Annotated in this window: 52 protein-coding genes (2 of these 52 only partly in view); 38 read left to right on the top strand and 14 right to left on the bottom strand. The window is 65.8% G+C overall.

What is annotated here, in order from left to right:
• From nuoF to H2052_RS02770, 13 genes are all read left to right on the top strand, one after another.
• A protein-coding gene (gene nuoF / locus H2052_RS02830; protein ID WP_293777810.1) for an NADH-quinone oxidoreductase subunit NuoF crosses the window boundary here: on the top strand, window positions 1-82 show its end. It extends 1,226 nt beyond the left edge of the window; only the last 82 of its 1,308 coding nucleotides appear in the window; its start codon lies beyond the left edge, outside the window; it ends in the stop codon at window positions 80-82.
• Window positions 83-300: 218 nt separating this feature from the next.
• Window positions 301-2,322, top strand: a complete 2,022-nt coding sequence (gene nuoG / locus H2052_RS02825; RefSeq protein ID WP_293777807.1) for an NADH-quinone oxidoreductase subunit NuoG — start codon at window positions 301-303, stop codon at window positions 2,320-2,322.
• Window positions 2,322-3,368, top strand: a complete 1,047-nt coding sequence (gene nuoH / locus H2052_RS02820) for an NADH-quinone oxidoreductase subunit NuoH (RefSeq protein ID WP_293777804.1) — start codon at window positions 2,322-2,324, stop codon at window positions 3,366-3,368. Before nuoG ends, nuoH begins: the two co-directional genes overlap by 1 nt.
• A complete protein-coding gene (gene nuoI, locus H2052_RS02815; RefSeq protein WP_293777801.1) occupies window positions 3,365-3,853 on the top strand; it encodes an NADH-quinone oxidoreductase subunit NuoI in 489 nt (162 codons plus the stop codon). Before nuoH ends, nuoI begins: the two co-directional genes overlap by 4 nt.
• 34 nt (window positions 3,854-3,887) lie before the next feature.
• Window positions 3,888-4,508 (top strand): NADH-quinone oxidoreductase subunit J, encoded by a 621-nt coding sequence (locus H2052_RS02810; protein ID WP_293777799.1) that lies wholly within the window; start codon window positions 3,888-3,890, stop codon window positions 4,506-4,508.
• Window positions 4,505-4,810, top strand: coding sequence for an NADH-quinone oxidoreductase subunit NuoK (nuoK, locus tag H2052_RS02805; RefSeq protein ID WP_293777797.1), 306 nt, complete (start codon window positions 4,505-4,507; stop codon window positions 4,808-4,810). Before H2052_RS02810 ends, nuoK begins: the two co-directional genes overlap by 4 nt.
• 6 nt (window positions 4,811-4,816) lie before the next feature.
• Window positions 4,817-6,865 carry an NADH-quinone oxidoreductase subunit L gene (nuoL, locus tag H2052_RS02800; protein ID WP_293777795.1) on the top strand — a complete coding sequence of 683 codons (2,049 nt, stop codon included), beginning with the start codon at window positions 4,817-4,819 and terminating at the stop codon, window positions 6,863-6,865.
• Window positions 6,865-8,409 (top strand): NADH-quinone oxidoreductase subunit M, encoded by a 1,545-nt coding sequence (locus H2052_RS02795; RefSeq protein WP_293777792.1) that lies wholly within the window; start codon window positions 6,865-6,867, stop codon window positions 8,407-8,409. The genes nuoL and H2052_RS02795 overlap by 1 nt, the downstream gene beginning before the upstream one ends.
• Window positions 8,409-9,854, top strand: a complete 1,446-nt coding sequence (gene nuoN, locus H2052_RS02790; protein WP_293777789.1) for an NADH-quinone oxidoreductase subunit NuoN — start codon at window positions 8,409-8,411, stop codon at window positions 9,852-9,854. The genes H2052_RS02795 and nuoN overlap by 1 nt, the downstream gene beginning before the upstream one ends.
• Window positions 9,851-10,561, top strand: a complete 711-nt coding sequence (locus tag H2052_RS02785; protein ID WP_293777786.1) for a biotin--[acetyl-CoA-carboxylase] ligase — start codon at window positions 9,851-9,853, stop codon at window positions 10,559-10,561. The genes nuoN and H2052_RS02785 overlap by 4 nt, the downstream gene beginning before the upstream one ends.
• Window positions 10,561-11,331, top strand: a complete 771-nt coding sequence (locus H2052_RS02780) for a type III pantothenate kinase (RefSeq protein ID WP_293777783.1) — start codon at window positions 10,561-10,563, stop codon at window positions 11,329-11,331. Before H2052_RS02785 ends, H2052_RS02780 begins: the two co-directional genes overlap by 1 nt.
• Entirely contained in the window at window positions 11,328-12,977 is a 1,650-nt protein-coding gene (locus tag H2052_RS02775; protein ID WP_293777781.1) for a ribonuclease J, read from the top strand. Before H2052_RS02780 ends, H2052_RS02775 begins: the two co-directional genes overlap by 4 nt.
• Complete coding sequence (locus tag H2052_RS02770) at window positions 12,977-13,225, top strand: DUF1467 family protein (RefSeq protein WP_293777779.1); 249 nt, start codon at window positions 12,977-12,979, stop codon at window positions 13,223-13,225. The genes H2052_RS02775 and H2052_RS02770 overlap by 1 nt, the downstream gene beginning before the upstream one ends.
• Before the next feature lie 96 nt (window positions 13,226-13,321).
• Here H2052_RS02770 and H2052_RS02765 read toward each other — a convergent pair whose 3' ends face one another.
• On the bottom strand, window positions 13,322-15,673 hold the full coding sequence (locus tag H2052_RS02765; protein ID WP_293777777.1) for a hypothetical protein: 2,352 nt from the start codon (window positions 15,671-15,673) through the stop codon (window positions 13,322-13,324).
• A gap of 133 nt (window positions 15,674-15,806) precedes the next feature.
• Here H2052_RS02765 and H2052_RS02760 point away from each other — a divergent pair, with 133 nt between their 5' ends.
• Window positions 15,807-16,115, top strand: a complete 309-nt coding sequence (locus H2052_RS02760; protein WP_293777774.1) for an Hpt domain-containing protein — start codon at window positions 15,807-15,809, stop codon at window positions 16,113-16,115.
• On the opposite strand, the gene H2052_RS02755 is transcribed toward H2052_RS02760, so the two are convergent.
• Window positions 16,104-16,928 (bottom strand): CDP-alcohol phosphatidyltransferase family protein, encoded by an 825-nt coding sequence (locus H2052_RS02755; protein ID WP_293777771.1) that lies wholly within the window; start codon window positions 16,926-16,928, stop codon window positions 16,104-16,106. The genes H2052_RS02760 and H2052_RS02755 overlap by 12 nt on opposite strands.
• Before the next feature lie 89 nt (window positions 16,929-17,017).
• Between H2052_RS02755 and H2052_RS02750 the strand changes: the two genes are divergently transcribed.
• The 7 genes from H2052_RS02750 to H2052_RS02720 all read left to right on the top strand — a co-directional run bounded on the left by H2052_RS02750 (window position 17,018) and on the right by H2052_RS02720 (window position 25,186).
• A complete protein-coding gene (locus tag H2052_RS02750; RefSeq protein ID WP_293777768.1) occupies window positions 17,018-18,376 on the top strand; it encodes a CDP-alcohol phosphatidyltransferase family protein in 1,359 nt (452 codons plus the stop codon).
• 42 nt (window positions 18,377-18,418) lie between these two features.
• A complete protein-coding gene (locus tag H2052_RS02745) occupies window positions 18,419-19,525 on the top strand; it encodes an inositol-3-phosphate synthase (protein ID WP_293777765.1) in 1,107 nt (368 codons plus the stop codon).
• Window positions 19,526-19,537: 12 nt separating this feature from the next.
• Window positions 19,538-20,248, top strand: a complete 711-nt coding sequence (locus H2052_RS02740) for an NTP transferase domain-containing protein (RefSeq protein WP_293777762.1) — start codon at window positions 19,538-19,540, stop codon at window positions 20,246-20,248.
• Window positions 20,245-21,708 (top strand): capsule assembly Wzi family protein, encoded by a 1,464-nt coding sequence (locus H2052_RS02735; RefSeq protein WP_293777760.1) that lies wholly within the window; start codon window positions 20,245-20,247, stop codon window positions 21,706-21,708. Before H2052_RS02740 ends, H2052_RS02735 begins: the two co-directional genes overlap by 4 nt.
• Window positions 21,709-21,791: 83 nt before the next feature.
• Window positions 21,792-22,934 (top strand): DUF2336 domain-containing protein, encoded by a 1,143-nt coding sequence (locus H2052_RS02730; protein ID WP_293777758.1) that lies wholly within the window; start codon window positions 21,792-21,794, stop codon window positions 22,932-22,934.
• 5 nt (window positions 22,935-22,939) lie between these two features.
• Window positions 22,940-24,400, top strand: a complete 1,461-nt coding sequence (locus H2052_RS02725; RefSeq protein ID WP_293777756.1) for a HAMP domain-containing sensor histidine kinase — start codon at window positions 22,940-22,942, stop codon at window positions 24,398-24,400.
• A 12-nt stretch (window positions 24,401-24,412) separates the two neighbouring features.
• A complete protein-coding gene (locus tag H2052_RS02720) occupies window positions 24,413-25,186 on the top strand; it encodes a hypothetical protein (RefSeq protein ID WP_293777754.1) in 774 nt (257 codons plus the stop codon).
• Between the two features lie 60 nt (window positions 25,187-25,246).
• Here H2052_RS02720 and H2052_RS02715 read toward each other — a convergent pair whose 3' ends face one another.
• Window positions 25,247-26,533, bottom strand: a complete 1,287-nt coding sequence (locus H2052_RS02715; protein WP_293777751.1) for a citrate synthase — start codon at window positions 26,531-26,533, stop codon at window positions 25,247-25,249.
• A 32-nt stretch (window positions 26,534-26,565) separates the two neighbouring features.
• Window positions 26,566-27,993 carry a glutamate--tRNA ligase gene (gene gltX / locus H2052_RS02710; protein ID WP_293777748.1) on the bottom strand — a complete coding sequence of 476 codons (1,428 nt, stop codon included), beginning with the start codon at window positions 27,991-27,993 and terminating at the stop codon, window positions 26,566-26,568.
• Between gltX and H2052_RS02705 the strand changes: the two genes are divergently transcribed.
• Genes H2052_RS02705 through dmeF form a run of 3 tightly spaced genes read left to right on the top strand, consistent with a single transcriptional unit; the run spans window position 27,992 to window position 31,455 of the window.
• The gene (locus H2052_RS02705; protein ID WP_293777745.1) at window positions 27,992-30,202 is read left to right on the top strand and encodes a ComEC/Rec2 family competence protein; all 2,211 of its coding nucleotides are present in this window, start codon (window positions 27,992-27,994) and stop codon (window positions 30,200-30,202) included. The genes gltX and H2052_RS02705 overlap by 2 nt on opposite strands.
• Before the next feature lie 16 nt (window positions 30,203-30,218).
• Window positions 30,219-30,500 carry a metal/formaldehyde-sensitive transcriptional repressor gene (locus H2052_RS02700; RefSeq protein WP_293777743.1) on the top strand — a complete coding sequence of 94 codons (282 nt, stop codon included), beginning with the start codon at window positions 30,219-30,221 and terminating at the stop codon, window positions 30,498-30,500.
• A 13-nt stretch (window positions 30,501-30,513) separates the two neighbouring features.
• On the top strand, window positions 30,514-31,455 hold the full coding sequence (gene dmeF / locus H2052_RS02695) for a CDF family Co(II)/Ni(II) efflux transporter DmeF (RefSeq protein ID WP_293777741.1): 942 nt from the start codon (window positions 30,514-30,516) through the stop codon (window positions 31,453-31,455).
• A gap of 123 nt (window positions 31,456-31,578) precedes the next feature.
• Here dmeF and lexA read toward each other — a convergent pair whose 3' ends face one another.
• From lexA to H2052_RS02655, 8 genes are all read right to left on the bottom strand, one after another.
• Window positions 31,579-32,241, bottom strand: a complete 663-nt coding sequence (lexA, locus tag H2052_RS02690) for a transcriptional repressor LexA (protein WP_293777740.1) — start codon at window positions 32,239-32,241, stop codon at window positions 31,579-31,581.
• Window positions 32,242-32,314: 73 nt separating this feature from the next.
• Window positions 32,315-33,505 (bottom strand): gephyrin-like molybdotransferase Glp, encoded by a 1,191-nt coding sequence (gene glp, locus H2052_RS02685; RefSeq protein ID WP_293777738.1) that lies wholly within the window; start codon window positions 33,503-33,505, stop codon window positions 32,315-32,317.
• Window positions 33,499-33,975, bottom strand: a complete 477-nt coding sequence (gene moaC / locus H2052_RS02680) for a cyclic pyranopterin monophosphate synthase MoaC (protein WP_293777736.1) — start codon at window positions 33,973-33,975, stop codon at window positions 33,499-33,501. Before moaC ends, glp begins: the two co-directional genes overlap by 7 nt.
• Window positions 33,976-33,978: 3 nt before the next feature.
• The gene (gene trpC, locus H2052_RS02675; RefSeq protein WP_293777734.1) at window positions 33,979-34,770 is read right to left on the bottom strand and encodes an indole-3-glycerol phosphate synthase TrpC; all 792 of its coding nucleotides are present in this window, start codon (window positions 34,768-34,770) and stop codon (window positions 33,979-33,981) included.
• Complete coding sequence (trpD, locus tag H2052_RS02670) at window positions 34,767-35,756, bottom strand: anthranilate phosphoribosyltransferase (RefSeq protein WP_293777732.1); 990 nt, start codon at window positions 35,754-35,756, stop codon at window positions 34,767-34,769. Before trpD ends, trpC begins: the two co-directional genes overlap by 4 nt.
• A complete protein-coding gene (locus tag H2052_RS02665; RefSeq protein ID WP_293777729.1) occupies window positions 35,753-36,346 on the bottom strand; it encodes an aminodeoxychorismate/anthranilate synthase component II in 594 nt (197 codons plus the stop codon). Before H2052_RS02665 ends, trpD begins: the two co-directional genes overlap by 4 nt.
• Before the next feature lie 39 nt (window positions 36,347-36,385).
• Window positions 36,386-37,894 (bottom strand): chorismate-binding protein, encoded by a 1,509-nt coding sequence (locus H2052_RS02660; RefSeq protein WP_293777727.1) that lies wholly within the window; start codon window positions 37,892-37,894, stop codon window positions 36,386-36,388.
• A 10-nt stretch (window positions 37,895-37,904) separates the two neighbouring features.
• The gene (locus H2052_RS02655) at window positions 37,905-39,833 is read right to left on the bottom strand and encodes a SurA N-terminal domain-containing protein (RefSeq protein ID WP_293777725.1); all 1,929 of its coding nucleotides are present in this window, start codon (window positions 39,831-39,833) and stop codon (window positions 37,905-37,907) included.
• A 144-nt stretch (window positions 39,834-39,977) separates the two neighbouring features.
• Between H2052_RS02655 and tpiA the strand changes: the two genes are divergently transcribed.
• Window positions 39,978-40,721, top strand: a complete 744-nt coding sequence (gene tpiA, locus H2052_RS02650) for a triose-phosphate isomerase (RefSeq protein ID WP_293777722.1) — start codon at window positions 39,978-39,980, stop codon at window positions 40,719-40,721.
• A gap of 3 nt (window positions 40,722-40,724) precedes the next feature.
• On the top strand, window positions 40,725-41,777 hold the full coding sequence (locus H2052_RS02645; protein WP_293777719.1) for a phospholipase A: 1,053 nt from the start codon (window positions 40,725-40,727) through the stop codon (window positions 41,775-41,777).
• On the opposite strand, the gene H2052_RS02640 is transcribed toward H2052_RS02645, so the two are convergent.
• Window positions 41,774-42,640, bottom strand: a complete 867-nt coding sequence (locus H2052_RS02640) for a class I SAM-dependent methyltransferase (RefSeq protein ID WP_293777716.1) — start codon at window positions 42,638-42,640, stop codon at window positions 41,774-41,776. The genes H2052_RS02645 and H2052_RS02640 overlap by 4 nt on opposite strands.
• 90 nt (window positions 42,641-42,730) lie before the next feature.
• Here H2052_RS02640 and secG point away from each other — a divergent pair, with 90 nt between their 5' ends.
• Both secG and H2052_RS02630 read left to right on the top strand, forming a co-directional pair.
• Window positions 42,731-43,132, top strand: coding sequence for a preprotein translocase subunit SecG (gene secG, locus H2052_RS02635; protein ID WP_293777713.1), 402 nt, complete (start codon window positions 42,731-42,733; stop codon window positions 43,130-43,132).
• An 81-nt stretch (window positions 43,133-43,213) separates the two neighbouring features.
• Complete coding sequence (locus H2052_RS02630; RefSeq protein WP_293777710.1) at window positions 43,214-44,845, top strand: CTP synthase; 1,632 nt, start codon at window positions 43,214-43,216, stop codon at window positions 44,843-44,845.
• 41 nt (window positions 44,846-44,886) lie between these two features.
• Here the strand turns inward: H2052_RS02630 and H2052_RS02625 are convergent, their stop codons facing one another.
• Entirely contained in the window at window positions 44,887-45,642 is a 756-nt protein-coding gene (locus H2052_RS02625; protein WP_293777708.1) for an SDR family oxidoreductase, read from the bottom strand.
• A gap of 78 nt (window positions 45,643-45,720) precedes the next feature.
• Between H2052_RS02625 and H2052_RS02620 the strand changes: the two genes are divergently transcribed.
• The 10 genes from H2052_RS02620 to ilvD form a co-directional block, all read left to right on the top strand.
• Window positions 45,721-46,665 carry an AraC family transcriptional regulator gene (locus H2052_RS02620; protein WP_293777705.1) on the top strand — a complete coding sequence of 315 codons (945 nt, stop codon included), beginning with the start codon at window positions 45,721-45,723 and terminating at the stop codon, window positions 46,663-46,665.
• A gap of 482 nt (window positions 46,666-47,147) precedes the next feature.
• Complete coding sequence (gene proS, locus H2052_RS02615; protein ID WP_293777702.1) at window positions 47,148-48,437, top strand: proline--tRNA ligase; 1,290 nt, start codon at window positions 47,148-47,150, stop codon at window positions 48,435-48,437.
• Complete coding sequence (locus H2052_RS02610) at window positions 48,434-49,681, top strand: lipoprotein-releasing ABC transporter permease subunit (protein ID WP_293777700.1); 1,248 nt, start codon at window positions 48,434-48,436, stop codon at window positions 49,679-49,681. Before proS ends, H2052_RS02610 begins: the two co-directional genes overlap by 4 nt.
• A complete protein-coding gene (locus H2052_RS02605; RefSeq protein ID WP_293777697.1) occupies window positions 49,674-50,354 on the top strand; it encodes an ABC transporter ATP-binding protein in 681 nt (226 codons plus the stop codon). Before H2052_RS02610 ends, H2052_RS02605 begins: the two co-directional genes overlap by 8 nt.
• The gene (locus tag H2052_RS02600; RefSeq protein ID WP_293777694.1) at window positions 50,351-50,956 is read left to right on the top strand and encodes a GNAT family protein; all 606 of its coding nucleotides are present in this window, start codon (window positions 50,351-50,353) and stop codon (window positions 50,954-50,956) included. The genes H2052_RS02605 and H2052_RS02600 overlap by 4 nt, the downstream gene beginning before the upstream one ends.
• Window positions 50,957-50,959: 3 nt before the next feature.
• Window positions 50,960-54,403 (top strand): DNA polymerase III subunit alpha, encoded by a 3,444-nt coding sequence (gene dnaE / locus H2052_RS02595; protein ID WP_293777691.1) that lies wholly within the window; start codon window positions 50,960-50,962, stop codon window positions 54,401-54,403.
• A 199-nt stretch (window positions 54,404-54,602) separates the two neighbouring features.
• Window positions 54,603-54,896: a hypothetical protein gene (locus H2052_RS02590; protein ID WP_293777688.1), complete on the top strand. Its 294-nt coding sequence runs from the start codon at window positions 54,603-54,605 to the stop codon at window positions 54,894-54,896.
• Window positions 54,897-55,043: 147 nt separating this feature from the next.
• Window positions 55,044-55,826, top strand: a complete 783-nt coding sequence (locus H2052_RS02585; RefSeq protein WP_293777685.1) for an enoyl-CoA hydratase-related protein — start codon at window positions 55,044-55,046, stop codon at window positions 55,824-55,826.
• Window positions 55,823-56,554 (top strand): N-formylglutamate amidohydrolase, encoded by a 732-nt coding sequence (locus H2052_RS02580; protein WP_293777682.1) that lies wholly within the window; start codon window positions 55,823-55,825, stop codon window positions 56,552-56,554. Before H2052_RS02585 ends, H2052_RS02580 begins: the two co-directional genes overlap by 4 nt.
• A protein-coding gene (gene ilvD / locus H2052_RS02575) for a dihydroxy-acid dehydratase (protein ID WP_293777679.1) crosses the window boundary here: on the top strand, window positions 56,551-56,798 show its beginning. Its footprint extends 1,471 nt past the window's final position; only the first 248 of its 1,719 coding nucleotides appear in the window; it begins with the start codon at window positions 56,551-56,553; its stop codon lies off the right edge, out of view. The genes H2052_RS02580 and ilvD overlap by 4 nt, the downstream gene beginning before the upstream one ends.

Raw genomic sequence — 56,798 nt, 5'->3', positions numbered from 1 at the left:
CCTCATCCGCCACTTCCGCCCGGAACTTGAGCGCCGCATCAACGAACGCCGGGGCGCAGCCCTCGCCGTGGCGGCGGAGTAGGGCGATGGGGGATCTATGCCAGCAGGCCCGGTCTTGGAGGTGGTCTTCCATGCTTGCGCTGAGCTTGTGGGTCGCTTTGTTTTCGAAGGTGCCGATGAAGTGGCGCGCAAGCGCCTCAGCAAGCGCCTCCACTTGGGGTGTTGGCTCGCGTTTTTGGCACTCCCTGTGGCGGCGGTGCTCTGCTTTATCGCTTATGACTTCCTTTGGGGTGATGGCTGATGCCTAAACTAACCGTCGACGGCATCGAGGTCGAAGTCCCCGCCGGAGCCACCGTGCTTCAGGCGTGCGAGGCTGCGGGCAAGGAAATCCCGCGCTTCTGCTATCACGAGCGGCTTTCGATCGCGGGCAACTGCCGCATGTGCCTCGTCGAGGTGAAGCCGGGGCCGCCGAAGCCACAGGCCTCGTGCGCGCTTCCCGCCGCCGAAGGGCAGGAAATCCGCACCGACAGCGCCCTGGTGAAGAAGGCGCGCGAAGGGGTGATGGAGTTCCTGCTCATCAACCACCCGCTCGATTGCCCGATCTGCGATCAGGGCGGCGAGTGCGACCTGCAGGACCAGTCGGTAGCCTACGGCCGCGGGCGTACGCGCTACACGGAGAACAAGCGCGCCGTCACCGAGAAGTACATGGGGCCGATCATCAAGACGGCCATGACGCGCTGCATCCACTGCACGCGTTGCGTGCGTTTCGCCGAGGAAGTGGCGGGCACCGACGAGCTCGGCGCGCTCTACCGCGGCGAGAACATGCAGATCACCTCCTACCTCGAACAGGCGGTGAAGTCGGAGCTTTCGGGCAACGTCATCGATCTCTGCCCCGTCGGCGCACTCACCTCGAAACCCTATGCGTTCGAGGCGCGGCCGTGGGAGCTGACGAAGACGAGCGGCATCTGCGTGATGGACGCGGTGGGCACCAACATCCGCATCGATGCGCGCGGCCCCGCCGTGCTGCGCGTGCTGCCGCGCGTCAACGACGACGTGAACGAGGAGTGGGCGTCCGACAAGACGCGCTACGCGCCGCTCGGCCTTTGCAAGCGCCGCCTCGATCAGCCCTATGTGCGCCGCGGCGGCAAGCTGGAGCCGGCGACGTGGGCGGAAGCCTTCAACGCCGTGAAAACCGGCCTCTCCGACCTCGGCGGCAACCAGATCGGCGCGGTCGCGGGCGAACTGCTCGACGTCGAATCGATGGTCGCACTCAAGGACCTGATGAAGTCGCTCGGTTCGGACCGCTTCGAATGCCGGACGGACGGCATGGCGCTGCCCGTCGGCGGCGCGGGGGCTTACCGCTTCAACACCGGTATCGCCGGGATCGAGGATGCTGACGTCGTGCTCCTCGTCGGCGCGAATCCGCGCTGGGATGCGCCGCTCGTCAACACGCGCCTGCGCAAGGCGGTCGTCAAGAAGGGCGCCAAGGTCTTCAACGTCGGCCCGGAGGTCGATCTCACCTATCCGGTCACGCAGCTCGGCGACGGCGCGTCCGTCCTCGGCAAGCTGCCGAAGGTGGCGGCTGACGCGCTGAAGAGCGCGACGAAGCCCGCGATCATCGTCGGCGCGGCAGCGCTCACGCGCGGCGACGCGCCTGCGATCCTCGCCGCGCTCGGCAAGATCGCCAAGGCCGCGAAGATGAACGCAGAGGGTTTCAACGTTCTCCACACCGCCGCCTCGCGGGTCGGCGGTCTCGACATCGGCTTCACGCACGAAGGCGGCATCGCCGAAGTGCTCGGCGGCGGTCTGAAAGCGCTCATCGTCCACGGCGCGGACGAGATCGGCACCGATCTTGAGGGTGTCTTCAAGGTCTATATCGGCCACCACGGCGATCTCGGCGCACGCGGCGCCGATGTCATCCTGCCCTCGGCGAGCTTCGCCGAGAAAGACGGCACCTACGTCAACATGGAAGGTCGCGTTCAGCACGCCTACCGCGCCGTGTTCGCGCCGGGCGACGCCCGTGAAGACTGGGCGATCCTCCGGGCGCTTTCCGAAGTGCTTGGCAATAAGCTGCCCTACGACAGCTTCGCGGCGCTCCGCGCGCGCATCGCCGCCGAATGGCCGCACCTCGCCGAGGAAGGCATTGCGCCGGCCTCCGGCGAGATCGACTTCGGCACCGGCGGTGAGTTCGACGCCGCACCGATCGGCCGTTTCATCCACGATTTCTACCTGACGAACGCCATCGCGCGCGCGTCCGAGGTGATGCAGGCCTGCTCGGCGACGCTGCTGCATGGCCAGCCGGTTCTGGAGGCGGCGGAATAATGACGGCGTTCTTTCAGGATCTGATCGGGCCGAACCTCGGCTATCTGGTCGCCACGCTCATCCTCATCCTGCTCATCGCGCTGCCGGTGATGGTTGCGGTCGCTTTCGCGGTCTATGCGGACCGCAAGATCTGGGCGGCGATGCAGCTGCGGCGCGGCCCGAACGTGGTCGGCCCGTGGGGTCTGTTGCAGAGCTTTGCCGACGGCGCGAAGGTGTTCCTCAAGGAAACCATCATCCCGTCGGGCGCCAACAAGGGCGTGTTCCTGCTTGCGCCTATGATCACCTTTACGCTCGCGCTGATCGGCTGGGCGGTGATCCCGTTCGATGCGGGCGCGGTGCTTGCCGACATCAACGTCGGCATCCTCTATCTGTTCGCGGTCTCGTCGCTGGGCGTCTACGGCATCATCATGTCGGGCTGGGCGTCGAACTCGAAATACCCGTTCCTCGGCGGCCTCCGTTCGGCGGCGCAGATGGTGTCCTACGAAGTCTCGCTCGGCCTCGTCATCATCAACGTCGTGCTCTACGCCTCGTCATTCAATCTCAGCGACATCGTGATGAGCCAGCAGAGCAACATCCTGTTTCTGAACGGCAATATCTTCAATCCGCTGCTCTTCCCGATGGGCGTCGTGTTCTTCATCTCGGCGCTCGCCGAAACGAACCGCCCGCCGTTCGACCTTCCTGAAGCGGAAGCCGAACTCGTCGCGGGTTATCAGGTCGAATATTCGTCGATGAGCTTCGCGCTGTTCTGGCTCGGCGAGTACGCGAACATCCTGCTGATGTGCGCGATGACCTCGGTCCTCTTCCTCGGCGGCTGGCTGCCCCCGGTGGACTGGGCGCCGCTCTACGTGATCCCGGGCTTCATCTGGTTCCTTGCGAAGATGGCGTTCGTGTTCTTCCTCTTCGCCTGGGTAAAGGCGACCGTGCCACGGTATCGCTACGACCAGCTGATGCGCTTGGGATGGAAGGTATTCCTGCCGCTGTCGCTCTTCTGGGTGTTCCTGGTGTCCGGGTGGCTGATGTTCTTCACAGACAGGTTTGCGTCATGACCGCCATATTCCGCGCCGCCAAATCGATGCTGCTGCTGGAGTTCGTCCAGGGCATGGCGCTTACGCTCAAGTACATGTTCAAGCCGAAGGCGACGCTGAACTACCCCTTTGAAAAGGGGCCGATCAGTCCGCGTTTCCGGGGCGAGCACGCGCTGCGCCGCTATCCGAACGGCGAGGAGCGTTGCATCGCGTGCAAGCTGTGCGAGGCGGTGTGCCCGGCGCTCGCGATCACGATCGAGGCCGAGCCCCGCGAGGACGGCTCGCGCCGCACCACGCGCTACGACATCGACATGACCAAGTGCATCTACTGCGGCTTCTGTCAGGAAGCCTGCCCGGTGGACGCCATCGTCGAAGGGCCGAACTTCGAGTTCGCAACCGAAACGCGCGAAGAGCTGATCTACGACAAGGCGAAGCTGCTCGCGAACGGCGAGCAGTGGGAAGCGGCGATCGCCGCCAACCTTGCGGCGGACGCGCAGTGGCGATAACCCGCCGCAGGCAAAAGAGGGGCAAGTCGAAACCGTGATCGAGGCTATCATCTTCTACATGCTCGCAGGCATTATCGTCCTGTCGGCAACGGCGGTGATTTTCGCCCGCAACCCGGTGCACAGCGTGCTCTGGCTGATCCTGGCGTTCTTCAACGCCGCCGGCCTGTTCCTGCTGCTCGGCGCCGAGTTCATCGCGATGATCCTCGTGATCGTCTACGTCGGCGCCGTCGCGGTGCTGTTCCTGTTCGTCGTCATGATGCTCGACATCGACTTTTCCGAGCTGCGCGTGGGCTTCTCGCGCTACATGCCGTTCGGGCTGATGCTCGCGGGCGTGCTGCTTGCCGAACTCGTGATCGCCGGCACGGCCTGGACGCTCGGCGCGGGCGCGCAGGGGGTTGCCGCGGCGCCGCTTTCGGCAGCGGGTGACGTCACCAACACAGAGGCGCTCGGCGCGCTCATCTACACGAAATACGTCTACATCTTCCAGGCGGCAGGCATGGTTCTGCTCACCGCGATGATCGGCGCGATCGTGCTCACGCACCGCCAGCGCACGGGCGTCAGGAAGCAGAGCATTGCGCGCCAGAACGCCGTGCGGCCCGAAGAGGCGGTCGATGTTGTCAGCGTGCCCGTGGGCGAGGGGGTGAAACTCAAATGATCGGCATCACCCACTATCTCACCGTCGCGGCGATCCTCTTCGTCCTCGGCGTGCTCGGCATCTTTCTCAATCGGAAGAACGTCATCATCATCCTGATGTCGATCGAGCTGATCCTGCTTGCCGTGAACATCAACCTCGTGGCGTTCTCGGCATTCCTCGGCGATCTCGTGGGCCAGGTGTTCGCGATGTTCGTGCTCACCGTCGCGGCGGGCGAGGCGGCCATCGGCCTTGCCATTCTGGTGATCTACTTCCGCAACCGCGGCACCATCGCGGTCGACGACATCAACATGATGAAGGGCTGAGCGGGCGTGCTTCATACCATCGTATTCCTGCCGCTGCTCACGGCGATCATTGCCGGTCTCGGCAACCGCATGCTCGGCAACACGCTCGCCAAGGCGATCACCACGGGCGGGCTGTTCCTGGCCTGCGCGCTGTCGTGGGCGATCTTCATTCCCGTGCTCTCCGGCGTGCCCGTCGAGGGCCAGCCGGTCATGGAATGGTTCCGCTCGGGCGGCCTCGTCGTCGACTGGTCGCTCCGGCTCGACACGCTCACCGCCGTGATGCTCGTCGTGGTGACGACGGTTTCCGCGCTCGTGCACCTCTATTCGTGGGGGTACATGGCGGAGGATCCCGATCAGCCGCGCTTCTTCGCGTATCTGTCGCTGTTCACCTTCGCCATGCTGATGCTGGTGACGGCGGACAATCTCGTGCAGATGTTCTTCGGCTGGGAAGGCGTCGGCCTCGCGTCGTACCTGCTCATCGGCTTCTGGTATCAGAAGCCGTCCGCGAACGCCGCGGCGATCAAGGCGTTCGTCGTCAACCGCGTCGGCGATTTCGGCTTCTCGCTCGGCATCTTTGGGGTGTTCATGGTGTTCGGCACAACGGACATCGCGACCATTCTCGAAGCCGCGCCGAACTTCGCGGGCAGCAGCTTCGAATTCCTCGGCGCGCAGGTCGATACGCTGACCGCGCTTTGCCTGCTGCTGTTCATCGGCGCGATGGGCAAGTCGGCGCAGCTCGGCCTCCACACCTGGCTGCCGGATGCGATGGAAGGCCCGACGCCGGTTTCCGCGCTCATCCACGCCGCCACGATGGTGACGGCGGGCGTGTTCATGGTCTGCCGCCTGTCGCCGCTTTTCGAAACGAGCGAAATCGCGCTCAGCGTCGTCACCTATGTGGGCGCGGCGACGGCGCTGTTCGCGGCCACCGTCGGCACCACGCAGCACGATATCAAGCGCGTCATCGCCTATTCGACCTGCTCGCAGCTCGGCTACATGTTCTTCGCCGCAGGCGTGGGCGCGTACGGCGCGGCGATGTTCCACCTGTTCACGCACGCCTTCTTCAAGGCGCTGCTGTTCCTCGGTGCAGGCAGCGTGATCCACGCGATGCACCACGAGCAGGACATGCGCTACTACGGCGGCCTTCGTAAGCACATCCCGCTCACCTTCTGGGCGATGACGATCGGCACGCTCGCCATCACCGGCGTCGGCATCATCGGCGTCTTCGGTTTCGCAGGCTTCTATTCGAAGGATGCGATCATCGAGAGCGCCTTCGCGGCGGGCACGCAGCCGGGCTACGTCGCCTACGGCGTCGGTGTCTTCGCGGCGCTGCTCACCAGCTTCTATTCGTGGCGCCTCGTGTTCCTCACCTTCTTCGGCAAGCCGCGCTGGTCGCAGAGCGAGCATATCCAACACGCGGCGCACGGCGATCACGGGCATGACCATGCGCATGACGATCATCATGCTCCGGCCCATGCCCATGCCCACGATGACGGCACGCTCGGCTATCATCCGCACGAAAGCCCGGCGAGCATGCTCATCCCGCTCGGCGTCCTGTCGCTCGGCGCAGTGTTTGCGGGCTTCCTCTTCCACCACGCGTTCATTGACGCGGAGGGCGGCGTCGCGTTCTGGAAGGGCGCTTTGGCGTTCGACGCGCACCTCGCGCACGCTTCGCATGAAGTGCCGCTGTGGGTGAAGCTGTCGCCCGCCGCCGTCATGCTGCTCGGCCTGTTCATCGCGTGGAACAACTACATCCGCGATCCGGGCGCGCCCGCGCGCTTCGTCGCGATGTTCCGCGGGCTCCACGCGTTCCTCTTCAACAAGTGGTACTTCGACGAGCTGTACGATGTGATCTTCGTGCGCCCGGCGAAGTGGCTTGGCCGCTTCCTGTGGAAGAAGGGTGACGAGGGCACCATCGACCGCTTCGGCCCGAACGGCCTTGCTGGTCTGGTGATGGGCGGCGCAGGCGTCGCGCGGCGGCTGCAGACCGGCTACCTCTACACTTACGCGTTCGTGATGCTGATCGGCCTCGCCGCCGCGGCAGCGTGGTTCCTCCCGAAGATGCTGGGCGGCGAATAATGGGCTTTCCGATCCTTTCCCTGATGATCCTGCTGCCGCTCGCGGCGGCGACGCTGCTGCTGTTCGTCCCCGGCGACGAAAACGCGCGGGCGAATACGGCGCGCTGGGCGGCGCTCGGCGTCACGCTCGCCGAACTCGTGCTCGGCATCATCCTGTGGGCGCGCTTCGATGTGGGCTCGGCGAGCTTCCAGTATGCCGAAAGCCTGCCGCTGTTCGAGCCGTACTTCTCGTGGTCGCTCGGCATCGACGGCATCAGCCTCGTGCTCATCGCGCTCAGCGTGTTCCTGATGCCGATCTGCATCCTCGCGTCGTGGACCTCGATCGAAAAGCGCGTGCCGGAATACATGGCGGCGTTCCTGCTCATGGAAGCGCTGATGATCGGCGTCTTCGCGGCGACCGACCTGTTCCTGTTCTACGTCTTCTTCGAAGGCGGCCTGATCCCGATGTATCTCATCATCGGCATCTGGGGCGGCAAGGACCGCATCTACGCGAGCTACAAGTTCTTCCTCTACACGCTGCTCGGCTCGGTGCTGATGCTGCTCGCCATGCTCTATATGGCGAGCGTCGCGGGCACGACCTCGATCCCGCAGCTGCTCACCTACGACTTCGATCCGCATGTGCAGACATGGCTGTGGCTGGCCTTCTTCGCGAGCTTCGCCGTGAAGATGCCGATGTGGCCGGTGCACACCTGGCTGCCCGACGCGCACGTGCAGGCGCCGACAGCGGGCTCGGTGATCCTGGCGGGCGTGCTCCTGAAGATGGGCGGCTACGGCTTCATCCGCTTCTCGCTGCCGATGTTCCCGGCGGCCTCGGCGGAGCTGATGTGGATCGTCTTCGCGCTGTCGATGATCGCGGTCGTCGTCACGTCGCTTATCGCGCTTGCGCAGTCCGACATGAAGAAGCTGATCGCTTACTCGTCGGTCGCGCACATGGCGTTCGTCACCGTCGGCCTTTTCGGCTTCAACCAGCAGGCGATCGAAGGGTCGATCGTCGTGATGCTCAGCCACGGCCTCGTCTCGGGCGCGCTCTTCCTGTGCGTCGGCGTCGTCTACGACCGGCTGCACACGCGCGACATCGATGCCTACGGCGGGGTCGCCACGATCATGCCGCGCTATGCGATCCTGTTCATGCTGTTCACGATGGCGTCGGTCGGCCTTCCGGGCACCAGCGGTTTCATCGGCGAGTTCCTCGTGATGATGGGCGCGTTCCGCACGTCCACCTTCGCGACCGCCGTGATCTGCACGGGTATCATCCTTGGCGCGGCTTACATGCTCTATCTCTACCGCAAGGTAATGTTCGGCGAGGCAACGAAGGACGAAGTGCGCGCAATGCCGGACCTCTCGTTCCGCGAAATCCTCTGCCTCGCGCCGATCGCGGTGTTCGTGCTTTGGATGGGTGTCGCGCCGAACGTGTTCATCGATCCCGTGCGCGCGCCCGTGGCGGCGATCGTCGCCCGGCTTGAGCCGACCGCGCCGCACCAGCAGACCGTTGCGGTCGTGAAGCAGGCCGCGGCCAAACCCCAAACCTCGGCGGAGACCCACTGATGCAGCCGCTCGCGCAATCGCTCGGCATCGCCGCACCGGAAATCGTCCTCGCGCTCGGTGCCATGTTGCTGCTGATGGTCGGGACGTTCCGCGGCGACCGCAGCCTCGGCCTGATCTCGTGGCTCGCCGTCGTCATCTATGCCGTCGCCGGTGTATTCATGATGGACGATTCCCCGCGCGCGTTCGCCTTCGACGGTCTCTACGTCGCGGACCTGTTTTCGGATTACCTGAAAGTCGTGGTTTACGGCGCGGCCGCCGTCTGCACCGTGATCGCGATTCCGTATCTGCGCCGCGCGCATTCGGACAAGTTCGAGTACCCCGTGCTGCTCATGCTCGGCGCGCTCGGCATGGGCATGATGGTTTCGGCGAACGACCTGCTGTCGCTCTACGTCGGCCTCGAGCTGCAAAGCCTCGCCGCCTACGTGCTCGCCGCGTTCCACCGCAGCGAAGCGAAGTCCTCCGAAGCCGGCCTCAAGTATTTCGTGCTCGGCGCGCTGGCGAGCGGCATCCTGCTGTACGGCATCAGCCTCATCTACGGCTTCGTCGGCAGCACGAACTTCGTGGCGCTCGGCACGCAGCTTGAAGGCGAGGCCTCGATCGGCATCGTCTTTGGGCTCGTCTTCATCTTCTCGGGGCTCGCGTTCAAGATCAGCGCCGTGCCGTTCCACATGTGGACGCCCGACGTTTACGAGGGCGCGCCGACGCCGGTCGCCGCCTTCTTCGCCTCCGCTCCGAAGGTGGCCGCGATGGGTCTCCTCGTGCGTGTCGCGATCGAAGGTTTCGGCGGGCTTGCCGACGAATGGCGCCAGATCATCGCCTTCGCCGCGGTCGCCTCGATGATCCTCGGCGCCGTCGGCGCCATCGGACAGACCAGCATCAAGCGCCTGCTCGCTTACTCGTCGATCAACAACGTCGGCTTCGCGCTCATCGGCCTCGCGGCAGGCACGGAAGCCGGTATCGCGGGCGTGCTCTTCTACATGGGCATCTATGCCGCGATGACGATCGGCTCGTTCCTCGTCGTCCTCGCGCTCCGCGACCCGGACGGCACGCCTGTTGACGACATGGCGCGCCTCGCGGGCCTTTCGAAAACGCGTCCCGGCCTTGCCGCCGCGCTTGCCGTGTTCATGTTCAGCCTTGCCGGCATCCCGCCAATGCTCGGCTTCTGGCCGAAGTTCAGCGTCTTCAATGCCGCCATTGCGTCCGAGATGTATGTGCTCGCAGTGATCGGCGTCGTTACGTCGGTGGTCGGCGCCTATTACTACCTGCGCGTCGTCAAGCTCGCGTACTTCGACGAGCCGGTGGGCACGCTCGCGCCGGGCGACAGCCGCGTGAACGGTGTCGTGCTGACGGCGGCGGCGGTGTTCTGCTCGCCGCTCGGGATGCTCGCCATCGCGCCGCTCGTGGCGTGGGCGACGGCGGCGGCGCGCATTATCGTCACCGGATGAGTTTCCGCATCATCGATCTTGCCGAAACCGGCAGCACGAACGACTGGATCGCCGATAACCCGGAAGACGGGCTCTGGGTCCGCGCCGACCGGCAGACGGCAGGGCGCGGCCGCCGCGCGCGGGCGTGGACGTCCGACATCGGCAATGTCTTCACCAGCACCTTCGCCGCGCCGCAGCCGGGGGAAGGGGCCGCGCAGCAGCTCTCGTTCGTCGCGGCGAACGCGCTGCTCGATACCGTCGCCCGCTGGGTGCCACGCGGACGCCTATCGCTCAAATGGCCGAACGACCTGCTGCTGGACGGCGTGAAGGTCGCGGGCATCCTGCTCGAAGGCCACGCGCAGGGCGTCATCATCGGCATCGGCGTCAACCTCGCGCACTTCCCCGAGGGCACCGACCGCCCAGCGACGAGCCTCGCCGCAGCAGGCATCGTGCCACCCTCCGCGCGGGAGGCATGCCAAACGCTCGCCGAAGCCTTCGCCGCGCACCGCCGCCGCTGGCGCGAGGATGGATTCGCCGCCACGCGCGCCGACTGGCTCAGTGCTGCCGCCGGCATCGGCAAGCCCATCGTCGCCCGACTCGGGAACGCCGACATCACCGGGACGTTTGAAGGTCTGGCGGAGGACGGCGCGCTGCTTCTGCGCTTGCCGGACGGGACGTTACGCCCCATCCACGCGGGCGAAGTGTTCACATTGGGAGATCAGGCCTGATGCTGCTCGCGATTGATGTCGGCAATACCAATACGATGTTCGCGGTGGTGGACGACGGCGAGATCGTCCACCGGTGGCGCATATCCACGCAGGCGTCGCGCACGTCCGACGAATACATGGTCTGGCTCACCCAGCTCATGGAGATTGACGGCGTCGACCGCCACAAGGTCCACCGCGTGGTGATCTCCACCGTTGTCCCGACCACGCTCTTCAATCTCGAACGCATGGCGCGGCGCGGCTTCGGCATTGATCCGCTGGTCGTGACCAAGGATCTCGATCTCGGCGTCGGCATCGAGGTCGCGCACCCCGAGCAGGTGGGCATGGACCGCCTCGTGAACTGCGTCGCCGTGGGCGATCGTCACGAAGGTGATTTCATCATCATCGATTTCGGCACCGCGACGACATTCGACATCTTCGTCGGCAATGCCTATACGGGCGGCATCATCGCGCCCGGCATCAACCTGTCGGCGGAGGCGCTTTACGTCGCCGCCGCGCAATTGCCGCGTGTTGCCGTTGCGCCGCCGAAGGGCGGCAAGGCGAAAGGCTACGACACGGTGTCCGCCATGCAGTCGGGCATCTTCTTCGGTTATCTCGCGATGATCGAGGGGTTGGTCGCCCGCCTGAAGGCGGAGGCCGCGGGGCCGATGAAAGTTCTGGCAACGGGCGGCCTTGCCGTCCTGTTCGAGCCCTACACCAGCGTGATCGATGTCGTGGACGTCGATCTCACGGTGCGCGGCCTTACGATTATCGATGAAAGGAACAGGCGTTGAAGCCTGGAAAAGAACTGATCTTCCTGCCGCTCGGCGGCTCGGGCGAGATCGGCATGAACGTCAATCTCTACGGCTGCAACGGCAAGTGGATCATGGTCGATCTGGGCATGACCTTCGCCGATCCGAATCTGCCGGGCATCGAACTGGTGCTCCCGGACCTGTCGTTCATCGAGGACCGGCAGAAGGATCTGCTCGGCATCGTGCTCACCCACGGCCACGAGGATCACATCGGCGCGATCCCCTATCTCGTCGGTGATTTCGACGTGCCGCTGTTCGCGACGCCGTTCACCGCGGGCCTCATCCGCAAGAAGCTGATCGAAGAGGGCATCGAGCGCGATGTCGAGCTGAACGTCGTGCCGCTCGAAGGCGAGGTCAACCTTGGCCCGTTCAAGTGCCGCTATGTGCCGCTCGCGCATTCCATCCCCGAGGGCAACGCGCTCCTCATCGAAACGCCCTACGGCAAGATATTCCACACCGGTGACTGGAAGCTCGATGAAGCGCCCGTGCTCGGCGTGCCGTCCACGGCGGAAGAACTCACCGCGCTCGGCGACGAGGGCATCCTCGCGCTCGTCGGCGATTCCACCAACGTCTTCAATCCCGAAGCGTCGGGCAGCGAAACCGGCGTCCGCGAAGGCCTCGACAAGGTGATCGCGGGGCACAAGGGCAGGGTGCTGGTCACCACCTTCGCGTCGAATGCCGCGCGGCTCCACACGCTCGGCGAGGTTGCGAAGGACACCGGCCGCCAGATCTGCGTCGTCGGCCGCTCGCTCGACCGCATCCTCGAAGTCTCGAAGAGCGTTGGCTACCTCACCGATTTTCCGCGCACGATTTCGCAGGAAGAGGCGATGAAGGTGCCGCGCGACAAGCTGCTCATCGTCTCGACGGGCGCCCAGGGCGAGGCGCGCGCCGCACTCTCGCGCATCGCGGACGGCGACCATCCCTATATCAAGCTCGAACGCGGCGACCTCGTCGTCTATTCGTCGAAGCAGATTCCCGGCAACGAGATTTCAATCGGCCGCGTACAGAACGCGCTCGCCGCGAAGGGCATCGAGATCATCACGGACCGGCAGGCGCATGTCCACGTTTCCGGGCATCCGGGTATCCCGGAGCTGGAGGCGATGTACGGCTGGATTCGGCCGCAAATCTCCATCCCCGTCCACGGTGAGCGCCGCCATATGGAAGAGCACGCGCGCCTTGCCCGCCGCGTCGGTGTGCCGGAAGCGGTCGTGCCCGTGAACGGCAGCGCCATCCGCCTTGCGCCCGGCAAACCGCAGATCATCAGTCACGAGCCCGTCGGGCGTCTCGTCCTCGACGGCGACGTGATCCTGCCCGCCGACGGCGCGACGATGCTCGCGCGCCGCCGCATGATGCACAACGGTCTCATCGCGGTGTTCGTGGTACTCGACGGCAAGGGCCGCCTGCTCGCGCCGCCGCAGGTGCAGTCGCACGGCGTGCCGGTGGAAGACGACCGCGACGAATTTCTCGACGACTGCGTCTCCGCTGCCAGCGAAGCCGTCGCGAAGACGCGTGGCAAGACCGAAGAGGCGCTTGCCGAGGCGATCCGCGTCGCCGTACGCCGTACGGCGCGGGACTGGACGGGCAAGAAGCCGATCACCGAGGTAACGATCACAAGGGTGAAGGGCTGATGGGCTGGGGGTCGATACTCGCGATCTATCTTCTGATCTGGACGGTCACGCTGTTCGCGGTTCTCCCGTTCGGTGTCCGCACGGCCGACGAAGCCGGCGAGAACAAGGTAAGGGGTCAGGCCGACAGCGCGCCCGCGCACCCGATGCTCGCCAAGAAGCTGCTCTGGACGACGCTCATTTCGGCCGTCCTGATGGCCGGCGTCTGGTGGCTGGGTGAAGCGGGCTACCTCGACTTCATGCCGAACTAAGCTGGGCGCCGCGTGCGCGAACAGCGTTTTACTTTACGTCCATCATTCCGAGCGAAGTCGGGGGACGCACAACTGCGCCGCCCGATACGATGAAGCTCAGCGCAGCCGCTCCGTCGCCTGCGCCAGCGCCACGTAGAGTTTGCCAAGGTCGGACGACAGCAGCGTCATCGAAAGCGCGTTGCCGTCGCGGTCCGCGTTGAAGCGACGGAGCATCGCCTCGAAATCGTGGATATAGCGGCGCACGCCATCGCGGAACTCGGCGTCTTCGCTGTAGCGGCGCGTGACTTCCTTGGCGTCGCGGTTCGTGAGGAGCTGCACGGCGCGGCGTGAGAAAACACCGCGTTCGCCCGCCAGATACTGCTTCCACGCCGTCTCGGTGACCTCCGCCGAAAGCCCCTTGGCGATATCGATCGAGGCGCTGTTGAGCGCTTCGACGAGCAGTTCGGACTGGCGGCCGATGTCCTTCCGAAGCGCCGCGTCGAGGTGCGAGTCCGCCTCGTTCACGCGCGTTTCGATCGCGGCCGCCGTCTCGGCGACGGAGACGAGCTGGCGCGACAGTCGCTCGGCGGCGGCCTGCGCGGCGTCGGCGCTGCGCTGGCCCGCCGCTTCCAGCGCTTTGATCTGCGTTTCCACCGGCTCGATCGCGCTCTGGCGCACAGCCTCGCGCGATGCCTTGGTCAGCGCCTCGCGCGCCTCCTCGACGACCGCTTCGAGCGCCGTTTTCACCGTTCCGGCCGTCTGCGCCGCGACCTCACGCACGCGCCCGAGCGCGTCGATCAACTGCGTCGTCGCGCTGAGCGCGGTGCTTTCCGCCGAGCGTTCGACGCCCGACAGGATGCCCTGCGCGGTCTCGATCTCGCCGCGCACCTTGGCCACCACGGCTTCGAGGCTTTCGCGCTGGTCTTCCAGCCCATCGAGCAGTTCGTCGATCGCCTTGCGTCCCGCGGCGATCGGCATGTTGATGGCGGCGGCGCGTTCCGCCACCCGGTCGACATCCTGCGAGAGGTTCGCCACCGAACCGCGCAGAGCGTCGATCGCACCGAGACCCTTTTCGGCGCTGGCGGGAACGCCATCAGACAAAGAGGCGAGCGCCTGTTCTGTCGCTTCGCGCACGGCGGCGAGCGAATCGCCGATCTCTTTCGCCGCGCCGCGCGTGGCGCCGAGCGGCGTGGAGAGCGAATCGATCTCACCGCGCACCTGCCCGATCCGCGCCGAGAGGCTGGCAAGCACGCTCTCGCTCGAATTCGCGGCATTGCCGAGCTTGGCGTCGAGCACGCTGAAACCGCGCTCGACCGTGTCGAGGAAACCGCGGCTGCCTGCGTCCTGCTCGGCGATGCGGCGGCTCAGTTCGGAAACGTGCTCGGCGATGCCCGTGATCCGGTTTGCGATGGTTTCGATCGCACGGCCGCCGATGTCTTCAAGATCGAGCGAGGTCCGCGAGATCGCTGCAGCGAGCGCCGCGGTCTGTGCTTCGACCCCGGCGCGCGTCGCTTCCAGCGCCTCGCCGGTTTTGGCGAGCGCGGCATCGCCGCTCGCTTCAAGTGTGGCGGCATAGCTGCCGAGCCGGCCTTCCGCCTCGCCGGCGGAGGTGGCGATGGCGGAAATCACGCTGGTGAGGCTTGCGGTCGCGGCCTTGGCCTGCGCGCCCGCTTCCTCGCTCCGTGCCCACACCGCGGCGAGCAGGTCTTCGGTTTCCTGAAGCTGCGTGCGTGCATCGGTGGCGCTCGTCGCGAGCAGCCCCGCGATGCGGTTCACCTGCGCTTCGGCTTCGGGCAGCGCGCTGGCAAGCGAATCGAAGCTGGCGCGCGCCTTGTCGCTGCTCTCCGCGAGCGCTGCAGAACTGGCGTCGATCGCGGCACGGTCTTCGGCGAGCGTCCCCGCAAGCGTGCGCGTGCGGTGAACGGCGGCGTCGGTGGCGCTGACGAAGCCTTCAACCTCGTCGGCGAACACCTTGCGCAGACCTTCGACGCGCAGGGTCACGGCCGCCAGCACCGAATCGATGCTTTCAAGCTGCGTGCGCGTTTCGCGCGCCGTCAGCGCGAAGCGTTCTTCGGCGGCTTCGATTCGCGCGAGCATTTCGCGCTGTTGCCCCGGCCAGACGCGCGCGGCGACGAGCGCGATCAGCCAGATCGCCGAAAGCGGCGCCGCGACACCGCCAGCGACGCCCGCCCATTCGGTCAGCGTCAGCGCGCCAACACCCGCCGAACCGGCGATCAGCCAGACGACGGCGGCGGCAAGCGCCAGCCAGGCGAGCGAGGCCAGCGAGGCGAACAGCAGCACGCGGCTCGAAAATGTCGGCACGGCCTCATCTATGGCCTCGTCATCCATCTGGCGCAGGCGCTTCATCGGCGCTGACGTATCCGGCGCGGCGTCGGGCACGGCGTTCTGCTGCCATGCGTAGTCCGGCGGAAGCTTTTCCGGAAACGACCGCCGACCGACTGGACTCATGGTGCACGACCCCCGCGAAACCTGTGTGTGAAAACCCCTTGCGCACCTGTCTATCATCGCCCGTGCGGACAGGACAGCCCGGCAATCGGCATTTGTCGACAGTTTGTTAACACTCGTCGTCGAACATGGGCGCATGAACCCCGAATCCGCCCCCGCTTTCCTGCCGCACCGCCTGCTCGAAATCACGGGCGGGGATACGGCGTTGTTCGACGATCTGATGTCGGAATTCCGCGAAAATTTGCCCGCCTACGCCGCCGACCTGCGCGCCGCGAAGGATCGGGCGGGCTGGAAAGCCGCCGCGCACCGCCTGAAAGGCGCGGCGCAGTCTATCGGCGCGGAGGCCATCGGCGCGATCGCGCTGCTTGCCGAGCTGTCGGCCCCTGGCGACAGCGCACTCCTTGCGCGTCTCGACTCCGAAATCCTGCGTTTCTCAAGATTCTAGAAACGTGGCTTCACGTTGCCGGCGCACGCGTTCGATCAGAACCGCTGCGAGGCTGAGGCCGAGGATTTCCCAAAGCCAGTACCAGAGCGGGCTTCCGGCCAGGCACGCGACGAAAATCGCGGACGTGCGTCCGCTCGCGCCCAGGATCGTGGCGCCCGCGAGCACAGGTCGAAGCCTTTCGATATAGCGCGCGCGCAGCGCCGGATCGGCGCCGAGCGCGGCATCGAGCGCATGCGCCCCCGGCATCAGCTTCGCCTGAAGCGCGTTGTAGCCGACTTCGAGGAAGCCGCCCACGGCCTCGCGCGGCGCAATGCCCGGCTGGCCCGCGCTGCGCCGGATGAACACTTCGCGTTGAAGCTCGTACCACGCCGCCTGCACGACATGCGCGGCGCCCGCAGCGACCGCGAGCGACAGGCTGACCGCGATTCCCACATGTTCGGCGGCGCTGAACGCCAGGCTCAGATAGACGAGGATGAACACGCTGTAGTCGCAGAAGCCATCCAGGAACCGCCCGAAATCGCTGCTGCGTCCCGTCGCGCGCGCCGTCATGCCGTCGAGGCCGTCGAAGACGTGCCAGGCAAGCATCGCCGCGAATCCGGCGAGCGCCATCACCGGCTTCTCATACTGGAAGTAAGCCCACGCGGCGACGATGCCGAAGCCGATTCCGGCGATCGAAATGGCGTTGGGCGGAATATGAAGCTTCACCGCAATCGGCAGCAGTGCCCGCGACACCGGGTGAATGACCGCGATGTTCAGCGGTTCCTCTATGCCGCGCGGGCGCCCGCCGTCTGCCGTGTCGATTGTGGAATGCATCGTGTGCGATGTGCGCTGCTCCGGGGAGTGTTGGCAAGTCCACTTGCTTGCCCTTATGGTCCGCCATCCATTCAGACCCGGAGACGTCGATGGCGCTTGTGGCGCTGCTCTATGCCCATCATTTCAGCGCCGGAGCGGACGAACCGCTGGCCGCGCTCGGCATCACGGGAATCGCCTCGGTGGATCGTCAGATCCGCCAGTGCCGCCGCGCGGGTGCGGAGCGCGTCGTCGTCATGGTGGAGCGCGTGACGCCGCGCCTCGCTGCCGCGCTCGACCGCGCACGGCGTGCGACGCCGGGGGTCGAGGTCGTTCACGGCGGCGACGGCGTTCGTGCCGCGATCCGCGAGGAAGACAGTGTGCTCTCACTCGATGAAGGCCTCGTCGCCGATGAGCGTGCGATCGCTGCCGTCGCGTGGGCGACCGGAGATGTCGTGCTCGGCGTCTGGATGGAGGCGGACGAACGACCGATCGCCGCGGAGCGAATCGCGTCGGACCGCTTCTTCGCGGGGCTCGCGCGCTTTCCGGGGCGCCTCGTTCGCAGCGTCGCGGGCCGCCTCGGCGACTGGGACATGCAGGCGACGCTGGTGCGCTCGGCGCTGGGGGAGGGGCCGCATACGCCAGTAGAGGTCGGGCGTATCCCCGCTTATTGTCCGTCGCGGCGGCGCGAGGTGCCGCTGCAATGGCGCCGCGCCGTCGATGCCGCGTCCGCCGATGCAGCGACCAACGACGCACTCGCCGCCGCGCAGAAGGGCATCCTCGATTGGCCCGCGCGCTTCATTCACCCGCCGATCGAAAACCTGCTCACGCGCCTGCTGCTCCCGACCCCGCTTACGCCCAACATGATTTCGGTGGGCGTGTTCCTGCTTGGCCTCGCGGCGATGGCGGCGTTCGCGCTCGGCCATTTGTGGATCGGCCTCATCCTCGCGCTCATCATCGGGCCGCTCGACGGCGTGGACGGCAAGCTTGCGCGCACGCGCGTCGAGTTCTCGAAATGGGGCGACCTCGAACATGTCGCGGACAAGGTCGTCGAGTACGGCTGGTTCGCGGCACTCGCTTATTATTTCAATTCGATCGGGCATGGCGGCGCATGGCCGCTCGCCGCGATCTGCGTGGGCTTCGCGCTCGCGGAAGCCGTGCAGGGCGAGTTCTTCCGGCGCTTCACGGGCAAGCAGATCGACGACGCCGGCGCGTTCGAACGGCGGTTCCGTCTCGTCGCCGGGCGCCGCAATACGTTCTTCTGGAGCCTTTTGCCGTTCGCGGCGTTTGGCGCCTGGTATGCGGGCTTTGCGATGATCGCAGCGTACAGCGCGATCACCTTTTTCGTCATGCAGGCGCGCTTCTTTGTCCGGCTTCAGGAGTATGGCAGCGAAAACAGCGATCAAATCGCCGCGAACTTTGCAAAGACGGCCTACACATTCTTGCCCGATTCTGCTGGCAACGCTAAGTGATCGTGTTCAACCGCGCAGTAGACGCGTCTCAGGATCTTTCCCATGCATGAAGTTAGAGTAGCGGTCGTTGGTATCGGCAACTGCGCAAGTTCGCTGGTTCAGGGGGTCGCCCATTATCAGAACGGCGGCGCGAACGAACAGATCGGCCTGCTGCACTGGGATCTCGGCGGTTATCGTCCGAAGGACATTCGTTTCGTTGCCGGTTGGGATATCGACCGCCGCAAGGTCGGGATGGATATTGCCGAAGCGATCTTCGCGAAGCCGAACTGCACCGCCGTGTTCTGCGATCATGTTCCCGAAACCGGCGCGCGCGTCCGCATGGGCCGTCTCCTCGACGGCGTCGGCGAGCACATGGCGGACTATCCCGATGATCGCACCTTCCTCGTGGCGGACGAGGCGGAGGCGGACAAGGACGAGGTCGTGCGCGTGCTGCGCGAAACCCGCGCCGACGTTCTGATGAACTATCTCCCCGTCGGCAGCCAGAAGGCCACCGAGTTCTATGCCGAATGCGCGCTCGAAGCCGGCGTCGCCTTCGTCAACAACATCCCGGTGTTCATCGCCAGCGATCCCGTCTGGGCGAAGCGCTTCGCGGATGCGGGTCTTCCCATCATCGGCGACGACATCAAGGCGCAGCTCGGCGCCACGATCGTCCACCGCGTGCTCACCGATCTGTTCGCCAAGCGCGGCGTGAAGCTCGACCGGACCTACCAGCTCAACACTGGCGGCAACACGGACTTCCTGAACATGCTGAACCGCACGCGGCTCGCCTCCAAGAAGGAGTCGAAGACCGAAGCGGTACAGTCGGTCGCCGCGCGCCGCATGGATGACGAGAACATCCACGTCGGCCCGTCGGACTATGTGGCGTGGCAGAACGACAACAAGGTCTGTTTCTTGCGCATGGAAGGTCAGCTCTTCGGCGGCGTTCCGATGAACCTCGAGCTGCGCCTGTCGGTGGAAGACAGCCCCAATTCGGCGGGCGTCGCCATCGACATGATCCGCTGTGCGAAGCTCGCGCTCGATCGCGGCCTCGCCGGGCCGATCGATGCGGCTGCCAGCTATTTCTGCAAGCACCCCCCGCGCCAGACGACCGACGACATCGCCTTCGCCGCGCTGGAGGCGTTCATCGCCGGCGGCGGCAAGCTGCACTAGGAACAGCGGCCCATGCAGGCCATCGTGCTTGCCGCCGGTTTCGGCAGCCGGCTGCGCAGTCACGCCCCGTCGAAGCCGCTTGCGGTCGTCGCGGGGCGTCCGCTGCTGCTGCACACGGCTTTGCGCCTTGCCGAAGCGGGCGTCGATGACGTCACGGTCGTGCTCGGGCACCGCGCGGAAGAGGTCGCAGCGGCCCTTGCCGAGTGGAATCTGCCGCTTGCCGTTCGAACGGTCACCGTCGCCGATCCCGCGCTGCCGAACGGCGTGTCCGCGCTGGCGGCTGCGCCCTTCATCACCGCGCGCGCGTTGCTGGTGATGGCCGACCATCTCGTCGACCCCGCGCTCTACCGCGCCGTGGCGGAGGCGCCCGCCGACGACGGCGCACTGCTGCTCGGCGTCGATCGCCGGATCGGCCACGCGTGGATCGACGAGGATGACGTCACGCGCGTCCGCACCGAAGGCGATGCCATCGTCGCCATCGGCAAGCATCTCGAACCGTTCAACGGCTACGACACCGGCGTGTTCTCCGTCGGCAGACCGCTGTTTGACGCGCTCGCCGGCCTTCCTGCACCCAGCCTGTCGCAGGGCGTTGCCGCGCTCGCCGCGTCCGGGCTTGCGCGTGCGGTCGAAACCGGGGATTGCGCTTGGCTCGATGTCGATGATGCACGGGCGCTGGATATTGCGGAGCGCTGGCTCGGCGCGGAAGGGGAGTGTGCTGCATGAAGTCTCTGGGTATAGCGGCCGCCGCCGTCCTGCTGTCGGCCATGCCCGCCGCCGCCGGGCCGTGGCTCGAAGCGGGCGACCGTCAGGTCCGCAGCGATGTCGAGCTTCTGAAGGCGGCTGGGCTGATCCGCGGCCCCGTCAACGCATGGCCGCTGCCGTGGGCGCAGGTCGCCGAAGGACTTGAGCGCGCCAAGGGCCAGACGTTGCCGTCGCACTTGGGCGCCGCCGTGCGCCGCCTTACGATCCTTTCCGAGCGTGACGGGCAGAAGAGCCGCTACGAGGTCCGCGCCCGCGCCACGAACCGGCCTTCGGTCGTCCGTGATTTCGGCGATACGGCGCGCGAGGACGGCGACGTCACGGTCCGCGCCGAGCACGAACTCGGCAAGCTCTACATCTCTTACGGCGTCGGCTGGCGCGAAGGCCAGCAGGGCCGCGACTTCCATTTCGAACCCGCGACGCTCGCACTCCCCATCGGCAACTGGGCGCTTTACGGCGGCTATGTCGACACATGGTGGGGCCCGGGCCACGACAGCGCGCTGCTCTTCTCCACCAACGCCCGCCCGATCCCGCGCGTCGGCATCAAGCGGCTGGTGCCCGAGCCGATCGACTTCCCGGTGCTCCGCTGGTTCGGCCCGTGGCGGCTCGATATTTTCGCGGGCATCGCGACCGAAACGCGCGCGGACTACAACAACCCGGCGATCGCCGGAATGCGTCTGTCGTTCGAACCCGTCCCCGGCCTCGAAATCGGCCTCAATCGCGGGCTTCAACTCTGCGGCAGCGGCCGTCCGTGCGGGCTCGGCACCATCTTCGACGCCGTCGTCGGCATCGGCGACGCCGACAACACGGGCACCTTGAACGAGCCCGGCAATCAGATCGCCGGCTTCGACATCAGCTACACGCGCATGATCGGCAATGTCGCCGTGCAGGCGTATACCGAGTGGGAAGCGGAGGACGAGGACAACCTCCTCATCGAGCAGTTCTCCCGCATGGCCGGGTTCACGCTGTCCGGCCCCATCGGCGATCAGGGCGCAAGCTGGACGCTGCTTGGCGAATGGTCCGACACGCTTGCGGTAAAGCTCGGCGGCGGTAAGACCTATCCGGGCAGCATGTATAACAATTTCATATACTTCGATGGCTTCACCTACCGCGACCGCGCGCTCGGCCACAGCCTCGATGGCGACAGCGAACTCTGGACCGCGGGTCTTTCCGTCACCGACGCGAAGAATCGGCGTTTTTACGGCACCTATCGCCGCGTCGACATCAACAAGACGAGCAACCTTCGGAACAACAACCTCTCGCTCAATCGCGAGACGTACAACGCCTTCGAAGTCGGTACCGAACTCCCCACCGCGTTCGGCGATATCAGCCTCGAGGCCCGCTACGATACCGACGCGCCGAACACGCCCGGCACCAGCGATGCGAAAACCGCGATTGAGATCGGTTGGCGTACGCGTTTCTAGCCAAGGTTAATCCAATTTTAGGTGCATCCCTCTAGGTTCGGCATCCTAGAAAAGATACGGGTTCGCACCAAAGAGGGGTTGCCTTGCCGCTGGATCGGCCAATCGACGTTCAGGCGCTGTTGGGTCTCGCTGCTGGCCGTTCCGGCGCGGCGCGGGCGCAGTTGGCGCACGCGATAACGGACCTGTTCCTGCCCGCGGCGCAGCGGCTCACCGATCAGCAACGCGCGCTGATGACAGATGTGCTCGGGCGTCTGCTCGGCACGGTCGAAATGGAGGTGCGCCGACACCTCGTCGAAGCGCTCGGGCGTTCGCCCGCATCGCAGCCCGATCTCGAAGCCCGGCTCGCGAGCGACAGCATCGAGGTGGCACGTCCGATCCTTGAACGCAGCAGTGTGGTTCGCAATCCCGCGCTGATGGACATCGTCATCCAGTGCGCGGAAGAACATCGCATGGCGATCGCGTTGCGCGAAACCGTCTCGCCGCCGCTCACCGAGGCGTTGGCCGAGCGTGGCCTCAAGGGCAGCGAGGACGACGTCCTCGAAGGCCTGATCCGCACCGAAGACCCCGTGCTGTCGCGCCGCGCGATGGAGCTTCTGGTCGCGGAGAGCAAGCGCAACGGCCAGTTCCAGCAGCCGCTCCTCACGCAGAACGATCTTCCCGCCGATCTCGCGCAAGAGGTTTACTGGTGGGTGGCCGCCGCGCTCCGCCGCCACATCCTCAAGAATTTCGTCATCGATCAGGCCGTGCTCGATCCGATGCTCGAACGCGCGGCAAAGCGCGCGATGGTGGAATACGACGACACGCAGTCCGTGCAGTCCCGCGCGCTCCAGCTCGCGCGGCGCCTCAATGAACTCGGCGAGCTGACGGATGGCTTCCTGCTTCGCACGCTGCGCCAGGGGCGACTTAGCCTGTTCACCGCGGCGTTCGCCGCCCGCGCGAAGATCGCTTTCAACACCGTGTGGCGGATCGTCACCGATCCGGCGAGCGAAAGCTTCATTGTGCTGGCGAAGGCGGTTGACGTCAGCCGCGACGCCACGGCGTCACTCGTGATCGTGCTCGGCGAACTTGGCAATGCGGCGAGCGCGCGTCCGCCCTCTGCGGTCGCGGAAATCCTCCGTCTTCACGACGACCTCGATGTCGCCGCCGCGCGCCGCGTGCTGCACTACTGGCAGCTCGATGCCGGGCTTCGGCAGGCGATCGACGATCTGAATGAGGGCGACGCGTAGCGGCCATGTTCGAGCCGCGCGACATCCGCCCCGGCCATGCGAGCGCGCTCGATGCGCTTGCTGCAGCAGACCCTGCGCTTGCGGGCGCGACTGTGTTCGAATGTTTGCCCACCGGCGCGCTCCTCGAAGCCAACGCCGCCTACGCCGAGCTTGAACGTGCCGCCCTGCTCGCGCCCGGCGAACTTGCTGCCCAGCTGGTCGCTGCGCTGGCACCGGGAGGAGAATCGGTTTCCGCAAGCTTCACTCTTGAGCTTTTGGGCAATCCACGTCATTTTCACGTTCGTTTCGTGCCCGTGTCGACACTGGCCCGCAACGAGTTGAAATTCGTGGGAATCATGCGGGAATCGTCCATCACGATTGAGCAGCGGGAGCGCGATACCCTTGCCGGCTGGCAGGGCGATGAGCTCGTGCGCGTCAATTCGGACTGGTATTGGGAGACGGACAGCCGCGGCACGCTGACCTCGATTTCACGCGCGCTCGAGCTTTTGGTCGGTCAGCCCGCGGGCGCGCTTCTCGGTCGGCCACTCACCGCCATCGGCACGCTTCTGCGCGGCGAGAACGGTGAAGTGCCCTATGAATCCGCGCAGGCGCGCGGTTCCAGCTTCCGCGATCAGCTGATGTCCGTCACCACTCAGGGCGGCGCCACGCGGCTTTACCGTCTGGCGGGGGTCGCGGTGCCCACGAAGGACGGTGGCTGCGGCTATCGCGGCGTCGCGGCGGTGGTGCCGGACAGCGCGCGACTCATCGAGCGGATGCGCTCTGAGCTTGGGCGCACCGCCAAGGCCAATTTCCTCTCGTCGATGAGCCACGAGCTCCGCACGCCGCTCAATGCCATCATCGGTTTCGCCGAGGCAATGAACCACGAAGTCCATGGCCCCCTGAAGGCGCAGTACGTCGAATATGCGGGCGATATCGCCAACGCGGGGCGTCATCTACTCGGCCTCATTCAGGATCTGCTCGACATCTCCAGCCTCGATTCGGGCGAGATCGATCTCGAAACCGAGGATTTCGACCTTGCCAAGCTCGTCGAACAGGCGCGTGCGATGGTCCAGATGAAGGCGTCGGCGCGGAGCATCGACATCAAGGCAGTCGCGCTCGATGCGCCGATGCGGGCCCGGGGTGATCGCCGCCGCACGCTGCAGATTCTCGTCAACCTGCTCACCAATGCCGTCAAGTTCACGCCCGAAGGCGGTTTTGTCGGCGCCGAGCCGGCGACGACGCTGCCCGGCCATGTCGCCGTCACGGTCTGGGATTCCGGCCCCGGCATCGCGCCCGAAGACCAGGCCCGCGTGTTCGAAAAGTTCGAGCAGCTGCCGAAGCCGCCCTATGTGGCGAGCGGCGAGGGCACGGGCCTTGGCCTCCACATCTCCCGGCGCCTTGCCGAGCTCATGGATGGTGGCCTCACGCTCGAAAGCCACAAGGACATGGGCGCGCGCTTCACGCTCACACTTCCGGCGGCGGGCTGACGCGCTGCACGTATGGGCCTCATCGACACGGCCTTCGTATCGGCAAATCTCTGGCTCCTCGGTCTCGTTTTCTTCGCCGCCATGTCCGCGCTCGCATGGCTCGGCGCCTCGCTTCGCCAGCGCGCACGCGGCGAACGCGACGGGGAAGGGGAGCGGGAGGGATACTTGCTTTCCGCCGCTCTCGCGCTGCTCGGGCTGCTGATCGCGTTCACCTTTTCGCTGGCGCTCAATCGCTATGATACGCGCCGCGCGATGGTGGTGACCGAAGCCAACGCCATCGGCACCGCCTGGCTCCGTGCCGGGCTTGCGGGCGTCGAGACCGGTCCTGCTCTGCAAGCCGCCGTCGCGCGCTATACGGATGTGCGGCTGAAACTGCCGAATGGGAACGGTCACGCGGCAGCCGTCGAAGCGGAGACGGAGAGGGTGCAGGCCGCGCTCTGGGCAGATATGCGGAACGCCATCCGCGATACGCCGCCGCCCATTGCAAGCACGATCATCACCGCCACCAACGAGATGTTCGACGCAGCAAGCGCCCGCAAGGCAGAGCGCGCGGCGCGGATTCCAGGCCGCGTGGTCGAGGTGCTGATCCTCTATGCGCTGATGTCCGCAGGGATCGTCGGCTATGTGCTCGGCGGTTCCGGGCGTCGTCACCGCGTCGTCACCACGATCCTGTTCGCGCTCCTCACGCTCGCGCTGCTGCTGATCCTCGACCTCGACAGACCGTGGAGCGGCGGCATCACCGTGCCCCAGCAGCCGATGCTCGACGCCCGCGCCGCGATGCGCTGACCTGCCAACGAAAACGGGCGCCCGAAGGCGCCCGTCCGTTTCCTGCGCGAAGCCTTCGGCTCAGCGGCTCGTGATCTCCACGTAATCACGTGCCGTCGCGCCCGTGTAGAGCTGGCGCGGGCGGCCGATCTTCTGTGCCGGGTCTTCGATCATCTCGTTCCACTGCGCTACCCAGCCGACGGTACGGGCGAGTGCGAAGAGCACGGTGAACATCGAGGTCGGGAAGCCGATCGCCGAGAGGATGACGCCCGAGTAGAAGTCGACGTTCGGGTAGAGCTTCTTCTCGATGAAATATTCGTCGTTGAGCGCGATGTGCTCCAGCTCGCGCGCCACGTCGAACACCGGATCGGTGACACCCAGCTTGGCGAGAACTTCGTTCGCCGTCTTCTGCATCACCTTCGCGCGCGGGTCGTAGTTCTTGTAGACGCGGTGGCCGAAGCCCATCAGGCGGAAGGGGTCATCCTTGTCCTTGGCGCGCTTGATGTATTCCGGGATCTTGTCGGGCGTGCCGATCTCGCGCAGCATTTCGAGCGCGGCCTCGTTGGCGCCGCCATGCGCCGGGCCCCACAGGCAGGCAATACCCGCTGCGATGCACGCGAACGGGTTGGCGCCCGACGAACCGGCAAGGCGCACGGTCGAGGTCGAGGCGTTCTGCTCGTGGTCGGCGTGGAGGATGAAAATCTTGTCCATCGCCTTCTCGATCACGGGGTCGACCTCATAGGTTTCCGCCGGCACGCCGAAGGTCATGCGCAGGAAGTTGCCCGTGTAGGAGAGGCTGTTGTCCGGGTAGAGGAACGGCTGGCCGACTGAATATTTGTACGCCATCGCCGCAATGGTCGGCATCTTGGCGATCAGGCGGTGGCTGGCGATCCGGCGCTGGACGGGATCGTTGATGTCGGTCGAGTCGTGATAAAACGCCGAAAGCGCGCCGACGACGCCGCACATGATCGCCATCGGGTGCGCGTCGCGCCGGAAGCCGCGATAGAACATCGCCAGCTGTTCGTGGATCATCGTGTGCCGCGTGATCGTGCGCACGAACTCGTCATACTCGTTCGGGTTCGGCAGCTCGCCGCGCATCAGCAGGTACGCGACCTCCATGAAGCTCGACTTTTCCGCGAGCTGGTCGATCGGGTAGCCGCGGTGCAGCAGCACGCCCTGGTCGCCGTCGATGTAGGTGATCTTCGATTCGCACGAGGCCGTGGACGTGAAGCCGGGGTCGTAGGTGAACGCGCCGGTGTTGCCATAAAGCTTGCGGATATCGACGACGTCCGGACCAACGGAGCCCGAAAGCACCGGGTAATCGCTGGCCTTGCCGCCCAGATCCAGCTTCGCAGTCGTGTTGCTCATGGCTCGCTCACCCTTCCGTTTTCGTTGGCGGTCTAGGCCGTCTTTCCAACCTGATCGTCTATCCTGCCGAGGCTCTCATCGCGCCCCATCACTTCAAGCACTTCGAATATACCCGGCGAGATTGTTGTTCCCGTTAACGCCGCGCGCAGTGGCTGCGCGAACTTGCCGAGACCGGTTTGTTCGCGCTCCGCGAAGGTCCGCACAGCATCTTCGATGGCTGCGGCCGTCCATTCGCCGACCCCGGCGATGACCTCCCGCAGTGCCGCGAGGCGCCCCCTGCCGGCGCTGTCTAGCAACCCTTCGGCCTTTTCGTCGAGTGTTATTGGGCGCTGCCGAAACAGAAAGATGCTCGAGTCGGCCAACTCATTCAAATCTTTTGCTCTTACCTTCAGATGCGGCATTGTGCGGAGCAGCAAGTCCGTCTCGTCCGGCGTCAGATCGCGCGCCAGCGTGGCGGCGATCCTGCGTTCGATCAGCCCCACCAGCCGCGCGTCGTCGGCGATGCGCAGATAGTGCCCGTTGACGTTCTCGAGCTTCTTGAAGTCGAGTCGCGCCGGGTTGCGGCCGATGCCCTCGAGCGTGAAGACGGCGGCGGCCTCCTCGCGCGTGAAGAACTCCTGGTCGCCGTGCCCCCAGCCGAGCCGCAGCAGGTAGTTCTCCAGCGCCTCGGGCAGGAACCCCATGTCGCGGTACGCGTCGACCCCGAGCGCGCCGTGCCGCTTCGAAAGCTTCGCCCCATCCGCGCCGTGGATCAGCGGCACGTGCGCGTAGGCAGGCTCAGCCCAGCCGAGCGCACGAATGAGCGCGAGCTGCCGGAACGCGTTGTTCAGATGATCGTCCCCGCGGATCACGTGCGTGATGCCCATGTCGTAGTCATCGACCACGACCGCCAGCATATAGGTCGGCGTCCCGTCCGATCGCAGCAGCACGAAATCGTCGAGCTCGGCGTTCTTCACCGTCACCGCGCCCTGCACGGCGTCGTGAATCGTCACTTCGCCCTCCTGCGGCGCCTTCAGGCGGATCACATAGGGCGCGCCTTCGGGCGCCTCGGAGGGATCGCGGTCCCGCCAGCGCCCATCGTAGCGGAGAGGCCGCTTCTCGGCCCGCGCGGTCTCGCGCATCTGCTCCAGCTCTTCGGGGGTCGCGAAACATTTGTAAGCGCCGCCCGTCTCCAGCAGGCTCCGCGCCACCTCCGCGTGCCGCGCTTCACGCTCCGACTGGTAGACGATCTCGCCGTCCCAATCGAGGTTCAGCCACGAAAGTCCGTCGATGATCGCGTCGATCGCCTCCTTCGTGGAACGCGCCTTGTCGGTATCCTCGATGCGCAGCTTGAACGTCCCGCCGGTCGCCTTCGCATAGAGCAGGTTGAACAGCGCGGTGCGCGCGCCGCCGATATGGAGGAAGCCGGTCGGGCTCGGTGCGAAGCGGGTGACGACCGGGGTTTTGGCGCTTGCGCCCATGAATATCCTGTCCGAAACTGAAGAAAGTCGCGGGGGCTCTAACATAACGCTGCCAGCCGTTCAAACCGGGCCGGTCGAGGCCGGAGCGTCGCCGCGTGCGCGTCTGTTCCGCCTGCACGAAGCCATCGAAATCTGGCTCGCGGAGGAACGCCACCAGCTCGTGCTGTTCGCCCCCGTCGCGCTCGGGCTCGGCATCGCGGCGTGGTTCATGCTGCCCACCGCGCGCGACTGGCAAGCGGCGATGCTCATCGGCGGCGCGCTTGCCGTGTTCGGCCTGCTGGCAAATGGCCTCCCGCGTATCACCATTGCCGTCTTCGGCCTGCTTTTTGCGCTCGGCATCGGCACCGCGTGGCTGCGTGCCGAGCAGGTCCGTGCGCCGGTCATCGAACGCACATGGCGCGCGCTCATGATCGAGGCCACCGTCGAAGCCGTCGAACCGCGCCCGGCGGAGGGGCGCACGCGCCTGCGCCTCATCGGCATGTCGGGTCTGCCGGGCCTCACCGCGCGCATCGGCATTCGCGGCGATGCGCCGGCGGGTATCGCCCCCGGCGCGCGCGTCGCCCTGCGCGCCTCGCTCTCACCGCCGCCCGGGCCGAACATTCCCGGCGGCTATCATTTCGCGCGCCGCGCGTGGTTCGACGGCATCGGCGCCGTCGGATACGCGCTTTCGGACGTCGCCGTCGTTGCGCCCGCGCCGCCGAGGCCCGGCCTCGTCCGCCGCTTCGAGGCCTTCCGCAGCGCGCTTACCAAACGCCTGCAGGATAGCGTCGGCGGCAGGGAGGGGGGCCTTGCCGCCGCGCTCGTCACCGGCGACCGCGGCGGCATCCCCGAAGACGTCACCGAAGCGATGCGCGACAGCGGCCTCGCGCACCTCATCTCGATCTCGGGGCTGCACATCGCCGTCGTGGTCGGCGGCGTGCTCTGGGCCACGCGCCGCCTGCTCGCGCAGAGCGAACGCCTTGCGCTCAATATGAACATCAAGCTGATCGCCGCGCTTGCCGCTGCAGTCGCAGGTATCGGCTACACACTGATTGCGGGCGCGGAGGTGCCGACGGTGCGCTCGTGCATCGCCGTCCTCATCGTGCTCGTTGGCCTCGCACTGGGGCGAGAGGCGATTTCGCTGCGCCTTGTCGCGGCGGGGGCCTTTTTCATCCTCCTCGTCCGCCCCGATTTCCTGCTCGGGCCAAGCTTCCAGCTCAGCTTCGCCGCCGTCACGGCGATCGTCGCACTCTACGAGTCGCCGCTCGGACGCCGCTTCAATGCCGGAAAAGAGGCGGGCCGCGCCCTGCGCCTGTGGCGCGGCGTCCTCGCGCTCCTCGCCACCGGTATCGCTGCCGAGATCGCGCTCGCGCCGATCGCCTTTTTCCACTTCAACCAGATGGGCCTCTACGGCGTCGCTGCGAACCTCGCCGCGATCCCGCTCACCAGCTTCGTGATCCTGCCGCTGCTCGGCCTCTCGGTGTTCCTCGGCGCGGTCGGGCTCGCCGCGCCCATCGACTGGCTGCTCGGCCATGCGCTCGATCTGCTCATTCGCGTTGCCGAGATCGCGGCGGCGATGCCCGGCGCCGTCTCCAGGCTCCCCGCCGCGCCGGACTGGGCGTTCGCCGTGCTGATCCTCGGCGGCGTCTGGTTCTGTCTCTGGCAGACGCGACGCCGCTGGCTGGCGCTGGTTCCCGTCGCGATCGGCGCTGTGGGCATGGCGGCTGCGCAGCCGCCCGACCTCATCGTCGATGGGGACGGCAAACACCTCGCCGTGGTGCGGGACGGAAAGGTCGCGCTCCTGCGCTCGCGCGCCGGGGATTACGTGCGTTCGATGTGGGCGGACGCGGCGGGGGAGGCGATCAGCGGCAATCTCGAAACCCTGCCGGACGCGCGCTGCACGCCCGATGCCTGCACCGCGCGCATCATGGCGGGCGGCCGTGCATGGACGCTGCTCGCAACACGCTCAGGCCTTCTCATCGACCGCGCCGCGTTCGAACCCGCCTGCGCCGCGGCAGACATCGTCGTCAGCGATCGCCTGCTGCCATACTGGTGTGCGCCGCGCTGGCTGAAGCTCGACCGCGCCGCGCTCGGCGAAACCGGCGCGCTGTCGATCTGGCTGGATGGGCCGCGCATCCGCTCGGTCGCGCGTGAGGACGGGGTACATCCCTGGGCACGGCATAAGCCCGCCCGGGAAGGCGGGGGCAGGTTGCAGCGCGCGCCAGAATAGGATACCCCCCTATGCTATGGCACATCTTCAGGAAACCGAACGCAAGGACCGCCTTGTTGCACGTGTCCGCCGCATCGCCGGACAGGTCGCCGCGATCGAGCGGGCGATCACCGGCGAGGCGCCGTGCAGCGAAACGCTGCATCTCGCCGCCGCCGTGCGCGGTGCCGTTGCCGGACTGATGGATGAACTCGTCGAGGATCACCTGCGCGCGCACGTCGCAGCACCCGGGCTGAGCGATGCAGAGCGTGCGGCGGGTGCAGACGAGCTTGCCACCGTGCTCAAGCGGCACATGCGCTGAAGTGGAGGCGAGATTGAGCGGACTTCCCGGCATCGCCGATGGTGCCCATTCCCACGATTTCCTCGGCAAGAACCACGACGCGAACGCGCGCCGCACGCTCTGGGTGGTGCTGCTGACGGCCGTGATGATGGTCGCCGAGATCATCGCAGGCTACGCGACAGGCTCGATGGCGCTGCTTGCGGACGGCTTCCACATGGCGACGCACGCCGGCGCGCTCGGCATCGCCGCGATCGCCTATGCCTATGCACGCCGCAATGTCGATAGTCCGCGCTATTCGTTCGGCACCGGCAAGGTCGGCGACCTCGCGGGCTTTGCGTCCGCGCTCGTGCTCGGCGTCATCGCGCTTGGCATTGCGTTCGAATCCGCGCTCCGGCTCGCGCGTCCTGTCGATGTCGCGTTCGGCGAAGCGACGATCGTTGCCGTGGTCGGGCTTGCCGTCAATCTCGTCAGCGCCGCGCTTTTGTCGGGCGGCCATCATCACGGACACAGCCACGGCCACGATCACCATCATGATCATCATGGCCACGGCCATCACGGCCATCACGGCCATCATCACAGCGACAATAATCTCCGCGCCGCCTATCTGCATGTGCTCGCCGATGCGCTCACGTCAGTTCTCGCCATCGCCGCGCTGCTCGCCGGGCGATATGGCGGCTGGGTCTGGCTTGATCCGGTCATGGGCATCGTCGGCGCCGTCGTGATCGCGCGCTGGTCGTGGACGCTGATGCGCGATACGTCAGCCGTTCTGCTCGATGCCGCCGATCCACACCTCGTCGCGGAAATCCGGGAATGTGTGGAAACGGGCGACGCCAGCATCCGCGATCTTCACGTCTGGCAGGTCGGCCCCGGGGTTCACGCGGCGATCGTTTCCGTATCCGGCATCCCGCCGGAAACCGCCCGCGAACGCCTGCGTCCCGTACACGAACTCGCGCACCTCACCATCGAGGCGCGGTAATTCAGAAAATGATGCGCCGAAAATGTTGGATTTCGGCGGCCCGGAGCGGAGCGTACGAAAGGTACGTGAGCACCGGAAGCGCCGAAAGCCACCATTTGCAGGCCGTCAGGGCCGAATGAGTCCTCAATTGTAGCGGCGCAGCAGCCCCACGAGCTTGCCCTGCACGCGCACGCGGTTCGGTGCATAGCGCTGCGCGGTGTAAGCGCTGTTCGCCGGGTCGAGGCGGATTTCACCCTTGTCGCGGCGCAGGTATTTGAGCGTCGCCTCGTCCTCATCGACCAGCGCCACGACGATTTCGCCGTCGCGTGCCGTGTCGCATTTCTGAACGAGCGCATAGTCGCCGTCGAGAATGCCCGCCTCGATCATGGAGTCGCCGGAAACCTCCAGTGCGAAATGATCGCCGGAGCCGCCGCCAAGCAGGGCTGCGGGAACCGACAGGCTGCGGTCGCTTTCCATCGCCTCGATGGGCATGCCCGCCGCGATCTTTCCGTGCAGCGGCAGCGTGATGATGTCATCGTTCGCCGCCTGGACGACAGGCATCTGCCGCAGCGGAGCCTTCGGCGCCGTGCCGGTTTCTGGGAAGCGCAGCACTTCAAGCGCGCGGGCGCGGTTCGGCAGCCGCCGGATGAACTGCCGCTCCTCGAGCGCATTCACCAGCCGGTGGACGCCCGATTTCGATTTGAGATCGAGGGCTTCTTTCATCTCCTCGAACGAAGGCGAGACGCCGCCCGCCTGCAGCCGATCATTGATGAACATCAGCAGTTCGTGTTGCTTGCGCGTCAGCATGTCCGGTTCCGCCCTCCGTGTTTCACGACTCGTCCACAACATGTTCCGTTTTTCGTGAACGAATGGGGAACATTTAGGGGGTGGCGAAAACCCTGTCAAGCGCGAGCACGGGAACATCCGTGCCGGCCTCCACCGCCGGAGCGCCTTCCGGGCGGATGATGAGCGCGTTCGCGCCGGCGAGCACGCCGAGCATGGAGGAATCCTGCGCATCGAACGCGCGTACGCCGTCTGCTGTCAGCCGCGCGCGCAGGTGATCGCGGCGGTTGCCGTTGGCGGGCAGGGGGGCGAGCAGCCGCGCCGTGGTCACCGGGTCGGCGTTCGTGCTCCCCGCCATGCGCGCGAGCATCGGCAGCGCGAACAGCACGGCGCAGACGAAGGCGGAGACCGGGTTGCCGGGCAGCCCGAGCACGCGCGCACGCCCAAGCGATCCGGCGATCAGGGGCTTGCCCGGCTTGATCGCGACCTTCCAGAAATCGAGCGCCGCGCCTGCGTCCATCAGCGCGGCCTGTACGAGATCATGGTCGCCGACCGACGCGCCGCCGATGGTGACAATGAGGTCCGCGTTGCCGGCTGCGCTGAGCCCCTTGGCGATGGCGTCAAGATTGTCGGGAAAGATGCCGAGGTCGCGCACCTCCGCGCCCGCCGCGCGCAGCAGCGCGGCAAGCATCACGCCGTTCGAACTCACGATCTGGTCCATCTGCGGCACCGCGCCCGGCGGCACCAGCTCATCTCCCGTCGCGATGATCGCGACGCGGGGGCGCCTTATAGAAAGGCTGCCGTGCCCGGAAGCGGCGGCAAGGCCAAGATGCTGTGGCGAAAGACGCGTTCCCGCCGCGATCAGTCGCTCGCCTGCGCTGAAATCCTTTCCCGCCACGCGGATGTGTGCGCCGACGCGCGGCGGACCTTCGCCCGTCAGCGTCAGCAGGTCGCCCTCGCGGCGAACCTCTTCCTGCACGATCACCGTGTCGGCGCCTTGGGGCAGGGGAGCCCCGGTGAAGATTCGGGCGGTTTCGCCCGCGCCGACCTCTCCGGCAAAGCCCCGTCCCGCCGCGCTTTCGCCGACGACGCGCCACGGCCCCGGCATATCGGCCCAGCGAACCGCATATCCGTCCATCGCGGAAGAGGGGAAGGGCGGCTGCGTCAGCCGTGCAATGAGGTCTTCGGCAAGCGTCAGGCCGGTGGCTTCGGCGAGCGGAAGGTCTAAGGGCGGAACCGGCTCACAGGCCGCAAGCAGCCGCGCCAGCGCGTCCTCGTAGCTCAGCATCCGCCCGGCGCGGTCCAGTCGCCGGATTTGCCGCCGGTCTTCTTCAGCAGGCGCACGCCCGAAATCACCATCGCCTTGTCCACGGCTTTCACCATGTCGTAGATCGTCAGCAGCGCGACCGAAGCCGCTGTCATCGCTTCCATTTCAACGCCCGTGCCCCAGGTCGTCGCAGCTGTCGCCTCCACGCGCACGCCGCCGTCCTCCAGCGTGAAGTCCACGCCGACGCTGGTGAGCGGCAGGGGGTGGCAGAGCGGGATGAGGTCGGCGGTCTTTTTTGCAGCGGTGATCCCCGCGATGCGCGCGACGGCAAGCACATCGCCCTTCACTGTGCTCGCGTCCCGCACGGCTGCAAGCGCGTCGGCGGACATGGCGATATGCCCTTCGGCGATCGCCGTGCGTGCCGTCACCGCCTTGCCCGAAATGTCGACCATGCGGGCCTTGCCGGCTTCGTCGAGGTGGGTGAGCGTCATCGATCAGCCCTCCAGCAGCCGTTTCGTCGCGGCAGTGACGTCATCCTGCGCCATCAGCGACTCTCCGACAAGGAAGCTGTTGATGCCGTGTGCCGCCAGCCGATCAAGGTCCGCCCGCGTCCGCAGCCCGCTCTCGCCGACAAGCGTATAGCCTTCCGGCACGGCCGACAGCTCAACCGAAGTCTCAATATCAACATGCAATGTCTTGAGATTACGATTATTAATTCCCAATAACCGCGATTTCAGATGGATAAGCGCAGCATCCCGCTCGGCTACATCGTGAACTTCAACCAGAACATCCATCCCCCACCCGAACGCCGCGTCCTCCAGTTCCCGCGCCAGCCCCATACCGATCGCCGCCACAATGATCAGGATCGCATCCGCCCCAATCGCCCGCGCCTCCGCCACCTGATACGGATCGACCATGAAGTCCTTGCGCAGCACCGGCAACGGCACCGCCGCGCGCGCCGCGATCAGCTTGTCGTCGCTACCCTGAAACCAGTGCTCCTCTGTCAGCACCGAGAGGCACGAAGCCCCACCCGCGCGGTAGGCGCGCGCCAGCGCCGGCGGATCGAAGTCCGCGCGGATCAGCCCCTTGCTCGGCGACGCCTTCTTGATCTCGGCGATAAGGCCGAAGCGGCCCTCCCGCTTTGCCGTATCGAGCGCCGCCTTGAAGCCGCGCGGCGCATCCGCCGCGCGCGCCGCCGCTTCAATCTCACTGATCGGCCGCGCGGCTTTCCGCGCCGCGACGACGCCCCGCTTGTGGTCGCAGATTTCCGCCAGCACGTCGCTCATCGAAAGGTCTTCCAACGTTCCAGCAGCGCCCGCGCGCGTCCGTCGTCGAGCGCCGCCGCTGCCATGGCCGCACCAGCGGCCCAATCCTCGGCCTTGCCCGCGACTATCAAGGCGCCGGCGGCGTTCAGGCACACGATGTCGCGATAGCCGCCGCGTTCGCCCTGCAGAAGCCGCAGCATCGCCGCGGCGTTCTCCTCCGGCGTACCGCCCCGGATCGCATCGGGTTCGTGCCGCGCGAGTCCTGCCGTTTCGGGCGAGACCTCTTCGATTTCGAGGCGGCCTGCGATCAGCCGCGTGCAGGTCGTCGGCCCTGTGACGGTCAGCTCGTCGAGCCCGTCGCTGCCGTGGACGACCATCACCGCCTCGGCGCCCAGCCGCTGCAGCGCTTCGGCGATGGGGAGCACCCATTGCCGCCCCGGCACGCCCACAAGCTGCCGCTTCACCCCTGCCGGGTTCGCGAGCGGCCCGATCATGTTGAAGATTGTTCGTCGCCCGATCGCGCGCCGCACGCCCGCGACACGCGCCATCACAGGATGATGCTTCGCAGCAAACAGAAAGCCGATGCCGACCTCCGCGAGCGAGCGTTCCACCGTATCGGAAGCAAGGTCTAGATCGAGGCCCAGCGCTGAAAGCACGTCCGCCGCACCAGACTTTGAAGAGGCTGCCCGGTTACCGTGCTTGGCGACCGCCACACCGCACGAGGCGACAACAATGGCGACCGCAGTCGAGATGTTGAGCGTATGCGCGCCGTCGCCGCCCGTACCGCACACGTCGATGGCGCCTTCGGGCGCCGCCACGGGTCGCATACGGCTGCGCAGCACGCTTGCCGCCGCAACGATCTCGTCAACCGTCTCACCGCGCTCGGCGAGGCCGGTCAGGAAACGGGCGATTTCCGCATCCTCGACATCGGCGTTCAGAATCGCGTCGAATGCCGCGCGCGCCTCTGCCTCGCCGAGCGGCGCGTGGGTCGCGGGCAGATGCTTCACGCGGCGATGTCGCGCGGACGCGGGTTCATCCCTGCTATCCGCATGAAATTGGCGAGCATGTCATGGCCATGCTCGGTCGCGATGCTTTCGGGGTGGAATTGCACGCTATGGATTGGGAGGTTCGCGTGACGGAAGCCCATTACCGCCTCGTCGTCCGACCACGCGTTCACGATCAGGCTCTCGGGAATACCCTCCACGATCAGCGAATGATAGCGCGTCGCCGTGAACGGCGACGGAATGCCGGCGAAGAGCCCGGTGCCGTCGTGGCGGACGGGCGACGTCTTGCCGTGCATCAGGTGCCCGCGCACCACCTTGCCACCGAAATGCTGGCCGATCGCCTGATGGCCGAGACAGACGCCGAGCAGGGGCTTGCCCGCGTCCGCGCAGGCCGCGACCATGTCGAGGCTGATCCCGGCTTCATTCGGCGTGCACGGCCCCGGCGATATCAGGAACGCGCACGCGCCGCTCGAAAGCGCCTGCCCGGCAGAGATCGCATCATTGCGCACAACCTCCACCTCCGCCCCCAGCTCCATCAGATAGTGGACGAGGTTCCAAGTGAAGCTGTCGTAATTGTCGATGACGAGGATCATGGCGCGACCGCCCTAGTCAAGGGAGGCGGAGAGGGCAAGTTATTGCCCGTATCCCGGCTCGCGCGCGCGCGCGATGGCGTCGCGCGCCGCGGCGATCAGCGCGCCGGATTTCGCCTCGCACTCGCGCTGCTCGTAGGCAGGCGTCGAATCCGCCACGATGCCTGCGCCCGCCTGGATGTGCATCGTGCCGTCCTTTACCACTGCCGTGCGCAGCACGATGCAGCTGTCCATTGATCCGTCGGGCGAGAAATAGCCGACGCCGCCCGCGTAGGCGCCGCGCTTCTCGGCTTCCAGCTCGGCGATGATCTGCATCGCGCGCACCTTGGGTGCGCCCGAAACCGTACCCGCCGGGAAACCCGCCATCAGCGCATCAATGGCGTCCTTGTCCTTGGCGAGGTCGCCGCGCACGTTCGAGACGATGTGCATCACGTGGCTGTAGAACTCGACCGTGTTGCGTTCCGTCACCGAAACGCTGCCTTCCGACGACACGCGGCCGACATCGTTTCGGCCGAGGTCGAGGAGCATCAGATGTTCGGCGAGTTCCTTGGGGTCGGCGAGCAGGCTGTCGCGGTTCGCAGCATCCTCCACGGTGTTCGCGCCGCGCGGTCGGGTCCCGGCGATGGGGCGTACCGTGACTTCGCCGTCACGCACGCGCACGAGGATCTCCGGGCTGGAGCCGATGAGCGCGAAACCCGGCAGGTCGAGCATATAGAGGAACGGGGAGGGGTTTATGCGCCTGAGCGAGCGGTAGAGGCTGAAAGGCGGCAGCGCGAACGGGATCGAGAAACGCTGCGCCAGCACCACCTGAAAGATGTCGCCCGCGACAATATAGTCCTGCGCGCGACGAACCATTTCGGCATAGCGCGCCGGATCGGTATGATGCGTCACGTCGGCGGCGGCAGGCAGCGCAGCCTCGCGCGAGCCTTGCGGGAGCGCGCCCGCCAGGCGCGCCTCGGCGGTTTCGATGCGTTCGATCGCGGCGGCAAGCGCACCGCTTGCCGAAAGACCGCCGGGAAACACAGGTGCGGCGATGAAAAGTTCGTCCTTCAATCGGTCGAACGCCATCAGCAGCGACGGGCGCACGAACAGCATGTCGGGAAGGCCGAGCGGATCGCTCTCCGGGGTCGGCACCGGTTCGACGAGCCCAATTGTCTCATAGCCCATGTAGCCGACGAGACACGCGAAGGCGGGCGGCAGGTCCGGCGGTAGGTCCATGCGGCACCCGGCGACGAGATCGCGGAGCGCGTCGAGGGGCGCCGCATCGACGGGCGTGAACGCATCAGGTACTGAGGCGAAGCGGGCATTGATCTCCGCCTGCCTGCCGCGAACCCGGAAGACGAGATCGGGCGCGAAGCCGAGCAGTGAATAGCGCCCGCGCACCGTCCCGCCCTCTACGGATTCGAGCACGAAAGCGCCCGATCCCGCCCTGCCGAGCTTCAGCATCGCGGAAACCGGGGTTTCCGTATCGGCGATGCGCCGCGTCCAGACGAGCTGCGGCTTTCCGGCTTCGTAAATCCGCGCGAAGTCCGCGGCTTCGGGATGGATCATCGGGAGCCGATCAATCGGGCTGGTCGGCGGTGCCCAGGTAGCGCTGCTTCAGGCGTTCGAGAGCTTTGTCGTTCCGCTTGACGCCAACGTTGGACATGATCGCCGCCACGAAGTTCTGGGCGTACTCATTCGTTGCGGCGGTCTGCATCTGCGAACGCATCTGATCGAGGAAGGCTGGCGCTTCAGCAAGGTTGCCCGGTTTCACATCGGCAACGTGCACGACGAACCAGGCGCCGTTGCGCGGCTGTGCGAGTGCGCGCGCATCGCCCTTTGCAAGTGCGAAGCCAAGGCTGATCGGCGGCGGCACCGGCTCGCGGCGCGCGGCGATCTCGATGCGGCGCGCTGTGAAGCTCTGCGCGGGCGGCATCTTGTTTTCCGCAAGCAGCGCGGCGAGCGGCTTGCCGGCCTTGAGGCCCGCGACGATCTTGTCGGCAACCGTCTTCGCGGCATCCATCCGGCGCTCGAAGGTGAGCGCGGCCGTGACCTGCGGCTTGATGTCGGCGAGTGGCACCGGTGTCGGCGGCACGACCTCTTCCACGTCCATCAATGCGTGCAGCGTTTCGGAAACGTCCTCGACCGTCGGCTCGTCGTTCTCTTCGGTCGTGAACGCACGCTCGATGAGCGGGCGGATGCGCTGGTCGAGCTGGAGACCGGATTCGCCGAGCGTCAGACCTTCGCTTGTCACCGGGGGAATGCGGACCACGGTAAGACCGAGATCTTTCGCCGCCTCGGCGATGTTCGCACCATCGGCGAGCGCGTCATCGGCCTTCTCCACGATATCGGCGACAGCGTTCGCGGCAAGTTCGGTTTCGACCGCAGGGCGTATCTCGTCCTTAACTTCGGCGAGCGTGCGCGCGGGCTTGGTTACGACGGCGTCGACATGCACGACATGCCAGCCGAATTCGCTCTGCACCGGCCCGGCGATCTTGCCCGATGCGGCTTTGAACGCCGCGTCCGCCACGGCGTCGGCGGTCTGGTCGGCAAGCGCGATCTTCGAAAGCGTGCCGAGTTCAAGGTCGGTTTCGCCATATCCCGCCACATCCTTCGCGACAGCGGCAAAGTCCTCGCCGGCGTTCGCCCGCTTCGCGATCGTGTCGGCCTGCGCCTTGTCCTGCACCACCACCTGACGCAGCGTCCGCGTTTCGCTCGCGGCGAATTCGCTGGCGTGGCGCTTGTAGTAGTCGGCGAACGCCGCGTCGGTCACCTTCACCGTCTTCGCGATCTCGGCGCTGTCGATCAGCGCATAGGTGATGCGGCGGCGTTCGGGCACCGTGTAGTTGGCGATGTTCTTCTTGTAGAAGGCCTCGAGGTCCGCGTCGCTGAGCGTCGGCACCGGGAAGGACTGCGCCGGAATCGCGCCAAGCTCGAGCGTGCGCTGCTCGAGCTGGAGGGCCGTGAACGGCTCGGCGAGCTTGCGGGGCGTCATCGGGATCGAGTCGACGAGGCCGAGCAACTGGCGGCGCACGACGTCGCCGCCGATCTCGCGGCGCACCATGTCTTCGGTCAACCCCTGAGCGCTGATCGCCTGGCGGAAAACGTCCTCGGAAAAGCGTCCGTCGGGTCCGCGGAACGCCGCGATCGAGGCGATTTCGGCGTCCACCTGCCGCTTGCTCGGCCCGAGGCCCAGCTTTTCACCCATCGCGCTGAGTGCCTGCGAGCCGATCAGGCGTTCAAGCACGCCTTCCAGCATGCCGCCGCGCACGGCCTGCGCCGCGGTGATACCCGGTTGTTCCTGCCGGATCGTCGCGAGCTGCCGGTCGAACTGGCTGGAAAGCTGCGCGTCGGTGACATCCTCTCCGGCCACCTCGACCACTGTGTTCGCCGCCGGGCCACCGCCGAACGGGTCACCGATGCCGGTGACAATGAACGCGACGAGCACGAGCCCCAGAAGGGCAAGGACGATCCAGGAAGAGAGGGCCTTGCGGAAAAAACTGATCATCGGGAGCCTTTGGTCATTCGCGCGCGTTCGGCATTGGAAATAGCGCCCGGTTTATAGGTATCTGCAGCAGGCGCGGCAAGCGCGCCCTTGGCTTGCCCGTGCGTGCATTGCTAAGGCCTACCGCAAATGCACATGGAGAGTTTGATGGAAAAGCCGATGCTGGTTGCGGGCAACTGGAAAATGAACGGCCTGAGAGCGGCGCTTGCCGAGGCGGAAGCGATCGCGCGCGCGGCCGATAGCGCGCCGTCCCGCGTCGAAGTTGCGATCGCGCCACCGTTCACGCTCCTGGCGCTCGCGAAGGACGCGGCAGCGGGCTCGCGCCTGCGTATCGGCGGGCAGGATTGCCACACGAACCCGTCGGGCGCGCACACCGGCTGCATCGCAGCGGCGATGCTCGCCGATCTCGGCTGCGACTTCGTGATCGTCGGCCACAGCGAGCGACGCACTGACAACGGCGAGACCGACGCGGTCGTGAAAGCGAAGGCGACCGCCGCGATCGGCGCTGGCATGCGTGCGATCATTTGCGTGGGCGAAACGGAGGCCGAGCGCGACGCCGGGCGTCATCTCGACGTCGTGGCGGCGCAGATCGACGGCTCGCTTCCCGACGCCGATCCGGCGAGTGTCGTCATCGCCTATGAGCCCGTGTGGGCGATCGGCACGGGCCGCACGCCGCTCGCGGGCGATGTGGACGAGATGCACAACGCCATTCGGGCGCGTCTCGTTGCCCGCTACGGAGAGGACGGGCGGCGCATCCTCATTCTCTACGGCGGCTCAGTGAAGCCCTCCAACGCAGCCGAGCTGTTCGCGGTGCGCGAAGTGGGCGGCGCCCTCGTGGGCGGCGCCAGTCTCAAAGCTTCGGACTTCCTGCCGATCATCGCGGCAGCCTGAGCGGTGCGCACCGCCGCTCTTGTCGCCGTGCTGATTGTCACAAGTCCTGCGGCGGCGGAGGTACGGCTCGTGGTGCCCGAGGCGGCGGCGCCGCGCACGGGCACGTTCGAGGTCGTCTTCCTCAACGACGGCGCGGCGGCAGCGAAGCTCGATGCGCCCCGCACGATTACCGTTGCGGAGGGCGAGGCAACGCTTGAGGGGGTTGCATCGGCCGAGATCGCGCCCGGCGGGTTCGCGCGCGTCAGCTACCGGCTCGCGGATGCGGTTGCAGCACAGCCGCAAGTCGGTGCCGCGGTTTCAACAGCCACGCCGCAGGAAGCGGAAGCAACGAGCCTTGGCCGTTTCGAGACCTATCAACCGATGTATGCGCTCGTCGGCGCGAACCCTTCAGATGCGAAGCTCCAGTTGAGCTTCCGATATCGCCTCTTCGGCCAGAAGCCGCGCGAATTCAGCACTGGAGACGGCAGTCGCGAATGGCGTGCGGGGCTCTATTTCGGATACACGCAGCGCATGTTCTGGGACCTCTCCCAAGAGTCGATCCCGATGTACGATATCACGTTCAGCCCCGAATTGTTCGTGCGAGCGGTTTCGCCGGGTTCGACCAGCGTGGGCTCCCCGATGCTCGGCATCCAGGCGGGTGTCCGCCACCAGTCGAACGGCGAGGACGGCGCAGACTCGCGCAGTTTCAACACGCTCTATGTTGAGCCGTCGGTCGGCTTCGGCCTCGGCAACGGCTGGACGCTCACAGCCGCGCCCCGGATCTGGGCCTATGTCGGCAGCAAGGAAGGCAACGAGCGTATCGCCCGCTACCGCGGATACACGGGCCTGACGCTCGATCTAAAGCAGACTGACGGCCTCGGCATCCGCGCCGACATTCAGGGCAACATCGAGGGCGGCCGCGGCAGCGCCGAGGTGGATGTCAGCTATTCGCTCCGCCAATGGACCGGGCTCAACCTCTATCTCTACAGCCAACTCTACACCGGCTACGGCGAGGCGCTCATCGACTATGACGAACGGAGCACCCGCCTCCGCTTCGGCATCGGCATCGTCCGCTAGGGTCTTTCACCGACGATCCACCAAACCCGGTGGGGAACCGCGAGCGGGTCTTCTGGAAAACGCGCGCGGAGCATGGCGACCAGAGTCTCGTCGAAACGAGCGGTTGCCTCAGCGTTGAGGCTGGCCTTGATCCCGGCACTTGCACGGATGCGGCCGCGCCATGCTTCGTGGCTGTAGGGCTGGGCGACGTCGAACGAGCGGGTTTCAAGACCTGCAAAACCGGCGTTCGCCATGTCCGCAGGCCAGTGCGGATAGACTCCTGTTCCGCCGGCGAGCATCCATGCCGGATTCGCCTCCACGATCAGATGCTCGGTCGCCTCGACGACGTTGCCCCGGAGTGGAAGCCAGTCGAAATGGCAGATGACGAGATGCCCGCCGGGCTTCAACACACGGAAGGCTTCTGCGGCGGCGCGCTCGCGCTCGAACCAGTGCCAGCACTGCCCGGCAGTGACGATGTCGAAGCTCTGGTCGGCAAACGCCAGCGTTTCAGCGCGGCCTTCGCGAAAATCGACGGAAACGCCTTCGCGCCGTGCGATCTCGGCGCCTTCCTGCATCATCTCACGCGATGGATCGACACCGATGACGTCGAGGCCGCGCCTGGCAAGGCTGCGCGCGACGGCCCCCGTGCCCGTGCCGATATCGAGCGCTTTCAGCCCCGCTCGAAGTGCGATCTGTTCGGCGAGGCGGCTGAAGAACGCTTCCGGAAAACCGGCCCGGAACTTGCCGTAATCTGACGAAGCCTTACCGAAATCGACGCTGGGGCCGAGCCTTGCAGCGGCCGCGATCATATCCTTGGGGTCCATAGGGCCGGTGTCCTGCGTGGTGACGCCGTCCTCCATCGCGCTGCTGCAGGCAAAGGTCAATCGCGGCGCGCGGAGCCCGGAGCGCTTGAACTCCCGTCCCCGCGTCGTTATGTGGCCAGCAGAAATTCTGCCAGAAACGATCGGTTCCGCATGTCCACCGCGCTGATGCATTTTGTCCTCGTCGTCCACTCGCTGATCGCGATCGCGCTTGTCGCGGTGATTCTGCTTCAGCGCAGTGAGGGCGGGGCGCTCGGTATTGGCGGCGGTCCGGGCGGGCTGCTGACCGCGCGGGGCGCGGGCAATCTGCTGACGAAGTCGACCGGCGTCCTTGCCGCGCTCTTCCTCAGCACCAGCATCCTGCTTGCCGTGCTCGCGAGTCTCGCCAAGGCGCCGACCACGATCGACACCTCGCTCGTGCCGACGGCGGAAGCGCCGGCCGCGCCTGCCGACGGTTTGCCAACCGCGCTCCCTGGCACCGCACCGGCTGACGACGCGCTGCCGATGGCGCTGCCGCCCGCGCCCGCCAGCGACGACATTCCGACCGCTCAATAAAATCATCCACAGAAAAAAGTCCCGCTGCCACCCCGAATCGGGTGGCGGTCCATCCCTTTGCTCGCCTATAGGTTTCCTCCCATGGCGCGGTACATTTTCATCACCGGCGGCGTGGTTTCCTCGCTCGGAAAAGGTCTCATGGCGGCGAGCCTCGCCGCGCTCCTGCAGGCGCGCGGCTACACGGTGCGCATCCGCAAGTTCGACCCGTATCTGAACGTCGATCCGGGAACCATGTCGCCCTATCAGCACGGCGAGGTCTACGTCACCGACGACGGGGCGGAGACCGATCTCGATCTCGGCCACTACGAGCGGTTCACGGGCGTGCCTTCGCGGCAGTCCGACAACGTCACCTCGGGGCGCATCTACCAGCAGATCATCGCCAAGGAGCGCCGCGGCGACTTCCTCGGTGCGACCGTGCAGGTGATCCCCCACGTGACGGATGCGATCAAGGCGTTCGCGCTTGCCGACACCGAGGGCCTCGATTTCGTGCTCTGCGAGATCGGCGGCACGGTGGGCGACATCGAATCGCTGCCGTTCATCGAGGCGATCCGCCAGCTCAGGAACGACATCGGCGCCGAAAACGTATGCTTCGTCCACGTCACGCTGATCCCGTTCATCGCGGCGGCGGGCGAACTCAAGACGAAACCCACGCAACACAGCGTGCGCGAACTCACCAGCCTCGGCATCCAACCGCAGGTGCTCGTCTGCCGCTGCGAAAAGCCGGTGCCGGATAGCGACCGCGCCAAGATCGCGCTGTTTTGCAACGTCCGCAAGGAAGCCGTGATCCCGGCGCTCGATGCGAAGAGCATCTACGGCGTGCCCCTCCAGTACCATGCCGAGGGGCTGGATCGCGAAGTGCTGCACGCTTTCGGCATAGAAGCAAACGCCTCACCGGACCTGTCCCGCTGGGACGACATCATGGATCGACTGAACAACCCCGAAGGCGAGGTCACGATCGGCGTCGTCGGCAAGTATGTAGGCTTGCAGGACGCCTACAAGTCGCTCCACGAGGCGCTCGTCCACGGCGGCATCGCGAACCGCGTCAAGGTCAACGTCAAATGGCTGGACGCCGAACTGTTCGAAGGGGAAGGGGCGGAACCCCAGCTCCTTGAACCCATGCACGGCATCCTCGTCCCCGGTGGCTTCGGCGAGCGGGGCAGCGAGGGCAAGATCGCCAGCGTCGCATTTGCGCGCGAGCGCGGCGTGCCGTTCTTCGGCATCTGCCTCGGGATGCAGATGGCCTGCATCGAGGGTGCGAGGAACCTCTCCGGCATCAAAAGCGCTTCCACTACGGAGTTTGGTCCTACGGACGAGCCTGTGGTCGGCCTCATCACCGAATGGATGTCCGAAGAAGGCCTTCAGAAGCGTGAGCTGGGCGGCGACCTCGGCGGTACCATGCGCCTCGGCGCGTTCCCAGCAAAGCTCGGCGCGAACAGCGTCGTCGGCAGCGTCTACGGCGCCACCGAAATTTCCGAACGCCACCGCCACCGCTACGAGGTGAACATCCACTACAAGGATGCGCTCGAAAAAGGGGGGCTCGTCTTCTCCGGCATGTCGCCCGACGGCGAGCTTCCCGAGATCGTCGAACGGCCCGATCACCCCTGGTTTATCGGCGTCCAGTTCCACCCGGAACTGAAGTCGAAGCCATTCGACCCGCACCCGCTGTTTGCCAGTTTCATCGCGGCAGCCCTCAAACAAAGCCGCCTCGTCTAGTTTCTCCCTCTCTCGGCGGGGAGAGGGAGAAACAGAAGGACTTAAATCGCCTGCCCGCCGGAAACCTCGATCCGCTGCGCATTCACCCAGCGATTGTCCTCCGAAAGCAGGTTTGCAACCATCGGCCCGATATCATCCGGCACGCCGACGCGACCGAGAGCAGTGATGTCCGCAAGGCCCTTGTTGATCTCGGCATTGTCGCGCACCGCGCCCCCGCCGAAATCGGTCTCGATCGCGCCCGGTGCCACGGTGTTGACCGCAATGCCCCGGGCGCCCAGTTCCTTCGCCATATAGAGCGTCAGCACCTCGACCGCGCCCTTCATCGCCGCATAAGCTGCGTAACCGGGGTAGGCGAAACGGGTGAGACCGCTCGAGATGTTCACGATGCGCCCCCCGTCCGCGATGAGCGGCAGAAGCGTCTGGGTGAGGAAGAAGACGCCTTTAAGGTGGACGTTGACGAGGCCATCGAACTGCGCCTCGGTCGTCTCGGCGATGGGCGCGTATTCGCCGTGCCCAGCATTGTTCACCAGATGATCAAACGTCTCTCGCTGCCACGTACCGCGCAGCGCCGCACGCAGCCGGTCTGCAAAGCCTGCGAAGGTGGTGATGTCGCCGGCGTCGAGTTGAAGCGCAACGGCCTTACTCCCCATTGCCTGAATCTCCGCGACGATACGCTCGGCCTCGTCGCTGCGGCGGTGATAGGTGAGTACGACATCGCCGCCGCGGCGCGCGATGTTGAGCGCCGTATTGCGTCCAAGGCCACGGCTGGCGCCGGTGATAAGCGAAACCTTCGTCATGGTCGTTCTCCTCGGGTTTGTGTTGCTTGACGTATAGGCGCTGCACACGTTCTCGTGTTGCCGGAAGCTCGGAATGTCTTGCCTGATTCTCCGAAGGAGATGCGCTTCGAGCTGAAAGCGGCTATTGCACGCCTCATGACCACGCTCCTCGATGCAGTCCGGCGTCACGCGGACGCCCATGCCGATTCGCTCGGTTTCGCGCTGACCCCGATCCCCGGCCTGTTTGCCGTGCGCGCGACCGCGCCGAGCGGGCTTCTTCACGATGTCTACCGCCCGCTTGTCTGCCTGCTCGTGCAGGGCAGCAAGCAGGTGACGATGGGAACGCAGGCGTTCGCCTTCTCCGCGGGGGATTCGCTGCTTGTGACGGCAGACGTGCCGACCGTCAGCCAGATTACGCGGGCAAGCCTTGCCGCGCCTTACTATTCGCTGGTGCTTGAACTCGACCTTGCGCTGATCGCCGAGCTCACGGCGGAAATGAAGCCCACGCCCGTGTCCGATATCGTACCTGTGCGCGTTGATGCGACGGACGGGGAGGTTGCCGACGCCGCGCTTCGTTTGATGCGGCTGCTGGATAGGCCGCAAGCGCTGCCGGTGCTGCAGGGGCAGCTGCGGCGCGAGATGCACTATTGGTTACTGGCCGGGCGGCATGGCCCCGCGATCCGACAACTCGGCTGGCCGGATGGTCACGCAAGGCGTATCGCACGGGCCGTTGCCGTGCTGCGCCAGGCCTATGTCGAGACGATTCCCATCGAGCGCCTGGCCGCTGCCGCTGGCATGAGTTCATCGTCGTTCCATCACCATTTCAAAGCGATCACCTCGCTTTCGCCGCTGCAATTCCAGAAGCGGCTGCGTCTCATCGAAGCGAAACGGTTGATGCTTTCGGAAGGTCTGAGCGCCGCGCATGCGGCATTCTCTGTCGGTTACGAGAGCGTGCCGCAGTTCACGCGCGAATACGCCCGCCTGTTCGGCCTGCCGCCGGTCCGGGACACGCGTGTGGTACGCGAGAGTGCCCGCGCAGCCTGAGGGATGGCGTTGAAACAGCGGCGTTCAGCCGTGGCGCGGCGGTGTCATGCGCGATGCGCCGCCGCAACAGCCTGTCGAACAAACAGAATTCTGGCGGTGGCTGTGAGTGGCCCCAAAATGAAAAGCACCCGGGTCGTTTCCGGCCCGGGCGCTCTCGTGACGAGTCATTTAACTCCCGCGAAGATCAGGTCCTTTGTTCCCCCATCGGACCCTGATCTTGCTAGCGCGCCGTCGTTGTTCGCGTCGCGCGTCCTCCCCCAACCCTGGTGCCCTCCCACAGGCGATACCGGATCAGATGGCGAGAGTGTTACGGTGCAGGTGGCCATTCCGACAAGAGACTGTCACGCCTCACGCACATTAATTTCCAGGGGTGTGGATATGATGCAACAATGCGGCTCTGCGCGGTTGCGGAAGGAGCCTCGCTAGCGGATCGCGGAATGGGCAGTTGCTTGCGCGGCAGCCCATGCTAGACAGCGCGCACCATGCGTCTTTCCCGCTATTTTCTTCCGCTCCTCAAGGAAACCCCCACCGACGCGCAGATCGTCAGCCACCAGCTGATGCTGCGGGCCGGCCTCGTGCGTCAGACCTCGGCCGGCATCTATGCCTGGCTGCCGGTCGGTCTGCGCGTGCTCGACAAGATCGCTGATCTGGTCCGCCGCGAACAGGATCGCGCGGGTGCCATCGAGCTATTGATGCCGACGATCCAGTCCGCGGATCTCTGGCGCCAGTCGGGCCGTTACGACGCCTATGGCCCTGAAATGCTGCGCTTCAAGGATCGGCACGAGCGTGAAATGCTCTATGGGCCGACCAACGAGGAGATGATCACCGCACTGTTCCGTGACGCGGTGAAGAGCTACCGCGACCTTCCGCGCACGCTCTATCACATCCAATGGAAGTTCCGCGACGAGGTGCGCCCCCGCTTCGGCGTCATGCGTGGCCGCGAATTCCTGATGAAGGACGCCTACAGCTTCGATCTCGACGAGGCGGGTGGCAAGGTTTCGTACAACGCCATGTTCGAGGCGTACCTGCGCACCTTCGCGGCGATGGGCCTCAAGGCCGTTCCAGTGCGCGCGCCCACGGGCCCGATCGGCGGCGACATGAGCCACGAGTTCCACATCCTCGCCGAAACCGGAGAAAGCGAGATCTTCTACGATTCGGCGATCGAGGACGTAAACGTCACCGACCCCGACGCTGTCTCCAAGCTCTCCTCCATCTACGCGATGGAGGCCGAAGAGCATGAGAAGGTAACAAACTGCCCGGTTCCGGCCGAGCGCCTGCTCAGCCGCCGCGGCATCGAGGTCGGGCACATCTTCTTCTTCGGCACCAAATATTCGGCCGCGATGGGCCTTTCGGTGCAGGGGCAGGACGGCAAGCCCGTCACGCCGCAGATGGGCAGCTACGGCGTTGGCGTCTCGCGACTCGTCGGTGCGGTGATCGAGGCGTGCCACGATGAAGACGGCATTGTCTGGCCGGAAGCGATCGCGCCCTTCAAGGTTGGTCTCATCAACCTCCGCAGCGGCGATGCGGCCTGCGATGTGGCCGCCGACGATCTTTACGCAAAGCTCCAGCGCGCGGGCGTCGAGACGCTTTATGACGACCGCGACGAACGCGGCGGCGCCAAGTTCGCGGGGATGGACCTTGTTGGTATCCCCTGGCAGCTTGTCGTCGGACCGAAGGGGGTCAGCGCCGGTATCGTCGAGCTGAAACACCGTAAGACCGGCGAGCGCCACGAGCTTTCCGTCGACGCGGCACTGGAGAAGCTGACGGGATGATCTCCCGCTACGAGCGCATGATCGCCCGGCGCTATCTGCTGCCGGGCCGGGGCGAGGGGTTCATCTTTCTCGTCGCATCGATCAGCCTCGTCGCCGTCGCGCTCGGCGTCGCAGCGCTCATCGCCGTCATGTCGGTTATGAACGGCTTCCGCGCCGAACTTTTCGACCGCATCCTGGGCCTCAACGGCCATGCCGTCGTGCAGGGCTACGGCGGCCGCCTGCCGGACTGGCAGCCGCTGCTGGCGCAGGCCCGCGCGACGCCGGGCGTGGTGCAGGCCGAGCCGATCATCGAACAGCCGCTCATCGGCTCCTACAAGAGCCGCGCCGAGGGCGTCCTCCTGCGCGGTATGCAGATGGACGATATCCGCAGCCTCAAGCTCGTTGCGGACAACGTCAAAGCAGGGCGCCTCGAAGACCTCTCACTTGAAGGCAATTTCGTCGCCATCGGCGCACGCCTCTCCGAATCGCTCGGCGCCGGGGTGGGAGACACGATCAGCCTGATCTCGCCCGACGGGCAGGTGACGCCCTTTGGGACGACGCCGCGCATTGTGCCGTATCAGATCGCGGCCGTGTTCGAGGTCGGCATCTTCGATTACGACAAGGCTTTCGTGCTGATGCCGCTCGACCGCGCGCAGACGTTCCTCCGCATGGGCGACGACATCGGCATGATCACGCTGACGACAACCGACGCGGACAAAGCCGACCGCATTCTCCAACCGCTTGTCCCCGCACTTACCGGGCGAGGCGTCATCATCGATTGGCGGCAGATGAACGGCGTGCTGTTCGAGGCTTTGTCGGTGGAGCGGACGGTGATGTTCGTCGTCGTCGGCTTCATCATTCTCGTCGCGGTGTTCAACATCCTCACGAGCCTCATCATGCTGGTGCGCGCCAAGACGCGCGACATTGCCATCCTGCGGACGATGGGCGCCAGCCGCGCCGCTATGATGCGCATCTTCGTTACCGTCGGCACGTTGATCGGGTCGGCGGGCATCTTGCTCGGCATGGCACTCGGCTTCCTGTTCCTGCACTACCGGCAGAACATCGTGATGGGCGTTTCCAAGATCACCGGCGTCGATCTCTGGGATCCGCGCATCCGCTACCTCACCGAACTCCCCGCGAAGACCGACATGGTCGAAGTCACCGCCATCATTACGCTGGCGCTGGTGCTCAGCTTCCTCGCGACGATCTATCCCGCGTGGAAGGCGGCAAGCACCGATCCCGTGCAGGTGCTGCGCTATGAGTGATGTGCTCGCGGTCAAGGGCCTCGCGCGCAGCTTCCGGCAGGGCGGCGCGGTGATCGACGTGCTGCGCGGTGTCGACCTCACCGTCGGTCCGGGCGAGATCGTGGCGCTGCTTGGGCCGTCGGGCTCCGGCAAATCCACCATGCTTCAGGCGATCGGCCTTCTCGAAGGCGGCTTCGAAGGCTCCATCGTCATCGACGGCCGCCCCGCCGAAAAGCTCTCCGCTTACGAACGCACCGAGGTGCGTCGCGACAAGCTCGGCTTCGTCTACCAGTTCCACCACCTGCTGCCGGATTTCAACGCGCTCGAAAACGTCGTGCTGCCGCAACTGATCGCAGGCCGTGATATGGCTTCGGCTGAAGCCAAGGCCAAGGCCCTGCTCACCGATCTCGGCCTCGGCGAGCGCCTCGATCATCGCCCGTCGCAGCTTTCCGGGGGCGAGCAGCAGCGCGTCGCGGTGGCGCGTGCGCTCGCGAACGAACCGGTGCTGGTGCTTGCGGACGAGCCCACCGGCAACCTCGACGAAGCGACCGCGCAGCGCGTGCTCGCCGAGTTTCTGCGCGTCGTGCGCAGCCACAACTCCGCCGCGCTCATCGCCACGCATAACACTGCGCTTGCCAAGCAGATGGACCGGACGGTCGCGCTGCACGAGGGGCAACTGGTGGAAACGCGATGACCGCTTGGCAGGACCAGCCTCGGCTTGAAGGGCAGCATGTCAGGCTTCTGCCGCTCGAAGCCGCACATGCGGACAGCATCGCCGAGGTATCGCGCGACGGCCGGCTCTGGGAACTGTTCTTCACGCGCGTGCCTTCGCCCGATGATGTGCCGAGCTGGCTTGAAACCGCGCTTGCCGAAAAGGCTGCGGGGCGATCGATGCCGTTCGTGGTCGAGGCGGGCGGCCGCATCGTTGGCGCCACCCGCTACCTGCGCATGAATGAAGCGCACCGCAGGCTCGAAATCGGCGCGACCTTCTACGCGAAGTCGGTGCAGCGTTCGCCGGTGAACACCGAATGCAAGTTGCTGCTGCTCGGCCACGCATTTGAGGCAATGGGCTGCAACGTCGTCCAGATCCGGACGGACTGGCTCAACCATGCCTCTCAACGCGCCATCGAACGACTTGGGGCCAAGCGGGACGGCGTGCTCCGCAATCACCAGATCGCGGTGGACGGCCGGGTCCGTGACATCGTCTGCTACAGCATCATCGCCACCGAATGGACCGGCGTGAAGCAGAATCTCGAATTCATGCTTTCCCGAAATCGGGAGCCTGCGCCACAATAGGCCATGCCCGAATCGCGTTTTGTCCATCTCCGCATCCAGTCTCCCTATTCCATGCTGGAGGGTGCGGTTCACGCGAAGGACATCGCCAAAGCTTGCGTGAAGTACGGTATGCCCGCCGCCGCCGTCACCGACAGGAACAACCTGTTCGCGGCCATGGAGTTTTCCGAAAAGCTTGCAGAAGCAGGTGTCCAGCCGATCATCGGCGCGCTGCTCGCGGTCGCGCGGCCTGGCGCGCCGCAGACGGGCAGCAAGCCGGTGCAGGACTGGCTGGCGTTGCTCGCGCAGGACGAGGCGGGATACAGGAACCTCATCCGCATCGTCTCGCGCGCGCACCTAGAATCCGATCCCGTCGACGGCCCGCACGTACCGCTGGCCGAGCTCGAGGGGCTTACGGACGGCCTCATTGCGCTCTCAGCAGGGCCGGACGGTGCGCTCACCCGGCTGCTGGCGGAGGGGCAGGCGGATGCCGCGGGCGCTTATGCGGACATGTTGCAATCCCTTTTCCCGGACCGGCTCTACATCGAGCTTTCGCGCACACACAACCCGATCGAGGACAGCGCCGAGCAGGCGCTGATCGCTCTCGCCCATGCCCGCAACCTGCCGCTCGTCGCGACCAACCCGGTGGCCTTTCCGGACAAGAGCTTCGCGGCGGCACATGACGTGCTGCTCTGCATCGCCGACAGCGCTTATGTGGAGACCGAAGGCCGCCGCCGAGTTTCCGAGGAATGCTGGCTGAAACCGCCCGGCGACATGATCCGCCTATTCGAGGACGTACCCGAGGCGATCGACAACACGCTCGTCATCGCGCGTCGTTGCGCGGTGATGGCGCCGACGCGCAAACCGATCTTGCCGAGCCTTGCCGGAGACCGCGAGGGCGAAGCGACGATGCTCATTGAGCAGTCACGCGCCGGGCTTGTCCGGCGGCTTGAAGGGCGCAGCGACACCGAACCCTATTTCGAGCGTCTGGATTACGAGCTCGGCATCATCAACAAAATGGGCTTCGCGGGCTACTTCCTCATCGTTGCCGATTTCATTCAGTGGGCGAAATCACAGGGCATTCCCGTGGGACCGGGACGCGGCTCGGGCGCGGGTTCGGTCGTCGCGTGGGCGCTTACCATCACCGATCTCGATCCCATGCGGCTCGGTCTGCTGTTCGAACGCTTCCTCAATCCCGAGCGCGTTTCGATGCCGGACTTCGACATCGACTTCTGCGAAACCAGGCGCGGCGAGGTGATCCGTTACGTGCAAGAGCGCTACGGGCGCGATCAGGTGGCGCAGATCATCACCTTCGGAACGCTGAAGGCGCGCGCCGTCCTGAAGGACGTCGGCCGCGTTCTGCAGATGCCGTATGGGCAGGTCGACCGGCTTGCGAAGCTGGTGCCGAATCACCCCACTGACCCGTGGACACTCGATCGAACGCTGAACGGCGTTGCCGAGTTCGTCGCCGAGACGAAACGCGATCCGGCGGTGGAAAACCTCGTCAATCTCGCGATGAAGCTCGAAGGCCTGCCGCGCCACGCCTCCACGCACGCGGCGGGCGTCGTGATCGGTGACCGCCCACTCGACGAACTCGTGCCGCTCTACCGCGATCCGCGCTCGGACATGCCTGTCACCCAGTTCGATATGAAGTGGGTGGAAAAGGCTGGCCTTGTGAAGTTCGACTTCCTCGGCCTCAAAACGCTCTCGGTCCTCCAGCGCGCGCTCGACCTGCTTGCGAAGCGTGGCGTCACCGTCGACCTATCGACGATCCCGTGGGACGATCCCGATGTCTTCGCGCTGCTGGCGAAGGGCGACACCGTCGGCGTGTTCCAGCTCGAATCCGAAGGGATGCGCCGCACGCTCGCGCAGGTGAAGCCGGACTGTTTCGAAGACATCATCGCGCTCGTTTCGCTCTACCGTCCCGGCCCGATGGACAACATTCCGAGCTTCGCGAACCGCAAGCACGGGACCGAGGCGGTGGACTGCCTTCACCCGAAGCTCGAACCCATCCTGAAAGAAACCTATGGCGTCATCATCTACCAAGAACAGGTGATGCAGATCGCGCAGGTGCTCGCGGGCTATTCGCTCGGCGAAGCCGACCTTCTGCGCCGCGCGATGGGCAAGAAGAAGAAAGAGGAGATGGACGCCCAAAAGGCGCGTTTCCTCGAAGGCGCGACCGCGCAGGGCGTCGATAAGGCGCAGGCCGATTATATTTTCGAGCTTGTGGCGAAGTTCGCGGGCTACGGCTTCAACAAGAGCCACGCTGCCGCCTATGCACTCGTCGCGTATCAAACCGGCTGGATGAAGGCGAAGTATCCGGTCGAATTCTACGCTGCGTCGATGGCCTATGATATCGCGCTTACCGACAAACTCAGCGTGTTCATCGATGACATGAAGCGCATGGGCGTGGAGTGTCTGCCGCCTTGCATCAACAACAGCGAGGCGGATTTCTCGGTTGAGGACGGCAAGGTGCGATATGCGCTCGCCGGCCTTAAAGGCGTCGGCGAACGTGCGATGGAGGGAATCGTCGAGGTTCGCAAGTCGGGCGGAGCGTTCAAGTCGCTGACAGACTTTGCCGAGCGTATCGATCCGACGCTGCTCAACAAACGCCAGATTGAAAGTCTTGTCTCGGGCGGTGCCTTTGATTGCGTCGAGCCCAATCGATCGAGAGCATATGCGATGGCCGAGGCGGTACTCGCGGCGGCAAATGCTGCGGCCGACGCGCGCGAAACCCATCAGGGCGCGCTGTTCGGCGGGGCGGGCGGCGGCGCCTCGATCACATTGATGGCACCCGGCAGCGTCTCGGCATGGTCGCTTGGCGAGACAATGGCGAAGGAGCGCGATGCCTTCGGCTTCTATTTCGCCGCGCACCCGCTCTCGGCCTGGCAGCACGTACTCGACACGCACGGCGCACGCTCGTACGCTCGCGTTTGCGAGGATGGCGCGCCGTGGGACGGCGGACGCGGTAGCGCGACGATGGCGGGCCTCGTCGAGTCGGTACGCTGGCGCACGCCTCAGAACGGGCGCAGCTCACGCTACCTCCTCGCCAGCCTGTCGGATTCGGGCGGCCAGTACGTCGCGAGCTGTTTCGACGAAGAGGTGATGCCAGCACTCGAGGTCGCCGCAGCGACGCAGGAGATCGTGCTCATCAACGCCGAACTGCTCTGGCGCGAAGGAGAAGAGACGCCGCGCGTCACCATACGCGGGCTGACCCCGGTTGCCGAGCTTTCGAAGCACAGCCGTGGGCGGCTGAACCTCAAGGTTTCGGGAGACTTCGATGCCGCGGCGCTGCGGCGTCTTGCCGACGCCCAGCCCACCGGGCGCGGCGACATCTTTGCCGAAATCGCGGTTTCGGGTGGGTTCGCCTCAATCCGGCTGGCGCGTGGTCTGCTGCTCGATTCGGAAATGCGTCACAGCGCCGAGCGTATTTCCGGCGTCACAGCCGCCGAGCTGGTCGCTGTAAACTAGGCCATTTTTTTGCACCGCGGCGCATAGTCGCAACCGTTTTCAAGCGTATTTTTGCTGTTGCATTGCTGCACTGCAGTATGCAATTTGTGTGTCACTCAAAAAATCGTTTGACTTAGAACTGAGTGGTACTTAAACAGGCTTCAGTGGTTTTAAGTAAGACTCAGTAGTAGCCCTCCCACGGCAAGTCAGGAGCAAGATCATGAACCGCGTTCTCGTCACTCTCCCCCTCGCATTCGTCGCGTCCGCTTTGTTCATCAGCGCATCGGTGACGCCGGCGCACGCCGCCGACGGAGCCTGCGCTGCGATGCCCGCCAACATCCGCTCGGTTGCCGAAAAGGGCGATGCCGATACGGCGAAGAAGGCGCTGAAGCTGGTTCGCACCGGCGAGCTTCTTTGCGATGCGGGCAACGAGCGTGCGGCCAAGAAGAAATTCGAAGGCGCGTACAAGACCCTCGGCGTCGCCGAAGAGGAATACGCGCAGCTCGCGAAGTAAGTCCTCCCAAGGCCCACTGCGGTCTTCAAGGGCTGCGGCAGCTTTGCCGCAGCCCTTTTTCTTTGCGCGCGGGACAAGGCATTTGCGGTTGCGGCCCAGGAACCCGCGTGACATTGGAGCCCGATCCGAGGGGAACAGGACTTTGAAATGACCGACGCTCTGCAACTCGAGATCGATGGGCCGGTCGCGCGTATCGCCTTCAACCGCCCCGACAAGCGCAACGCCATTTCGCAGGCGATGTGGGAGGCCTTTCCCCGTCTTATCGAAACTGCCATTTCAGACCGCGCGGTTCGCCTTATCACCATCCAATCGGTCACTCCCGCGATGTTCTCGGCGGGCGCCGATATCGGCGAGTTCGCGGAGCGGGCGCGAGACCCGGTGTGGCAGACGGGCAACCGGCAAGCGCTACGGAATGCTCAGATTGCCATATCGCGTGCACCGGTCCCGACGCTTGCGATTGTCGACGGCGACTGTGTGGGGGCAGGGTGCGGCGTTGCGCTCGCCTGCGACATGCGGATCGCCTCGTCGCGCGCCCGGTTCGGAATCACGCCTGCGAAGCTGGGGCTTGTCTATCCGCTGCACGACATCAAGCTGCTCGTCGATCTGGTGGGGGCCGGCCAGGCGCGGCGCATCCTCTACACAGGCGAGCTATTGTCTGCCGACGAAGCGCTGGTCATTGGTCTCATCGAGATGGGGACGACCGTGGAGGCACTGAGCCGTGAAACGGATTTGCTGATCGCACGGATCGTGGAAAATGCGCCGTCGAGCACCATGGGGCTGAAGGGGCTCGTCCGCCGCGTGCTCGATGGCGATCGGGATGACGATGCGGCCAGCGCGGCGATATTCGATGCGGCCTTCGCCGGTGCCGATTTCGCCGAAGGACTGGCCGCATTTGCCGCGCGCCGCAAGCCGGTGTTCGCCGATCGATGAGGGCTGCCGAATACCTGCCCGGCGCACCGGGCCGTCTGCTCATCATCGCCGATCACGCTTCTAATGTCGTACCGGCAGAGATCGCGCTCGGGGTCAGCGCGTCGGACTTTCAAAAGCATATCGCATGGGATATCGGTACCGCGGCGCTGGCACGGAGTCTGTCGGCCGCGCTCAATGCGCCTGCGATCCTCGCGACCGCATCGCGTCTCGTGGCGGACTGCAACCGCGCACCGGAGGACGGCGGAGCGATCCCCCCAGCGAGCGACGGCATTCCCGTGCCCGGCAACGCACTCAGCGCCGATGCGCGGCGAGCGCGCCTCGCGGCGTGGCACGAACCGTATCACGTCGCGATCACCGATGCGCTGGACCGGCTCGAACCTAGGTTGCTTGTCTCGGTCCACAGCTTCACGCCATGCCTTGCCTCACGCCCCGAGGAGGCGCGGCCCTGGCACGTCGCGCTGCTCCACAACCGGGACGACCGCGCCGCACGGATCGCCATGCGCGTCCTCGCCGCCGAAGGTTTTACGGTGGGCGACAACCAGCCCTATTCAGGCGCGGTCTACGGCTACACGACGGACCGCCATGCGGAGGCGAGGGGGCTTCCCCATCTCACCTTCGAGATCCGCCAGGATCTGCTTGCGGATGAGGGCGCGATTGCCGCATGGACGCAGCGTCTCGGCCGTGTCATTTGCATCGTCGAATCCGAGCTTCTGGAGGTAATCGCATGACGACATTCGACAAATCGAAATTGCCGAGCCGTTATGTCTCCGTCGGTCCGGAGCGCGCGCCCCAGCGGTCGTATTACTACGCGATGGGCCTGACCGAGGAAGAGATCGCCCGGCCCTTCGTCGGCGTCGTCTCCGCGGGCAACGACAGCGCGCCCTGCAATACGATGCTCGACCATCAGGCTGACATCGCGCGCAAGGGCGTCCACGCCGCGGGCGGGCTGCCGCGCCGGTTCAATACCATCAC

It is taken from the genome of Sphingosinicella sp., assembly GCF_013911755.1.
GTDB lineage: Bacteria > Pseudomonadota > Alphaproteobacteria > Sphingomonadales > Sphingomonadaceae > Sphingosinicella.
Note: the sequence above shows the minus strand (reverse complement) of the source record. Positions and strands in the feature narration are given on the sequence as shown.

What these genes read in the sequence shown, in the direction of transcription:
- nuoG (WP_293777807.1), top strand. Translation starts at nt 301, where the DNA reads ATGCCTAAACTAACCGTCGACGGCATCGAGGTCGAAGTCCCCGCCGGA.
- nuoH (WP_293777804.1), top strand. Translation starts at nt 2,322, where the DNA reads ATGACGGCGTTCTTTCAGGATCTGATCGGGCCGAACCTCGGCTATCTG.
- nuoI (WP_293777801.1), top strand. Translation starts at nt 3,365, where the DNA reads ATGACCGCCATATTCCGCGCCGCCAAATCGATGCTGCTGCTGGAGTTC.
- nuoK (WP_293777797.1), top strand. Translation starts at nt 4,505, where the DNA reads ATGATCGGCATCACCCACTATCTCACCGTCGCGGCGATCCTCTTCGTC.
- H2052_RS02795 (WP_293777792.1), top strand. Translation starts at nt 6,865, where the DNA reads ATGGGCTTTCCGATCCTTTCCCTGATGATCCTGCTGCCGCTCGCGGCG.
- nuoN (WP_293777789.1), top strand. Translation starts at nt 8,409, where the DNA reads ATGCAGCCGCTCGCGCAATCGCTCGGCATCGCCGCACCGGAAATCGTC.
- H2052_RS02785 (WP_293777786.1), top strand. Translation starts at nt 9,851, where the DNA reads ATGAGTTTCCGCATCATCGATCTTGCCGAAACCGGCAGCACGAACGAC.
- H2052_RS02780 (WP_293777783.1), top strand. Translation starts at nt 10,561, where the DNA reads ATGCTGCTCGCGATTGATGTCGGCAATACCAATACGATGTTCGCGGTG.
- H2052_RS02770 (WP_293777779.1), top strand. Translation starts at nt 12,977, where the DNA reads ATGGGCTGGGGGTCGATACTCGCGATCTATCTTCTGATCTGGACGGTC.
- H2052_RS02765 (WP_293777777.1), bottom strand. Translation starts at nt 15,673, where the DNA reads ATGAGTCCAGTCGGTCGGCGGTCGTTTCCGGAAAAGCTTCCGCCGGAC.
- H2052_RS02760 (WP_293777774.1), top strand. Translation starts at nt 15,807, where the DNA reads ATGAACCCCGAATCCGCCCCCGCTTTCCTGCCGCACCGCCTGCTCGAA.
- H2052_RS02755 (WP_293777771.1), bottom strand. Translation starts at nt 16,928, where the DNA reads ATGCATTCCACAATCGACACGGCAGACGGCGGGCGCCCGCGCGGCATA.
- H2052_RS02750 (WP_293777768.1), top strand. Translation starts at nt 17,018, where the DNA reads ATGGCGCTTGTGGCGCTGCTCTATGCCCATCATTTCAGCGCCGGAGCG.
- H2052_RS02745 (WP_293777765.1), top strand. Translation starts at nt 18,419, where the DNA reads ATGCATGAAGTTAGAGTAGCGGTCGTTGGTATCGGCAACTGCGCAAGT.
- H2052_RS02740 (WP_293777762.1), top strand. Translation starts at nt 19,538, where the DNA reads ATGCAGGCCATCGTGCTTGCCGCCGGTTTCGGCAGCCGGCTGCGCAGT.
- H2052_RS02735 (WP_293777760.1), top strand. Translation starts at nt 20,245, where the DNA reads ATGAAGTCTCTGGGTATAGCGGCCGCCGCCGTCCTGCTGTCGGCCATG.
- H2052_RS02725 (WP_293777756.1), top strand. Translation starts at nt 22,940, where the DNA reads ATGTTCGAGCCGCGCGACATCCGCCCCGGCCATGCGAGCGCGCTCGAT.
- H2052_RS02720 (WP_293777754.1), top strand. Translation starts at nt 24,413, where the DNA reads ATGGGCCTCATCGACACGGCCTTCGTATCGGCAAATCTCTGGCTCCTC.
- H2052_RS02715 (WP_293777751.1), bottom strand. Translation starts at nt 26,533, where the DNA reads ATGAGCAACACGACTGCGAAGCTGGATCTGGGCGGCAAGGCCAGCGAT.
- H2052_RS02705 (WP_293777745.1), top strand. Translation starts at nt 27,992, where the DNA reads ATGAATATCCTGTCCGAAACTGAAGAAAGTCGCGGGGGCTCTAACATA.
- gltX (WP_293777748.1), bottom strand. Translation starts at nt 27,993, where the DNA reads ATGGGCGCAAGCGCCAAAACCCCGGTCGTCACCCGCTTCGCACCGAGC.
- H2052_RS02700 (WP_293777743.1), top strand. Translation starts at nt 30,219, where the DNA reads ATGGCACATCTTCAGGAAACCGAACGCAAGGACCGCCTTGTTGCACGT.
- lexA (WP_293777740.1), bottom strand. Translation starts at nt 32,241, where the DNA reads ATGCTGACGCGCAAGCAACACGAACTGCTGATGTTCATCAATGATCGG.
- glp (WP_293777738.1), bottom strand. Translation starts at nt 33,505, where the DNA reads ATGCTGAGCTACGAGGACGCGCTGGCGCGGCTGCTTGCGGCCTGTGAG.
- moaC (WP_293777736.1), bottom strand. Translation starts at nt 33,975, where the DNA reads ATGACGCTCACCCACCTCGACGAAGCCGGCAAGGCCCGCATGGTCGAC.
- trpC (WP_293777734.1), bottom strand. Translation starts at nt 34,770, where the DNA reads ATGAGCGACGTGCTGGCGGAAATCTGCGACCACAAGCGGGGCGTCGTC.
- H2052_RS02665 (WP_293777729.1), bottom strand. Translation starts at nt 36,346, where the DNA reads ATGATCCTCGTCATCGACAATTACGACAGCTTCACTTGGAACCTCGTC.
- H2052_RS02660 (WP_293777727.1), bottom strand. Translation starts at nt 37,894, where the DNA reads ATGATCCATCCCGAAGCCGCGGACTTCGCGCGGATTTACGAAGCCGGA.
- H2052_RS02655 (WP_293777725.1), bottom strand. Translation starts at nt 39,833, where the DNA reads ATGATCAGTTTTTTCCGCAAGGCCCTCTCTTCCTGGATCGTCCTTGCC.
- tpiA (WP_293777722.1), top strand. Translation starts at nt 39,978, where the DNA reads ATGGAAAAGCCGATGCTGGTTGCGGGCAACTGGAAAATGAACGGCCTG.
- secG (WP_293777713.1), top strand. Translation starts at nt 42,731, where the DNA reads ATGTCCACCGCGCTGATGCATTTTGTCCTCGTCGTCCACTCGCTGATC.
- H2052_RS02630 (WP_293777710.1), top strand. Translation starts at nt 43,214, where the DNA reads ATGGCGCGGTACATTTTCATCACCGGCGGCGTGGTTTCCTCGCTCGGA.
- H2052_RS02625 (WP_293777708.1), bottom strand. Translation starts at nt 45,642, where the DNA reads ATGACGAAGGTTTCGCTTATCACCGGCGCCAGCCGTGGCCTTGGACGC.
- proS (WP_293777702.1), top strand. Translation starts at nt 47,148, where the DNA reads ATGCGTCTTTCCCGCTATTTTCTTCCGCTCCTCAAGGAAACCCCCACC.
- H2052_RS02610 (WP_293777700.1), top strand. Translation starts at nt 48,434, where the DNA reads ATGATCTCCCGCTACGAGCGCATGATCGCCCGGCGCTATCTGCTGCCG.
- H2052_RS02605 (WP_293777697.1), top strand. Translation starts at nt 49,674, where the DNA reads ATGAGTGATGTGCTCGCGGTCAAGGGCCTCGCGCGCAGCTTCCGGCAG.
- H2052_RS02600 (WP_293777694.1), top strand. Translation starts at nt 50,351, where the DNA reads ATGACCGCTTGGCAGGACCAGCCTCGGCTTGAAGGGCAGCATGTCAGG.
- dnaE (WP_293777691.1), top strand. Translation starts at nt 50,960, where the DNA reads ATGCCCGAATCGCGTTTTGTCCATCTCCGCATCCAGTCTCCCTATTCC.
- H2052_RS02590 (WP_293777688.1), top strand. Translation starts at nt 54,603, where the DNA reads ATGAACCGCGTTCTCGTCACTCTCCCCCTCGCATTCGTCGCGTCCGCT.
- H2052_RS02585 (WP_293777685.1), top strand. Translation starts at nt 55,044, where the DNA reads ATGACCGACGCTCTGCAACTCGAGATCGATGGGCCGGTCGCGCGTATC.
- H2052_RS02580 (WP_293777682.1), top strand. Translation starts at nt 55,823, where the DNA reads ATGAGGGCTGCCGAATACCTGCCCGGCGCACCGGGCCGTCTGCTCATC.